Source organism: Streptomyces sp. NPDC024017 (genome assembly GCF_040638895.1).
Lineage (GTDB): Bacteria > Actinomycetota > Actinomycetes > Streptomycetales > Streptomycetaceae > Streptomyces.
Window position 1 is genome coordinate 171,062 of the sequence record NZ_JBEZYZ010000007.1, and the last position, 55,103, is coordinate 226,164.

Consider the following 55,103-nt stretch of genomic DNA (forward strand, 5'->3'; position numbering starts at 1 on the left):
CTGCTCGGCGGCCCCACCCGCTCCTGGCCCCAGGACCCGCCCCTGGGCGGACGGGGCGACTTGGTGAGCGTGCACCACCTGGGCACGCAGAGCCCGTGGCCGGGCATCACCCACGCCCTCGTACGACCCGACGGTTACGTGGGCTACCTGGCGCGCGGCACCGACCTCACGGGTCTGCGCGCCTATCTCGACCGCTGGCTGCCGGCGCGTTAGACCGGGAGGCCGGCGAGCCACTCGATCAGGAGCCGGTTGGTTTCGGACGGACGCTCCTGCTGGACGAAGTGACCGCAGCCGTCCAGGAGGTGCGAGGCCCTCAGGCCGGGCAGCGTCGTCGGGTACGCCTCGATCGCGTCGGCCAGCCAGGTCGTGGACGCGTCCAGGCTGCCGCCGATGAACAGCGAGGGCTGGGTGACAGGGGCACCGGAGAAGCCCACCAGGTCCTGCCAGTCGCGGTCCATGTTCCGGTAGCGGTTCAGGGCTCCGGTCATCCCGGTGCGCTCGAACTCCCCGGCGTAGACGTCGAGGTCGGCCTCGCTCAGCCAGTCCGGCAGCCGGCCGACGGGGAACCGGTCGCGCAACCGGCCGCCGCGGACCAGGAAATGGGGGTCGGTCTCGGGCATCGTGCCCGCGGACAGGGCCGCGTAGAAGCCCGCGAGCCAGCCGCGCACGTCGGGCTCGATCTCCGACTCGGCCCGGCCGGGCTCCTGGAAGTAGGAGACGTAGAACTCCTCGTCGCCGCCCATCCGCGCAAAGACCTCACTCGGCCGCGGCCCGCCGGGCGGGGTGTAGGGCACGCTCAGCAGCCCCACCGCGTGGAAGACGTCCGGCCGCACCAGCGCGGAGGTCGCCGCGATGGTCGCGCCCCAGTCGTGCCCGACCAGCACCGCGGACGGCTCGCCCAGGGCCTCCAGCACGGCGACGTTGTCCTCCACCAGCTCGAGCATCCGGTACGCGTCCGGCTCCGAAGGCCGCGACGAGCGTCCGTAGCCGCGGACGTCGACGGCGACCGCGCGGTAGCCGGCCGCGGCCAGAGCCGGTAGCTGGTGGCGCCAGGAGTACCAGGACTCGGGGAACCCGTGCAGCAGGAGCACGAGCGGTCCGTCACCCTGCTCCACGAGGTGGATGCGGCCGGCTGGTGACGGCACAAGGCGATGCGTGCGGTCGGCGGCGGACGTCTGCGGCATGGATCCTCCCGCGATCCCAAGGGGCGCTCGGTCCACCGATCATCCAGCGCCCGCCGCGCCGCACGCGAAGCCTGTTGCCGTTCCGGCAAAAGGCTCAGCCGTGGAAGGTGATGTACCCGTTGCGGTCCGCGTCGGAGCCGCTCGCGGTGTACGAGTGCACGTCCGCACGACTGCCGGACGGCTTGTACACGTAGATCGTGTCCTTGTCGTTGTTCCACATGAAGTTGCAGTTGTCGCGGTAGACGACGTTGTTCGCGTCGGAGTCGGCCCCGTTGCCGCCGCGCAGCTTCACGTAGTCACCCGGCTGAAGGCTGTGGCTCGCGGTGAAGGTGAACTTGTTCCCCGCGGCGTCCTTCACGACGTACCCCTTGAGGTTCACCGTCGTCGAACGCGAGTAGTTCTTGATGGTCAGGTACTCCTCGGCGGTGTTCCCGCCCGAGCAGCGGTTGGAGTCGCTGCCGGGAGCGTCGTACTGGATGCCCCGGATCTTCAGCGCGGAGTCGTACTCGGCGGCCTGGGCCGGAACCGCCGACAGGGCGGTGAGGGCCCCGGCAGCGACGGCCGTGGTGGCGACAAGGCGTATACGCATGGACGTTCGTCCCCCCTGCATGGCCTTCAGGTGAAGGCGATGTGATGGTTCAGTGAAGCCTCCGGATCGTACACGCTTCAAGTACGCAGAAGGGCGGGTCCGGTGACATTGCCACCGAACCCGCCCCGCGGGATGTAGAACGTCAGGTGTGAGGCGTCAGGCGCCGCTGGCCCGCAGCATGTCCTCGCGCTCGACGATCTTCACGCGCTCACGGCCCTCGGGCTCGCCCAGGGCCTTCTCCGCGGCGTCCAGCTTGTACCAGCCGTCCCAGGTGGTGAAGCGGATGTCGCGCTCGGCGAGGAACGCGTCCACGGCCTCGGGGTCCGGGGTGGCGGGCGTGTGCAGCCTGCCGCCCGCGTAGTCCTCCAGCAGGTTCTTCACCGTCTCGTTGGCGTCGCCCTTGGTGTGCCCGATGAGGCCGATGGGGCCGCGCCGGATCCAGCCGGTGACGTACGTGGACTGCAGGTGCTCGCCCGACTCCTGCACGACCCGGCCGCCCTCGTCCGGAACGGTGCCGGAGTCGATGTCCCAAGGCAGCTTGGGGAGTTTGTCGGACAGGTAGCCCACCGCGCGGTACACCGCGCCGACGTCCCAGGTGTTGAACGTGCCGGTGCCCTTGACGTTGCCGGTGCCGTCGAGTTCCGTGCGCTCGGTGCGCAGACCGACGACCTTGCCGTCCTCGCCGAGGACCTCGACCGGCGACTCGAAGAAGTGCAGGAAGAGCTTGTGGGGCCGGTCGCCGACGTCGCGGATCGCCCAGTTCTCCAGGGTCTTCGCCACCATGTCGGCCTGCTTGTTGCCGCGCCGCGTGGTGATCGAGCCCTCGTCGTAGTCGATGTCCTCGGGGTCGACGATGACCTCGATGTTGGGGGAGTGGTCCAGCTCCCGCAGCTCCATCGGGCTGAACTTCGCCTGCGCCGGGCCGCGGCGGCCGAAGACGTGGATCTCCTTGGCCCGGTTGGCCTTCAGGCCCTCGTAGACGTTGGCCGGGATCTCGGTGGGCAGCAGCTCGTCCGCAGTCTTGGCCAGGACGCGCGCGATGTCGAGCGCCACGTTGCCGACGCCGAGCACGGCCACCTTCTCCGCCTCCAGCGGCCAGGTGCGCGGCACGTCCGGGTGGCCGTCGTACCAGGACACGAAGTCGGCGGCGCCGTACGAGCCGTCGAGGTCGATGCCCGGCAGTGAGAGCGCCCGGTCGGCCGTCGCGCCGGTGGCGAAGATCACGCCGTCGTAGAACGCGCGCAGGTCGTCCAGGCCGATGTCGGTGCCGTAGTCCACGTTGCCGAAGAGCCGGATCTGCGGTTTGTCGAGCACCTGGTGCAGGGCGGTGATGATGCCCTTGATCCGCGGGTGGTCGGGGGCGACGCCGTAACGGATCAGTCCGAACGGCGCCGGCATGCGCTCGAAGATGTCGATGGACACGCCGGGTTCGGCGGCCACCTCGGACTTGAGCAGGGCGTCGGCGGCGTAGATCCCGGCGGGGCCGGATCCGACGATGGCTACCCGCAGGGGGCGGGGCATGGTCAGGTTCCCTTCGAGCGGCGACAAGCGATCTCGACGGGAAGCCTAAACTAAGGCAAGCCTAAGTCGGTACGAGGGTCCGGTCTATGAGCTCATAAGGCTACTTTATGGGGTGTCCCCAGTGGCACTTATGGCAGGGGCTGCTCCGCCCAGATCACCTTCCCCGCGGGCAGATAACGCGTCCCCCAGCGTTCCGCGAGCTGCGCGACGAGGAACAGACCCCGCCCGCCCTCGTCCGTCATGGTCGCGTACCGCAGGTGCGGTGAGGTGCTGCTGCTGTCGAACACCTCGCAGATCAGGTTGCGGTCGCGCAGCATCCTGACGCGTATGGGGCCGCCGCCGTACCGCAGCGCGTTGGTGACCAGCTCGCTCAGGATCAGCTCCGTGCTGAACGTCAGCTCGTCCAGGCCCCACTCGGCCAGCTGTCGGCTGACCGCCGCCCGCACCTCGCCCACGGCCGCCGGATCGGCCGGCACCGGCCACTCGGCGACATGGTCGGCCGCCAGCGCCCGGGTACGCGCGACGATCAGCGCGATGTCGTCGCTGGAGCGGGCCGTGAGCTGGGAGTCGAGCACGACCCGGCAGGTGTCCTCCGGGGACTGCCCGGCCCGGCCCAGCGCCTCGCGCAGCATCTCCAGGCCGACGTCGATGTCCCGCTCCCGGTCCTCGACCAGCCCGTCGGTGTAGAGGACGAGCCGGCTGCCCTCCGCGAGCTCCAGCTCCGCCGTCTCGAACGGCAGACCACCGAGCCCCAGCGGGGGACCGGCGGGCACGTCGGCGAACTCCACCGTGCCGTCCGGGTGGACCAGCGCCGGCGGGGGATGTCCGGCCCGCGCCACGGTGCAGCGCCGGGAGACCGGGTCGTAGACGGCGTACAGACACGTCGCGCCGGTGACCGGGGCGCTGCCCTCGTCCTCCGTCTCGTCCTGGTCGATACGGCCGACCAACTCGTCCAGCAGGGCGATCAGTTCCTCGGGCGGCAGGTCGAGGGCGGAGAAGTTGTGCACGGCGGTGCGCAGCCGCCCCATCGTGGCCGCGGCGTGCAGCCCGTGGCCGACGACGTCACCGACCACGAGCGCGACCCTGGCCCCCGACAGCGGCAGCACGTCGAACCAGTCACCACCGACCCCGGCCTGCGCGGGCAGATAGCGGTAGGCGATCTCCAGGGCGCCCTGCTCGGGCAGGTTGCGGGGGAGCAGGCTGCGCTGGAGCGTCACCGCCATGCTGTGCTCGCGGGTGTAGCGCCGCGCGTTGTCGATGGAGACGGCGGCCCGCGCGACCAGCTCCTCCGCCAAGGCCAGCTCGTCCGCGTCGAAGGGCTCCGGCTTCTCGCAGCGCCAGAAGCTGACCACGCCGAGCACCAGGGTGCCGGCCCGCAGCGGCACGGTGATCAGGGAGTGGATGCCGTACTCGACGATCTGCGCGGAGCGCTCGAGGTCCTGTGCCTGCCAGCCCCGCGCCTCGCTCAGCCGGGGCTCCAGGACGGGGCCGCCCGTGGCGAGGCTGCGGCCCTGCGGTGAGGAGTCGACGAACCTGATCCGCTCGCCGGTGGGGTAGAGCGGCGCGTCCTTGCGGATCCCGTTCACCGCCGTCCGGCTGAGTGCGGCCGCCGCGTTCGGCTGTCCGCCGCCCAGTACCGCGTCGAACAGGTCCACGGTGACGAAGTCGGCGAACCGGGGCACGGCCAGCTCGGTGAGCTCCTCGGCCGTCCGGGTCACGTCCAGGCTGGTCCCGATGCCCACACCGGCGTCGTACAGCATGTTGAGCCGTTCCCGCGCGGTCTCGGCCCGCCCGGACAGGGCCCGCAGCTCAGTGGAGTCGCGCAGGGTGGCGACGCTGCCCGGCGGGACACCCGCACGGTCCGTGGTCCGCTGGTTGACGGCGAGGAGCCGGTCCCCCACGAGGTGCACCTCGTCCGTGGCGACGCGTCCGGAGGCCAGCAGGTCGGCGGTGCCCGGGTCGAGACCCAGACTGAGGACGTGCCGGCCCTCGGCGTCGGCGGGCAGCCCGAGCAGACGGTGCGCCTCGTCGTTGGCGAGCAGCAGGGTGCCGCCGTCGTCGACGATGAGCACGCCCTCCCGGACGGCGTGCAGCACGGCGTCGTGATGTTCGTACATCCGGGTCATCTCGTGTGGCCCGAGCCCGTGGGTCTGGCGCAGCAGCCGCCGGCTCACCAGCGCGGCACCCGCCGTCGCCAGGGCGAGTGCCGCCGCGGCGGCCGCGAGGACGAGGGGCAGCTGACGGTCGGCCGTCCCGCCGACGTTCTTGGTCGTGATCCCCGCCGAGACCAGGCCCACGACCCGGCCGTCCGAGTCCTTCACCGGCACTACGGCCTGGACGAGCGGGCCGATGGTGCCGTCGATCTTCTCGGTGAACGACTCTCCGGCCAGCGCCGGCGCGATCGTCCCGACGAACTGCTTCCCGATGCGGTCCGGCTTGGGGTGGGTGTAGCGGATCCCGTCGGTGTTCATGACGACGATGAAGTCGACCTTGGACCGCTCACGCGCGGCCTCGGCCCGCGGCTGGAGCACGGCGGTGGGATCAGGCCCCTGCAGCGCCTCGGCGGTGCCCGGGGCGTTGGCGAAGGTCTCCGCGACGGCGAGCGAACGGTTGCGGGCTTCCTGCGTCGTGTCGTGCCGCACCTGCAGCACCAGCGCCACCACGGCCGCCACGACCAGCAGCAGCACGATCACCACGACCAGCAGGAACACCTGGCCGGCGACGCTGCGTCCGCCCAGCACCGACCGCAGCCCCGCCCCCGGTTGCCATCGCGACGGGCCCGCCTCCCGCTGCTGCCGTGCCGACGGCGCGGCGCCGGGCGGCAGTGGCGATCGAGTCCCGGATCGACCCAAGAGTCGGACCATGTGCCATGTCTACACTGCCCGGCTCCGGGAGGCGAGGGGCATCACCCATGGTGACAGGGGGTCCTCACCGTTTCGTCACGTCTCCTGGCGTGCGCGGGCTCCCTTGCCGTACGAAAACGTACGACAGTCTCAGGTCCCCAGCGAGCGGGCCAGCTCGGTCGTGGCCCGCGCGATCTCGCCGTCCTCGTCCGCCATCAGCCGGCCGAGGTCGCCGCGCCGGGCCCGCACCGCCTGGCGCGCCGCACGCTCCCACACCACCGGGTTCTCACGGTGGTTCAGCAGTTTCGGATAGACGGCGGCGGTGCTCTCCCACTGCCGGGCGTCGGCGATGTTCTTGAGCAACTGGATGATCTGGGCGCGGCAGGTCACCTGCGGCAGCTTCGCCAGCTCCCACAGGAACGGAACGGTGGCCGCGGTCGCCTGCTCCACGACGAAACCGAACTGGCAGATCCGTTTCCGCAAGTCGTCGAGAGCGGAGCGGGCGGTGTCGGCATCACCCACGGCGATGCCGTTGAGCAGGAGGGGAATGGCCGCCGCCGAGCCGGTGGAGTCCTGGATGTCGCCCCACGGCACGCGGTCCAGTGCCGTGAGCGGCGTGTTCCGGGCCACCCCGGCCGGGGCGTCGGGGCGCTGAGGGCGCTCGCTGCTCGGGGGTTCCGTCGAAGCGCTGCGCATGGCGAGGGGCCTTTCCGCGGCAGTCGTGTCAGAAGGGTGGACAGGGCGTGGCCGACCGGGTCGTCAACCTGGCCCAGACCGTCTTGCCCGCCGGGGGACTGGGGACCCAGCCCCACTCCTCGGACAGGGCGTCGACGATGCACAGGCCCCGGCCGTGCTCCTCCAGGGCCGTGCCGGTCGGCGCGTACACGGGCGGGTGGTCGTCCGTGTCGTAGACGGTGACCAGCAGGTGGCTGGGGTCCAGGAGGAATCCGAGTCGGATCTCCGGCACACCCGGCACGTCCGAGGTGCTCGGCGCCGCATGTGTCGCGGCGTTCGCGGCGAGCTCGGTGATGACGAGGGTCGCGTCGTCGCAGCGGTGGTCGAGGGACCAGCCGTGCAGGGTGTCGCGGGTGAAGGACCGGGCTCGCGCGAGCCCCTCCCGGCTGCACTCGACACGCAGAGCGGCCGAGGCGGAGAGCTCACCCGAGAACTGCGGCAGTGTCTTCGGCACCGAGGGTGGGGCCCCGTAGGCGGTGACCGTGTGCGGGCCGGCCGGGAAGGCGTGGCTCGCCCCGGATGTGCCTGCGTGTGCCGCAGCCCCACTCGGCGGCCGGAGCACGTGCTGCGCAGGTGATGACACGGCATCTCCCCGATGCGACGTCAGGACACGGCGTCCGCCCGGGGGTTGACGCCGCAGCTATTATCCACGCTGAAGGCGCCCGCGTGCAATTGCACGAGAAATTGCGTGAAAATCAAGCCGTTGTGGGTACGCAAGCCGGGACGAGTGCGGTCGAAGGGATGCGGCTGCTCTCGGCCGGACGGCCGGGCACACCGTGCGCGGCGGGGAACGAGAACAGCTAGGAGACTGCGGTGCCACCAGTGCAGAACGGAGTGCAGGCAAGCTCGTTGGGCGCCTGCTGGATCAAGAGCCGGCACAGCAACGCCGAGGGCAACTGCGTCGAAGTCGCCCCCCTCGTCGACGGCGGGATCGCGATGCGCAACTCCCGCGACCCCGACGGCCCCGCCCTCGTCTACACGTCGGCGGAAGTGGCGGCCTTCCTGGCCGGGGCGAAGGACGGCGAGTTCGACCACCTGCTGTGAGCAAGTGGTGCCGTCCCGCGTGCGAAGCGATGCCCGCGGCGTGAAGCGGAGTCCAACTCCCTACTTCTGCGGGGGTGCTGCGGGCGGATGCGTGGAGACCCGGTGAAGTGCGATAGTGTAAGTCGCCCTTGTGCCGGTCTGCTGGGAGTCAGGATGTCCGCCGCGTCGCATCGCATCTCCCGTCTGGAACCCTACCTGGACAGGCCCGAGCCGGCGCCGACTCTGCTGAAGATGCTGGTCGGTGTACAGCTCGCCGGCTTCCGCGAGGACGCCGGACTCGCCCAGGACCAGGCGGCGCGCGCTGTCGGGTTCAGTGCCGCGAAGTTGTCCCGCATCGAGTCGGGCAAGGGCCGCCGCCCGCCGACGGAGAACGACGTCCGTGCGCTGCTGGAGCTGTACGGCACCGACGCGTACGAGGCCTCGGTACTGCTCAAGCTGCTGCAGCGCGCCGGTGAGCCCGGTTGGTGGCAGCGCTACGACAAGCGGCTGATGCCCGAGTGGTTCGACCGGCTGGTCGGACTGCAGGAGGCCGCCGCCACCATTCGCACCTTCGAGATCCAGTACGTGCCCGGCCTGTTGCAGACACCCGCCTACACCAAGGCGGTGGTGGAGCGTGGCCTGCCGAACGCGCCGGCCGGTGAGGTGGAGCGGCGCGTCGAACTGCGCAGGCGCCGGGCCCGGTTGCTGTCGCGGACCGACGCGCCGCAGCTGTGGGCGATCATCGACGAGTCCGTGCTGCTGCGCGTCCTGGGCAGCACCGATGTGATGCGGGAACAGCTCGCGCACCTCGTCGAGATGGCCGAACGCTCCAATGTGACGCTGCAGATCGTCCCGCTGAGCGTCACCAACGCCTCGGCACCGGCGATCCCGATCACGTATCTGCGCTTCGGCGGCCTCGATCTGCCCGACGTGGTCTACCTGGAGCACATCAAGAGCGCGAACTTCCTCGAGGACCGCGACGAGACCGAGGAGTACCGGATCGCGCTGGACCGGCTCGCGGACGAGGCGCTCAAGCCCCGTGACTCGCTGGAGCTGCTCCGGCAGACGATGGAGCAGCGCTACCCGTGACGCGCGGGTGCCTCGCGCGGGGACGATGACCGTCCCGCGCGAGGCACCTCGGTCACTTCTCCAGCGGGATCCGCCCGACTCCGCCGAACTCGATCCACTCGTGGGTGAGCTGACGGGGCGCCACCTCGGTGTCCGGACGCCAGGTGGAGACCTCCACGAGCCCGGGCTCAAGGATCTCCAGGCCCTCGAAGTACGTCTCCACGTCCTTCGGTTCACGCACGCGGCCCCAGTTGCCCTGGGTCGCCTGGTCCATGAAGTCCGTGACGAACGCGCGGACCTCGGGGTCCTCGCTGACCAGCTGGCACATCACCATGAAGCTGCCGGGCGCGAGCCGTTCCCGGACGCGGCGGGCGACCGCGAGCGGCCCGTCGGTGTCGCTGTCCGGGATGCAGTGGAAGACCGAGTTGAACAGCACGCACACCGGCTCGTCGAAATCGATCAGCCGCTTGGTGTCGGCGTGGCCGAAGATCAGGTCGGTCTCGCGCATGTCCGCGTGGATGACCGTCGTGCGCTCGTCCTGCTCCAGCAGCGCACGTCCGTGGACCAGCACCATCGGGTCGTTGTCGACGTAGACCACGTGGGTCGTGGGGTCGATGCGCTGGGCGACCTGGTGCACATTCTCCTGCGTCGGCAGGCCGGATCCGTGGTCCAGGTACTGCCGGATGCCGTGCTCCTCGGAGAGGGTCTTCACGACCCGCTGGAGGAAGCGCCGGTTGTTCAGGGCCAGACGGCGCGTGCTGGGCACGACCTTGTCGAGCTCCTCGCACGCGGCGCGGTCGGCCGCGTAGTTGTCCTTGCCGCCCAGGTAGTGGTCGTACATGCGCGCTGCCGTCGGCACGGTCGCGTCGATCTCGGTGGACAACTGCTTCTCGGAGTGCATCGTTCCCCCTGCAAGGTGCCGCGCCAACGGACTGGCTGGACAGGAAGTACATCCTAGGGAGCGGGAGTTGGGCGGTGCCAGCCCACCGGCGAAGGTGCCCACGATCGAACGACGAGATGACCGCCGCCCGGGTCGCCCCATGCGCCTTATGTAACCATTCGCGTGCTTTGTGTCACCGGCGTCCGGGCGGGTACCCGGCGACGGCAGTGTCGTCCTCTGCGGGAGGTGGGACCGTGGACACCTCGGCTGACCGGATCGCGGACGTCTGGGGCTCGCGCACGCCGTACGAGCCCGGCACGTCCTGGCCGTCCCGGACCGACGCGCAGCTTGTGGAGGGGCTCGGCGAGCAGGACGTGGAGCGGTGGGTGCAGGCCGCCTCGCTGCTGCACTCCAACGGCGACGCGATGGACATCGCGGTGCGCGAGGGCCGCATCGTGGGCGTGCGGGGCCGGGCCTCGGACCGGGTCAACCGCGGGCGCCTGGGCCCCAAGGACCTCTACGGCTGGCAGGCGAACGCCTCGCCGGACCGGCTCACCGGGCCGCTGATCCGCGAGGACGGCCGGCTGGTGGAGTGCGACTGGGGCACGGCCATGGACCGGATCACCTCCAGGGCCCGGCAGCTGCTGGACGACAAGGGCCCCGGCTCGATCGGCTTCCACACCACCGGCCAGTTGTTCCTGGAGGAGTACTACACCCTGGCCGTCCTCGCCCGCGCCGGCATCGGCACCAACCACCTGGACGGCAACACCCGGCTGTGCACGGCGACGGCCGCCGAGGCGCTGAAGTTGACGTTCGGCTGCGACGGGCAGCCCGGCTCCTACGAGGACATCGACCACGCCGACACCGTCGCCCTGTTCGGGCACAACATGGCGGAGACGCAGACGGTGCTGTGGATGCGCCTGCTGGACCGCCTGGAGGGCGGCGACCCGCCCCGCCTGGTGTGCGTGGACCCGCGCTGCACCCAGGTCGCCCGGCGGGCCGCTGTCCACCTCGCGCCGCGCGCGGGGACCAACGTCGCGCTGCTCAACGCCCTGCTGCACGAGATCATCCGCACCGGCCGCATCGACCGGTCCTACGTGGACGCGCACACCGTCGGCTTCGACGAACTCGCGGCCGTGGTCGAGGAGTGCACGCCCAGGTGGGCGGCCGGAATCTGCGACGTGCCGGCCGCGCAGATCGAACGGGCGGCGGAGATCCTGGGCAGCGCCGAGCGGCTGCTGTCCACGGTCCTCCAGGGTGTCTACCAGTCCCACCAGGCCACCGCGGCCGCCGTCCAGGTCAACAACCTGCACCTGATCCGCGGCATGCTGGGCAGGCCCGGCTGCGGACTGCTCCAGATGAACGGCCAGCCCAGTGCCGAGAACACCCGCGAGTGCGGCGCCGACGGCGACCTGCCGGGCTTCCGCAACTGGCAGAACGACCAGCACGTGGCCGACCTGGCCGCCGTGTGGAACGTGACGCCGGAGACCATCCCGCACTACGCCCCGCCCACCCACGCGATGCAGATCTTCCGGTACGCCGAGCAGGGCTCGATCCGGCTGCTGTGGATCACCGGCACCAACCCGGCCGTGTCCCTGCCCGAGCTGTCCCGCATCCGGTCGATCCTTGCCCAGGAACGCCTGTTCGTGATCGTCCAGGACCTGTTCCTCACCGAAACCGCGCAGCTCGCCGACGTGGTGCTGCCCGCCGCGACCTGGGGGGAGAAGACGGGCACGCTCACCAACGCCGACCGCACCGTGCACCTGTCGGAGAAGGCCGTCGAACCGCCCGGCGAGGCCCGCCCCGACCTGGACATCTTCCTCGACTTCGCCGCCCGTATGGACTTCCGCGACAAGGACGACGGCCCGCTGATCACCTGGCACGACCCCGAGTCGGCGTTCGCGGCCTGGCAGCGGTGCAGCGCCGGACGCCCCTGTGACTACACGGGCCTGAGCTACGACCGGTTGCGCGGCGGCAGCGGCATCCAGTGGCCCTGCACCGACGAGAACCCCGGCGGCACCGCGCGCCTCTACACCGACGGCGTCGGCTTCGCCCACCCCGACACCTGCGAGAGCTACGGCAAGGACATGGTCACCGGGGCGAGTGTGGAACCCGTCGAGTACCGGGCCCTCAATCCGGACGGCAAGGCGGTCGTCAAGGCCGCGGAGTACCTGCCGCCCCACGAGGACACCTCCGTCGACTATCCCCTCCAGCTGATCACCGGACGCACGGTGTACCACTTCCACACCCGTACGAAGACGGCCCGCGCACCCGAGCTGAACGCCGCCGCGCCGGACGTCTGGGCGGAGATCTCGCCCGCCGAGGCCTCGGCCCAGGGACTCGCCGACGGAGACCTGGTGCAGGTCACGACCGCGCGCGGGGCGGTCCGGGCCCGGCTGCGCACCACCGCGATCCGTGACGGCATGGTGTTCCTGCCCTTCCACTACGGCTACTGGGACACCCCTGCGGGCCACCGCCCGCCCGACGAAGGCCCGGGCCGCGCCGCCAACGAGACCACCGTCACCGACTGGGACCCGGTCTCCAAACAGCCCTTGTTCAAGACCGGCGCGGCCCGCGTCACCCTCGTCGCCCGCCGCGCGGAGGACACCGGAGCACGGACCGAGACGGCAGGGAGCAGCTCATGACCGGCATCGGCATCATCCTGCGACTCCTCCACGACGGCGAACGCGACCTGGAGCAGGACCTGCTGACCGCCGCGGCCCGGCATCGCACCGACCACGAGTTCCACCATGTCGCCCTGGACGTCGCCCGCTGGTCCCGCGAACACGCCGCCCGTCTCGCCGACGCGGGGCGCGACCACGGCCTCGACCTGTCCGGCCCGCGCGGCAACCCGTCGCCCGGGGCGCTCGCCGCGCTCCGGGAGAAGGCCGCGGAGGCCCTCGGCCGGCGTCCCGAGACCGGACTGCTCCTGCTGAACGATCTGCGGGAGCTGCACCTGGCGGCGGCACGGAACTCACTCCACTGGGAGATGCTCGCCCAGGTGGCACAGGCCACTCGGGACGAGCGGCTCCTGGCCCTGGTCACCGCCTGCCACCCGCAGACGCTCCGGCAGCTCCGCTGGACCGACACCATGATCAAGATCCTGGCGCCACAGCTTCTGACCAGCGTCTGAACCGGTGCCAGTGGGCCCTACCGTTAATCTGGAAATACCAGAATTGATCGGAAGTGGAGGGCGCGTCCGCAACCGCTATTCTCACGGCCCCGGCCGCTTTCCCAGGAGAAACTCATGGGCGACTATTACGATCTCGGCACGCACAGCCGTGCCGTCACCACGTCCTCCGCCGATGCTCAACTCTGGTTCGACCGCGGCCTGGTGTGGACGTACGCCTTCCATCACGAGGAGGCCGTCGCCTGCTTCGAAAAGGCGGTCGAGGCCGATCCGGAGTGCGCGATGGCGTACTGGGGAATCGCCTACGCGCTCGGCCCGAACTACAACAAGCCCTGGGAATTCTTCGACGGCGAGGAACTGGTGCGAACCGTCGAGCGCACGCACGCCGCCGTGGAACGAGCCCATGAGAAGGCCACCCGCGCCACCCCGGTCGAGCGGGCCCTCATCGGCGCACTGCGGGCCCGCTACCCCCAGTCGGAGGCCGTCGAGGACTGCTCGGTGTGGAACGAGCCCTACGCGGACGCGATGCGCGTCGTGTACGAACTGGCGCCCGGCGACCCGGACATCGCCACCCTCCACGCCGACGCCCAGATGAACCTCACCCCGTGGCAGCTGTGGGATCTCAAGACGGGGCAGCCCGCCGAGGGCGCCCGGACCACCGAGGCCAGAGACGTGCTGGAAGGCGCCCTCGCCACCGATGCCGGCGTGCGGCACCCCGGCGTCCTGCACCTGTACATCCACCTCATGGAGATGTCCCCGACACCGGAGCAGGCCCTCACCGTCGCCGACCGCCTGCGCGGCCTCGTGCCCGACGCCGGGCACCTGCTCCACATGCCCTCACACCTGGACGTCCTGTGCGGCGACTACCGCCAGGTCGTCGCGGCCAACAGCGCCGCGATCGCCGCCGACGAGAAGTACCACCGGCGGACCGGGGCCATGAACTTCTACACCCTCTACCGGGCGCACAACCATCACTTCAAGATCTACGGCGCCATGTTCCTCGGCCAGGCGCAGGTCGCCCTCGACACCGCCGCCCAACTGGAAGCCGCCATCCCCGAAGACCTGCTCCGCGTCCAGAGCCCCCCGATGGCCGACTGGCTCGAGGCCTTCCTGGCCATGCGCGTCCACGTCCTGATCCGCTTCGGCCGCTGGACCGAGATCCTCGAACTGCCCGCCCCCACCGACCCTGAGCTCTACGCGGTGACCGTCGCCATGCGGCACTACGCCCGGGGCGTCGCGCTCTCCGCCACCGGCGAGGTCGACCGGGCGGAGGCCGAACGCGAGCTCTTCCGGGCGGCGGTGAGCCGGGTGCCGGAGACGCGGATGCTGTTCAACAACACCTGCCACGACATCCTCGCGATCGCCGCAGCCATGCTGGACGGCGAACTCGAATACCGCAGGGGCAACCACGACCTCGCCTTCGCCGCCCTGGAGCGCTCCATCGAGCTGGACGACAACCTCCCCTACGACGAGCCCTGGGGCTGGATGCAGCCCACCCGCCACGCCTACGGCGCACTGCTGCTGGAGCAGGGCCGCGTAGCGGAGGCCGAGGCCGTCTACCGCGCCGACCTCGGCCTCGACGACACCCTGCCCCGGCCCCTCCAGCACCCGGGCAACGTCTGGGCGCTGCACGGCTTCCACGAGTGCCTGCTCCGCACCGGCAAAACCGGCGAGGCGGCCCTGGTGGCCCACCAGCTCAAGATGGCGAGCGCACTGGCCGACGTACCGGTGCAGTCGTCCTGCTTCTGCCGTCTGGATGTCGCGGAGCCCGCCGGCGGGTGCTGCCACTGACCCCCGCGGTCAGAGCCGGTTCAGGCGCGCGAGCTCCAGCGCCCGGGTCATGGCAGGCCGGTCCCGCTGCCGCCAGTCCGGGTCGCCGGTGAGGGACATCAGGAGTTCCGGGGTCAGCCGGTAGCCCTCGGCGTGCGCCAGCAGGGCCTCCGCGTCGCGGGCCGACGTGGCGCCGTGGTCCTCGTCGGCGATCGTGCGCAGCACATCGTCGCGATCGGTGAAGCGGCTCATACCGCAGTCGAGGCCGTCGTCGTTCAGGGTGCCGGGGTACGGGGCGCGGGCCCCGGCCCCGTTCTCGTACCAGTAGACACAGCCCAGTTCATTGCCGCTCAGGTAGTCCCCCAGCTCATCGTGGGGGAGCCAGGGGGGAGCGCCGGCGAGCATGTCGACCGGCGGCTCGTGCCATTTGACGTCGCTCGACTCGTCCTCGCCGAAGAGCACGTACAGCCCCTCGCCCCGCGGTGCGAGGCCCCACCACGTGCAGCCGGAGTCGTCCAGATGGAGCCCCTCGCCGTCCACCCAGGTCCCCGTGCGATGGCGACCTTCCCGCTCGCCCTTGGTGGTGGCCTCCAGTACGGCGATGAGCGCCCAGCGCGCCCACAGCGCCTCGGCCGACGGCAGGTCCCCGGGCAGCCCCGGCCGGTTGATGGTCATGCCCCGTCCTCCGCGCCCGTCACGCCGATCATGGTCGGAGCCAGGCTCTCACGGCCCGGCCGGGCGCCGTGACAGTCTCCCCACACAGCACGTTTGAACTGCCGCTTTACGGTCACTCGTGCCGTGACACCGTAGTCGGACACGACTTGGAGTGAGCGAACCGTGGCTGGAGATCAGAAGGGCAAGGCCAAGGCCGAGCAGGCCAAGGGCAAGGCCAAGGAGACGATCGGCCGTGCGGTGGGCAACGAGCGCCTGACGGCCGAGGGCAAGGCGCAGCAGTCGAAGGGCGACGCCCGGCAGGCCAAGGAGAAGACCAAGGACGTCTTCAAGCACTGAGGTGACGTGGCGGTGCCGCGTACCCATGGCGACGCGGCACCGCCACCTCGGCAGTGAGCCGGTCGAAGCCGGTCTCACGGTGATCGCCCATAACGAAGACATGCCGGACGGCGGAGCGGGCACCACGCCCGCTCCGCCGTCCGGCATGTGTACCGCCCCGCAGGGCGGCGCCCCGTTTGACCATGCACGTGGGCACGGCGGAACCGCCGGCTCAGCAGGGTCGCGCTCCCGCCCGGCAACCGGTCGATGTCCTCGTGCGTCCCGGCGAGCCGTGCCGCCTCCTCGCAGAGCCCCGGGCGAGTAGAGGGACGACAGCGCGCCGATGCCGATGCCGGGCGGGAGCGGCGTCCGGGACGCGGCCACGCGCGCCGCCGGCGCGACACCCCACCGCGCCTCCTCGCCCCCGACCCCACCACCGACGTCGACGGCCCGGCACCCGGACCGCCCCGCATCCGGCCGGCCCTCGCGCCCGAGCTGCGCGTCACCTCGGGCCACGACCGCATGGGCCGCTCCCGGAGCCGGTTCGCCGTCCAGCGGCCCGTCGCTCGCGTGTGCGGCAGAGAACGGCTCCCAACTCGCCCCGCCTCTTGACGTGTTGATTGCCGTCCTAAAACATTCGGGAAGCTCGATTGGTTCTGCGCGGTTCTGTTCGCTCCCGAAGGGAATTCATGTCCAGCAGACATCGCCTCACCCGGGCGGCACTGGCGATCACCGTCCCCCTGGCGCTCGGCGTGGGCCTCGTGACCCTGCCTCCCGCCGCCGCTGCCGCCGACCCGCCCGCGAGTGCGGTCACGGTACGGATCGATCCGTCCTACCGGCAGCAGGAGTTCGAAGGGTGGGGGACGAGCCTCGTCTGGTTCGCCAACATCACCGGCCGCTACCCCGAACCCATCCGGCAGAAGCTCGCCGACATGCTGTTCGGCGAGGACGGGCTCCGCCTCAACATCACGCGCTACAACATCGGCGGCGGCAACGCCCCGGACGTCCGCAAGGACTACATGAAGACCGGCGCGACGATGGACGGCTTCTGGAAGGCCCCCGAGGGCACCACCAGGGAGGACACCGACTGGTGGAACCCGGACGACGCCGGGCACTGGGACTGGTCCGCCGACGCGGGCCAGCGCTGGTGGGTGGACCGCGTCAAGAGCAAGGTGACCCGCTGGGAGGCGTTCAGCAACTCGCCGCCCTGGTTCCAGACCGTCAGCGGCTACGTCTCCGGCGGCTTCGACGCCAACACCGACCAGATACGGGCGGACCGCGTCGACGACTTCGCCACCTACCTGGTCAAGGTCACCGACCAGTTGGAGAAGAAGCACCGCATCGAGTTCGACACCATCGCCCCGCTCAACGAGCCCAACACCAACTACTGGGGCACCCAGATCGGCCCCGACGGACAGCCCACCGGCGGCCGCCAGGAGGGCGCGCACGCCGGCCCGGAACTCCAGCAGAAGGTCGTCCTGGCCCTGCACCGCGCACTGCAGAAGGCACGAACCCGCGCGACGATCTCCGCGATGGACGAGACCAACCCCAGCACCTTCGTCCGCAACTGGAACGCCTACGACAGCTCCGCCCGGGCCGCCGTCGACCAGCTCAACGTGCACACCTACGGCACCGGCATGCGCACCAGCGCCCGCGACAGCGCCAAGGCCGCCGACCGGCCGTTCTGGATGAGCGAGGTCGAGGGCACCTGGGGGACCGGCACCGACTTCACCGGCATGGAACCGGGACTCGGCATCGCCACCCGGGTCGTCGAGGACATCCGCGAACTGGAGCCGTCCGCCTGGGTGTTGTGGCAGCCGGTCGAGGACTCCATCCCCCAGGCGCAGGCCGGCAAGAACTGGGGCAGCATCCACATCCCGTTCAACTGCACGGCACAGGACACTCTGCAGACCTGCCCGATCAAGGCCAACACCAAGTTCCACACCCTGCGCAACTTCACCCACCACATCCGCCCCGGCGACCACTTCGTCAAGGCTGACGACCCCTCCAGCGTCGCCGCCGTACGCAAGTCCGGCCGCGGAGCGACGGTGGTGCACGTCAACAACGGCACGACCCCGCGCGCGGTGACCCTGGACCTCTCGAAGTTCCGGCGGGTCGCCCCCGGCGCCACCGTGACCCCCGTGGTGACCAGCGCCGACGGCGCGCTCGTCCGCGGCACACCCGTCAAGGTGAAGAACGACTCGGCCACCGTGACCGTCCCGCCGAAGTCGGTCACCACCCTCCGCGTCGACGGCGTGTCCGGCATCGCCGAGGACGCCGCGCTCGTCCAGCCCGGCCACGTCTACCGCCTCCAGGGCGCCCAGAGCGGCAAGTCCCTGGCACCGTCCGCCGACGGCAACGGCGTCGTCGTCCGTACGGCCGACCCGGCCGCCGAGTCCCAGCTGTGGAGGGTGAAGCAGCTGACCCGCGGCAAGGGCAACCGTGACCGCTACGCCCTCGTCAACGCCGCGAACGGCAGGCGCCTCGCCGTACGCGACGACGAGGCCGTACTCGAAGAGGGCGACGCACCGGCCGCGCAGTGGATCATGTCCACCACCGGAGACCGCACCTGGACCTTCGTCAACGCCGCAACGGGCCGCCTCCTGGACGTCGTCGGCCAGTCGACCGCCGACGGCGCCCGTGTCTCGGCCCACCTCCCGACCTCCGCCGCGAACCAGCGCTGGGACGTGACCGACGAGACGGTGCTCAGTACGCAGCCGGCCAAGGCGTTCACCGTGCCCGGGCACGCCCCCGAACTGCCGGGGACGGTGACGCCCGTGTTCTGCGACGGCGCCCGGGGCGCGCTTCCGGTCGAGTGGACGCTGCCCTCCGACTCCCGCTGGCGTACACCTGGAACGGTACGCGTGAAGGGCCGGGCCACCGACGCGCTCGGCCGGAGGGTCCCGGCCGAGGCGGTCGTCACCGTGGACACCATCGCCACGACCCTCCCGGCCCGCGCCAAGACCTACACCGGTGGACGGCCCGACCTGCCCGCCACGGTCACCGGCCGAGGACGGCACGGCGGAACCGCCGACCTCCCGGTCACCTGGGACCCCGCACCCGACGGCGCGTTCGACGACACCGGCGTGGTGACGGTGCGCGGCACCGCGCGAGTCCCCGGCGGAGACTCCGTCGCGGCGACCGTACGCGTCCAGGTCACCGCACCGCGGGAGACGAACTCCGCGCGCGACGAGGGCGTGACGGTCGGCGCGACCTTCACCGAGAGCGGCTACTCCGCCGAGGGCCTGCGCAACGGCACCACGTCCGAGAAGGCCTGGTCGAACTGGAAGTCCGGCACGAAGAACCCGTCCGACACCATCACGCTCACCCTGCCGGAAGCGCGCGATCTGACCCGGGTCGTCACCCACTTCCACCGCGACGGCGGCAACGTCAGCTTCGCGGAATCCCTGAAGGTGCAGGTGCGAGGTTCCGACGGCACCTGGTCCGACGCGAGCGACCAGGTCGCCGTCGGCACCGAGGGGACGCCCGTGGCCGACGTTCTGGTGCGGGCGACCGGACCGGCGACGGGCGTGCGCGTGGTGATGACGGCCCGCCCGGGCGGCTACATCACCCTCGGGGAGATCGAGGTCTACGCGAAGGCGCCGGGCGCTTCCGCGGACGCGGCCGCCGCGTCGATCGAGCTGGACGGTGAGCCCCTGGCCGGCTTCGACCCGGACCGGACGAGCTACCGGGTGGCGGCCGACCGTCCGGACCGGGCCCGGATCACCGCCACACCGCGTGACCCCTACGCGAAGGTGACGGTCCGGGAGGACGCGGCCGGGGGCAAGAGGGCCCGCATCGTCTCCGTGAGCAGCGAGGACGGCTCACAGGAACGGGAGTACAGGATCGAGCTGACCCGCCGCTGAAACGCGGAAGCGCGGGGCCCGCACGCCCCGCGCTTCCGTCTTTCCGGGATCAGACCGCAGGAGCCGGGTACGTCGGGTACTCCACGCCGGAGACGTGCTGCACGACGCGGATGACCTGGCACGAGTAGCCGAACTCGTTGTCGTACCACAGGTAGAGGATCGCGTTGTCGCCGTCGACCTTGGTGGCACCGGCGTCGACGATCGAAGCGTGGCGCGAGCCGATGAAGTCGCTGGAGACCGCGTCGGGAGCCGTGGTGAAGTCGATCTGGCGCTTGAGCGGCGAGGTGAGGGAGACGTCGCGGAGGTGGTCGAGGACCTCCTCGCGGGTGGTCTCGCGGCCGAGCCGCAGGCTGAGGATCGCGATCGAGACGTCCGGGACGGGGACGCGGATCGAGCTGCCGGTGATCGGCGCCTTGAGGTCGGGCAGCGCCTTGGCGACGGCGGAGGCGGCACCGGTCTCGGTGATGACCATGTTGAGCGGCGCGGACCGGCCGCGGCGGTCGGCCTTGTGGTAGTTGTCCAGCAGGTTCTGGTCGTTGGTGAACGAGTGAACCGTCTCCACGTGGCCCCGCAGGACCCCGAACTCGTCGTCCATCGCCTTCAACGGCGGCACGATCGCGTTCGTGGTGCAGGACGCGCAGGACAGGATCTGCTCGTCCGGCTTGATGGTGTCGTGGTTGACGCCGTGGACGATGTTGGGGACGTCGCCCTTGCCGGGCGCGGTCAGCACGACCTTGTCGACACCGGGGCGCAGGTGCTCGGACAGGCCCGCGCGGTCGCGCCACTTGCCGGTGTTGTCGATGAGGATGGCGTCCTTGATGCCGTACGCCGTGTAGTCGATCTCGGACGGGTCGTTCGCGTAGATCACCTTGATCGCGTTGCCGTTGGCGACGATCGTGCTGTTCGCCTCGTCGACGGTGATCGTGCCCTGGAACTGGCCGTGGATCGAGTCGCGGCGCAGCAGCGAGGCCCGCTTTACGATGTCCTGCTCACCCCCGCCGCGCACGACGATGGCCCGCAGCCGCAGACCGTTGCCGGAGCCGGACTTCTCGATGAGCAGCCGGGCGACGAGCCGGCCGATGCGGCCGAAGCCGTAGAGGACGACGTCCCGGCCCTCACGGCGCTCGATCTTGTTGGTGCCCGTGGCACCGGCGACGGCCTCGGCGGTGAACTCCGCGACCGACAGACCGCGGTCGTCCTCGCGGTACGTCGCGGCGAGCATGCCGATGTCGATCTGGGACGGGCCGAGGTCGAGCTCGGCGAGGGTCTGCAGGAACGGCAGCGTCTCGGTGACCGAGAGCTCCGCACCGGCGATCTGCCGGGCGAACCGGTGGGTCTTCAGGATGCTGACCACCGACTTGTTCACCAGGGAGCGGCTGTGCAGCAGGACCGTCACGTCCCGCTCCCGGTGCAGCTTCCCGATGATCGGGATCATCGACTCCGCGATCTCCTCGCGGTTCTTCCAGTTGGTGAACGAGTCGTCGTTGACAGTCACGAATCCATCTTTCGAGCTAGGCGGCGCTCATATGTTAAACCGTCGATTTCCCGATCATGAAGGGGGTGCCTCCGATGCGTTCAGCGGCCTCTCCGCGCGCCACCGAGGGCGGGCCCTGAGACGATCGAAAGCGGATCTTCCGTGCGAAAGGGGTGCTCATGGACTACGACTCCGTGGCCGACGAGCTGTACGCCCTGCGCCCGGAGGAGTTCACCGCCGCCCGCGCCTCCGCCGTGGCCTCCGCCCGCACCGCCGGTGACCGGGAACTCGCCGAGCGGATCCGTACGTTGCGCAAGCCCAGCCTCGCCGCGTGGGTCAGCAACCTGCTGGTCCGCAGCAGTCCCGGGGAGGTCGAGCCCCTGCTGCGCCTGGGGGAGGGGCTGCGGCAGGCTCACCAGGACCTGGACGGCACACAGCTGCGCGAACTGAGCCGTCGGCAGCACGCGCTCATCCGTGCCCTGTCCCTGCAGGCCCGGCAGCTCGCCAGGGAGGCCGGGCATCCGATCGGCGAGAGCGTGCAGCGCGAGGTCGAGAACACCCTGCACGCCGTCCTGGCCGACCCCGAGGCCGCCCGGGCCTGGGCGGGCGGCCGCCTGGCCAAGCCGCTGAGCGCGGCCGTCGGCTTCCCCGCCGCCGCCGAGGGCGCCCGGGCACAGCGCCCCGCCCCGGCCCCCGCCCCGTCCCGTCCGGGCAAGAAGCCGAGTGAGCAGCAGAAACGCCGGCTGGCCCAGGCCCGAAAGGATGCCGAAGCCGCCGAGCGCGAGCTGCGGAAGCTGCAGGACGAGGCGGCGGCCGCGGGCCAGGAGGCAGCCGAGGCGAAACAGCAGGTGGAGGGGCTACAGCGGCGCGTGGAGGAGCTCACCGGGGAACTGGAGCGCGCCAGGAACGAACACCAGCAGGCCCGCTTCGCCGATCGGACGGCCCGGGAGCGGGCGCGCACGGCCGACCGCCGGGTCCGCGAGGCCGGCCGCAAGGCCGCGACGGCCGCCGCCCAGCTCGAACGCCTGACCTCGCCGGACGTGTGATCGGCGGACCGGCCCGGCGCTGCGCGGCGCCCGGTGCCCGTCGAGAGGCGATCATGGCGACTGTGATCGAGCTCACATCGCCCAAGTGCGCCGCCCCACAAGGCCTCACCGGTACGACACCAAAATTGAACTGTTCGTTTTCTTGAACCGTTCGTGTTTGTGTGGCTAGGTTGGCCGCATGACCGCATCCGGGAACCCGACCACCGCCGAGGAGCTGCGCGGTGCCGGCCTGAGGGTGACGGCCGCCCGCGTCGCGCTGCTCGAGGCCGTACGGGACGGTGACCACCTCGGTGCCGAGGCGATCGCCTCCGAGGTGCGCGGCCGCGTGGGCCACATCTCCGTCCAAGCCGTCTACGAGGGGCTGCACGCACTCACCGCGGCGGGACTCATACGTCGCCTCGACCCACCCGGCAGCCCGGCCCTCTACGAGGGACGGGTCGGCGACAACCACCACCACCTCGTGTGCCGGTCGTGCGGAGCCGTCGCCGACGTCGACTGCGCGGTCGGCCACGCCCCCTGCCTGACCGCGTCCGACGACCGCGGCTTCGCCGTCGACGAGGCCGAGGTCATCTACTGGGGCCTGTGCCCCGCCTGCTCCACCGCCCGCAGTTCCTGAGCACCTGATCCACCCGAGCGTTCCCGAGCACGTGATCCACCCGAGCACCGTGATCCACCCCGTCCGGAAGGATTTCCATGACTGAGAACCACGACGCGATCGTCACCGACCCGAAGGCGGAGGAGGCGGGAGGCGGCTGCCCCGTGGCGCACGGCCGCGCCCTGCACCCGACCCAGGGCGGCGGCAACCGCCAGTGGTGGCCCGAGCGGCTCAACCTGAAGATCCTCGCCAAGAACCCCGAGGTGGCCAACCCCCTCGGTGAGGACTTCGACTACGCCGAGGCCTTCCAGGCCCTCGACCTCGCCGCCGTGAAACGCGACGTCGCCGAGGTCCTCACCACCTCGCAGGACTGGTGGCCGGCCGACTTCGGCAACTACGGCCCGCTGATGATCCGTATGGCCTGGCACAGCGCGGGCACCTACCGCATCAGCGACGGCCGCGGCGGCGCCGGCGCCGGCCAGCAGCGCTTCGCCCCCCTCAACAGCTGGCCGGACAACGGCAACCTCGACAAGGCCCGCCGCCTGCTGTGGCCCGTGAAGAAGAAGTACGGCCAGTCCATCTCCTGGGCCGACCTCATGATCCTCACCGGCAACGTCGCGCTGGAGCAGATGGGCTTCGAGACCTTCGGCTTCGCCGGCGGCCGCGAGGACGTCTGGGAGCCCGAGGAGGACGTGTACTGGGGCCCCGAGACCACCTGGCTCGACGACAAGCGCTACACGGGCGACCGTGAGCTGGAGAACCCGCTCGGCGCCGTCCAGATGGGCCTCATCTACGTCAACCCCGAGGGCCCGAACGGCAACCCGGACCCGCTCGCCGCGGCCCGCGACATCCGTGAGACGTTCCGCCGCATGGCGATGAACGACGAGGAGACCGTCGCCCTGATCGCCGGCGGCCACACCTTCGGCAAGACCCATGGCGCGGGCCCGGCCGACAACGTCGGCGCCGACCCCGAGGCCGCCTCCATGGAGGAGCAGGGCCTGGGCTGGCGCAGCACCTACGGCACGGGCAAGGGCGGCGACGCCATCACCTCCGGCCTGGAGGTCACCTGGACCAGCACGCCGACCCAGTGGAGCAACGGGTTCTTCAAGAACCTCTTCGAGTTCGAGTACGAGCTCGAGCAGAGCCCGGCCGGCGCCAACCAGTGGGTCGCGAAGGGCGCCCCGGAGATCGTCCCGGACGCGCACGACTCCTCGAAGAAGCACCGCCCGAAGATGCTCACCACCGACCTGGCGCTGCGCTTCGACCCGATCTACGAGCCCATCTCCCGCCGGTTCTACGAGAACCCGCAGGAGTTCGCGGACGCCTTCGCCCGCGCCTGGTTCAAGCTGACCCACCGTGACATGGGCCCGAAGTCGCTGTACCTCGGCCCCGAGGTCCCGGCGGAGACCCTGGTGTGGCAGGACCCGCTGCCGGAGGCCGAGGGCGAGGCCATCGACGCCGGCGACATCGAGACCCTCAAGACCAAGCTCCTGGAGTCGGGTCTGTCCGTCTCGCAGCTGGTGTCCACCGCATGGGCCTCGGCGTCCACCTTCCGCGGCAGTGACAAGCGCGGCGGCGCCAACGGCGCCCGTATCCGCCTCGAGCCGCAGCGCGGCTGGGAGGTCAACGAGCCCGACGAGCTGGCGCAGGTCCTGCGGGTCCTGGAAGGCATCCAGCAGGAGTTCAACTCCGGCGCCAAGAAGGTCTCCCTGGCCGACCTGATCGTCCTCGGCGGCACCGCCGCCGTCGAGAAGGCCGCGAAGGAAGCCGGCTTCCAGGTGCAGGTTCCCTTCGCCGCGGGCCGCGTGGACGCGACGCAGGAGCACACCGACGCCGAGTCGTTCGAGGCGCTCGAGCCGACCGCCGACGGGTTCCGGAACTACCACGGCAAGGGCAACCGCCTGCCGGCCGAGTTCCTGCTCCTGGACCGCGCGAACCTGCTCACCCTGAGCGCCCCCGAGATGACCGTCCTGGTCGGCGGCCTGCGGGTGCTGGGCGCCAACTACCAGCAGTCCCAGCTCGGCGCCCTCACCAAGACGCCCGGCTCGCTGACCAACGACTTCTTCGTCAACCTGCTCGACCTGGGCATCGAGTGGAAGTCGACGTCCGAGGACCAGACCACGTTCGAGGGCCGCGACGCCGCCACGGGCGAGGTCAAGTGGGCCGGCTCCCGTGCCGACCTGGTGTTCGGCTCGAACTCCGAGCTGCGCGCTCTCGCCGAGGTCTACGCGAGCGACGACGCGAAGGAGAAGTTCGTGAACGACTTCGTCGCGGCGTGGGTCAAGGTCATGAACCTGGACCGGTTCGACCTGGTCTGATCACCCCCGCATGACAGGACGCCCGGGCCGACAAGGCCCGGGCGTCCTGCTGGTTGCCTGAGGGATCGTCAAGGAGCGTTCAAGGTAAGAACATCACTTACCCAACTCTCACCATGAAACGGCAAGGAACGCGGCTGGGCGCACATTCGGGCATACGTTCTGGCCGTGAACTCACATGCCACCGCCCACAGAGGCACCGGCCCTGAACCGCACCCCTTCGCCGGTCCACGGCCGACCACCGGCGGCACCGTCCGCCGCACCCTTCTGCGCACCGCGCTGACCGGGGCAGCAGCCCTGGGCGCGGGCCTCGGCGCCACGCGCCCGGCCACCGCCGCCCCCACCGCCCCCAGCCCCGCAGCGCCGCGACCCGGCACGCCGGACGAGGCCCTGAGGGAGCTGGCAGCGGGCAACCGCCGCTGGCGCACCTTCCGGGAGCGTCACCCGCACGAAAACCCCGCGACACGGCGGGAGTTGGCCACGAGTCAGCATCCCTTCGCGGTCGTGCTCGGCTGCATCGACTCGCGCGTTCCGCCGGAACTGGTCTTCGACCAGGGCCTGGGGGACCTGATGACCGTGCGCACCGCCGGCGAGGTCCTGGACGAGGCCGTGCTCGGCAGCGTCGCATACGGCGTCCTGGAACTCGGCATACCGCTGGTCGTCGTCCTCGGCCACCAGTCGTGCGGCGCGGTGCGTGCCGCCGTGGCGGCGGAGCAGTCCGGGGAGCGCCTGCCCGCCCACATGCAGTACCTCGTCGACCAGATAGGCCCGGCCATAGACCACGGCCAGGAAGGGGACGCCCGGATCGACGCGACCGTGAGCGCCAACGTCCGGCTCGTACGCTCCCGGCTGGCCGCGGAACCCGATCTCGCCGCCAGGATCGGCACCGGCAAGCTGGCGATCGTCGGCGCCCGCTACGAGCTGACGACCCAGGCCGTCCACCGCCTCGCCTGAGAGCTGCCCCGGTCCGCTGCACGCGGCAGCGGACCGGGCCGCTCCGTCAGACCCGCAGCGGGTTGTACCGCGCCGCCGCCATCAGGTACCAGGCGGTCGCCCCCGTGTGCCGGTACGGGTAGTAGCCGAAGCCGAACCCCGTATCCAGCGGACTGCTCGCGGACACCACCCCGCAGCGCTCGGGCAGCGCCTTCCCGCCGACGGTCTGACCGTCGCCCAGCAGGTCCTGTGCCTTCTCGGTGGACGCGATCAGACGCCGGGCGCGCGCCTCGTCGCCTCGCGCCCCCCGGTCGCGCAGGGCGAGCGCGAGGTGAGCCGTCCCCTCGAACCACACGCCGTTGCGGTCGGGCTTGGGCTGGCCGACCGCGATCGGGGCGTCCTCGTTCGCGAGGAGGCTCGCCGAACTGAAGGTGACACCCTCGTACGACTGTCCTTCGGGCACGGTGCTGTTGACGCGGCCGGAGTGGTCCAGGACGCCCAGCTCGGCCGCGGCCCAGTCCAGTGAACGGGAGTAGCGGCGGGAGCCGAGTGCGAGGTGCGTCCAGGTCTGGGTGTCCTCCGGTACGGGGGACTTGTTGACCGTCACACCGTCGTTCGTGCCGGTGTAGAAGAAGCCCCCGGACGGCTCCCACATCCGCTTCACGAACGCCTCGGCCCGGGCCTGCCGTTCCCACCACACCCGGTCGCCGGTGAGCAGGGCGAGCCGGCCGAAGAGGCAGACCAGATCGGTGTTGTGCTCGGTCGAGGTGAACGGCAGCTTCTGATTCGCCCCGTCGACCCCGAACTTGTAGCCGCCGAGGGGCTCGTCGGTCCGGCCGGTCCGCTCGATCCACTCGCCGATCCGCACGGCACCCTCGAGGAAGCGGCGCGCCCGGGTGCGGCGGGCCAGGGCGCTCAGCGCGATACCCGCCCAGGCCATGTCTCCCACGGCCGTGCCGGTGAAGCCGAACTGCGTCCCGACGTTGGCGGTGCCGTCCGCCCGTACGAAGCCGTCGGGCTGGAGCGGGCCGTCGTAGAAGGTGTACGGCCCGACGTTGTAGGCCTGCCGGAGCCTGCCGTCGTCGTACACCGGGTCGTGGCCCTGAGCGTGGAGCAGCGCGTCGCCCAGCGCCTTGGCCCTGGTCAGCCCGGCCGGGGTGCGGGCCGCGAGATGGGCCAGGATCGCGAGGGCGTTGTCGTAGGTGAACGCGGTGCTGAACAGGCCGGCCTGGTCGGTGTAGCTCTGCGCCAGACGGATGCCGCCGTGGTCCGGATAGGCGTCCATGGCGGCGGCGAGAAAGGCGAGTCCCCGGGCCGGGGCCGATGCGGGGCGCGCACCGGCGGAACCGGCCGCGAAGGCCTGCCCGGACCCGGCGGCGGTGAGACCCGCGGCACTGATGCCGAGTCCGGCACCGATGAGCGAACGCCGGCTGAGCGCCGGGCCTTGTCTGCCAGTCATGGATCTCCCTTGAGAGCGCTCTCACTCAGTGCGCGCTCATTGTGCTGGCGCTCCGGGGCCGGGTCAACGCTCTGTTCGGAAGGGAGAGTTGTGCACGAAGGCGGACGGGGAGTGGATCACTCGCAGACGATCTCGTCCCGCGGCGTGTAGTGCGTGCGGTACGGCTCCCGCTTCACTTCCCGGCCGTCGTTGTAGAAGACCCGCTCCACGGTGACGTCGAACCCTTCGAGCGGTGTCTGCGGCACGCACTCCTTGTCGTCGCTCACCTTCTTCTCCGGCTTCTTCACCTCGGTACGCGGGCCCGTGACCGACTTGATCTCGTCGTACTTGCGGGTGCCGAGGAAGGAGACGGTGACGGAGGTGTCCGTGGACTCGGCCTGGATGTAGACGGCCTTGCCGGAGTCGTTGGTGAACCGCAGGTCCAGGCTGCCCCAGGCGACCGTCGCCTCGCGGCCCTCCGGGTAGCGCTCGATGTAGAACGAGTGCGCTCCGTGCTCCACGGGCTTGACCCCGGCGAAGAACAGCGCGTTGTACACGGTCGTCGCCACGGACGAGACGCCACCGCCGGCGGCCTTCGTGAACTTGTCGTCGAGGATGATGATGCCGTCCATGAAGCCGTTGGCCTCGGTGCGCTCACCGACGGTCCGGTTGAAGCTCCAGGTCTCGTCCGGCATGACGACGGAGCCGTTGATGAGTTCCACCGCCCGGCCGATGTTCTTCGTGCGGTACTCGGCCGGTTCGAAGTTGACGGTGAAGGAGGACATCTTCTCCGTCAGCCCCAGCTCCGCGGCGTTCTCGCGGGTCACCTCCGGCCGGGTCTCCCGGACCTCCACCTCGCCGCTGCGGGCGGCGCCCGACTCGGTGAGCAGTGGCAGCACGGCCTTGCCCAGCGCCTTGTCGGTGACCGACCGGCCGATCGTGGCGTCCTCGGCCACCACGGCCTTCTCGCCCTCCGGCCGCAGCTTCGCGTTCTCGGCGGTCGTGGTGATGTCGTCCAGCGGCCCGGCCACGGCGGGCTCGGTGCGCAGGCCCTTCGCGTCGAGCTCCGGTCTCAGTGCGCCGCTGCCGTCCGGCCGCATGGTCAGATGCTCGCCCAGCGCGTCCTGGCCGACCGTGAACCGCTTGCCGGCCACGGTGAGCGTGACGGGGCCCGACATGGCCGGCTCCGCGAAGGTGCGCACCGCCCGCTGCACCTCGTCGGCCGTGACCTTCGGTCGCGTGTCGCGGGTGGGCAGGGGAGTGGCCGTGCCGGTGTCACCCCGCAGGAAGGAGTCGCGCAGGGGCCGGACCGCGGCGTTCACGTCCAGTGCGTGTCCCGTCCGCGGTACGACGGCCTTCACTCGCCCGTCGTCGAAGGCGACACCGCCGTCCCTGACCTTCTGGTCGAGCCCCTTCGCCAGTTGCCCGAGGGCCGCCCGGGCCTTGCCCTCGTCGAGGTCGACGACGGGTTCGATGTCGCCGCCCGAGCGGAAGAGCCCGCCGAACACGCTGAGCGGATCGGCGCCGGTGCGCGCCGCCCGGTCGACGGTCTCCTGGACGTCGTAGGAGAGACCCGCGCGTTCCGGATCGACCCTGCCCGTGCGGTCACCGACCTTCACGGGAAGCTCCCGGGCGCCTGCCGCGCCGAGCTCCCGTTCCAGCTTCCGCACCGCCTCCGTGCGGCTCAGCCCTCCGATCTCCACCCCGCGCACGGTCGTGCCGGAGTCGATCTGGCCGCCCGTGAGGAGCAGCCCGGCGAGATACAGGCCGCCGACCCCCACGGCCAGCGCGCCGCCGGCCAGGACGACGGGCGGGAGGGAGGTGACGCGTGGGACGGAGGCTATACGGGGGCGCATGGGTCTCCTGAAGATCGACTACGAGGGTGCACCCGATGACGCGACGATGCGCGGGCAAACGCATCAAGCTATCCATACATCGGGGGCGAAACGGTATGGCCCAGACCACTTATGTCAGAGATCATTCCGGAATCGGCCTGACCGGCCCGGCCGCCGGACAGGGCCACAGAGTGGTAACGACGAACAACGAACGGGCGGTTGACACGGTCTAGGCCACCATGAAGATCTCTTTCCTGATTCACAACGCCTACGGAATCGGAGGCACGATCACCACCACGTACAACCTGGCCGGTGCCCTGGCCGAGCGGCACGAGGTGGAGATCGTCTCCGCTTTACGCCACCGGGAGCACCCCAATCTCGTCCTGGATCCACGCGTGCGGCTGCGGGCGCTGGTGGACCTGCGCAAGGAGGCGGACCATCCGCTGCACCAGAGACCGGCGAGGGTGTTCCCGCCCGCCGAGTACCGCCACCACCAGTACAGCGAGCTGACCGACCAGCGCATCGGCGAGTGCCTCGCAGCGCTCGACGCCGACGTCGTCATCGGCACCCGCCCGGGCCTCAACGTGCACATCGCCCGCCAGGCCCCGCAGCGCGTCCTGCGCCTCGGCCAGGAGCACCTCACGCTCGACAACCACTCGCCGCGGCTGCGCACCGCCCTGCGCCGCGCCTATCGCCACCTCGACGTGATCACCACCGTCACGGAAGCGGACGCCGCCGCCTACCGGCGCAAGATGTGGCTGCCCGGCGTCCATGTGGAGGCCCTCCCGAACAGCGTCCCCGACCCTGCCCTGCCTCCCGCCGACAGCACCGCCAAGGTGGTGATCGCCGCGGGCCGCCTGGTTCCGGTCAAGCGCTACGACCTCCTCATCGAGGCGTTCGCGCAGGTCGCCGCCGCGCACCCGGACTGGCAGCTGCGCATCTACGGCAAGGGTGAGGAGCAGCCCAGGCTGCGGGAGCTCATCGAGCGGCTCGGGCTGTGGAACAACGTGTTCCTGATGGGGGCCGCCACCCCCATGGAGGCCGAATGGGCCAAGGGGTCGATCGGAGCTGCCGCGTCCAACTTCGAGCCGTTCGGCATGACCATCGTCGAGGCGATGCGCTGCGGGCTGCCCGTCGTCAGCACCGACTGCCCCTACGGCCCCGGCGAGATCATCCAGGACGGAACCGACGGCCGGCTCGTGCCGGTCGGGGACCGCGACGCGCTCGCCGCGGCCCTGCTGGAACTCGTCGGCGACGACGAGCGCCGCCGCCGCATGAGCCGGGCCGCCCTGGACAACGCGCGCCGCTTCGCCCCGGGCCCCGTCGTCGCCCAGGCCGAACGCCTCCTGGAGACCGCGGCCGCTGCCAGAACCGCCGGCCGGAAGGCCACCGCACAGGACCACCGCACCCGAAGCGCCCTGGCCGGCCGGGGCCACGCCGCCCGCGACGCCGCCCACGCGGCTGCTTCCGGCGTGCTGCGCTCGATACGGAAGGGACGCCGATGAGCACACCGGAAGGCAAGAAGACGAGCATGCATGAGGGCACGATGCGGGGCACGCCGGGCCCGGGCACGATGCCGGGCACGCCGAGCCAGGGCGCCACGACGAGCACGCCGGAGGGTGCGGCCATGAGCCCGCAGCGCGACACCCGCCTGCGCGCCGCCTGCGCGATCGACACGGACGGCCGGATCACCTTCCGCCTGCCGGCGCCCCCCGGCGCCCACCCCCAGCTGCTCTTGCGGCTGCGGCCCAAGAAGGGCCGGCCCGAGACGACCCGCCACGTCCTCGACCTGGAGCCCGAGCGGGCCGACGGCCACCGGCACGCGGTGCTGGAACCGCACCCGGTCCTCGACGAGGGTCGCTGGGACGTGTACCTGCTGCCGGAACCCGGAGCCGAACGCCGGCGGCTGCGACCCGGCCCGAGGGACCTGCGCACCCTCGTCGACGGCCACCTGCGCGACCGTCCCTCGCCGGTCACGGTCCGCATCCCCTACGCCACCAAGGACGGCTTCCTCGCCCTCAGGGCATGGCGGCGCACCGCCCACGCGGAGGCCCGCACCATCGACGTCACGGACCGGGCCGTGACGGTCACGGCCCGCCTGCACGGTGCCGAGCTCCACGAGGACACCACCGTGCGTCTGCGCCTGCGGGGCACCGACACCGTACGGAGCCTCCGCCCCCGGATCGACGACGACGGCAGGGGCTTCTCCTTCACCGCCGGCCCCGGGGAACTGACGGACGGCGGTGGGGGAGCGGCACGGATCTGGGACGTCTTCGTCCGGCCCACCGCCGAGGCGCCGCCGATCAGGGTCGGCCGGCTGCTCGACGACGTGGCGGACCGCAAGCACGTGTACGTGTACCCGGCGATCGAGGCGGACGGAACGACTCTCCGCCCTTACTACACCGTCGACAACGACCTCGCGATCGAGGTGACGTAAGACCCATTCGCCGAAATGCCCGAAATGAAAATCCCTGGAGTTTCGGATGCCGTTTCGGTGATGCGCCGCGGCAGCCATGTGTGGATTCTGTGCAAAGCGGCGGCAAATGCGGTCCGGGGCTCGTTCTCAACAGCCGCAAATCGGGAGGGGACTTGCGGCTATAACCAAACTCAAGTACCTAGATGAACCATGAACCTGTTCAACCGTGTTGTGCCGTCCCGCCGGCAGGCACCGCTCCCCCCACAGCGCCCCGCCGGCGCACCGGCATCCTCCACTGCCGTGCTGTCGGCTCCCAACTTGGCGAATCTCTCCGGTGAATGGGTCGTCGACCCCGCGCACAGCAGGATCGGCTTCTCCGTCCGGCATGCCATGGTGACCACCGTGCGCGGTTGTTTCCTCGAGTACGAAAGTCGGCTCTACTTCGACGCGCACGACCCCGCACGGTCACGGGCCGACATCACCCTGTTCACCGCCAGCGTCGACACCGGAGTGGAACAACGCGACGCGCACCTGGTCGGCCGTGACTTCCTCGACGCCGCGACCTATCCGCGTATGCGCTTCACCAGCACGGCGGTGGAGCAGACGGGCGCCGACCTGTTCCGCATGTCGGGCGAACTGACCATCAAAGGCGTCTCCCGCCCCGTGGTACTCGACATGACCTACATCGGAAATGTCACCGACCCCTTCGGTTATGACCGGGTCGGCTTCGACGGCACCACCACCATCAATCGCTCGGACTGGGGCCTGACGTACAACAGCAGGCTGGCCGAGGGCGGCGCGATGGTGAGCGAGAAGGTGCGTCTCCAGCTGGACATCGCCGCCATCCGCACGCCACCGTCGGGCGGCTGACCGCCCCGGGGCGCTTCACGACACGGCGTCGTCCCCGGCCACGACCCGGAACGTGGCCGGGCCGAGCGTGAGCACCCCGTCGCTCAGCGGCGTGCACCGCACGCCGCCCCGGCCGCGCAGCGCGCGCTGTGCGCCGGGGCCGATGGTCACGTCCATCCAGGCGCAGGGCCGGGCGGGACGCTTCACGGCGAACACCACCGGCCCGGTGCCGCAGTCCAGCGAGATCGTCGCACCGACGCAGGAGTCGATGTCGACGCCCCTGAGCAGGATGTTCCGCCGGGTGTGCCGCAGGTCGGCGCCCGCCGGGAGGCTCTCCGAGGCCATGATGGTCACCGCCGCGTTCCGGTGGGCGGGCCGGGCGTAGTAGCGGTCCCCGACCAGCCCCAGCTCGCGGCGTACCTCTACGCGGGTGACACGCTCGTCGGACGGACCGGCGGACGGTCCGTCGGACGGCCGTCCGGCCAGCCGGTGCGCGGGCGACACCAGCAGCTGCAGCACCTCCACCTCGGGCATGAGGCCCACCCTACGTCCGGGTGACCGGCGTCGACCGGCCCGGAGCCCCAGCCCGTCACTCCTCCTGCCGCCGCCCGAGCCCGCCGTCCTCCACCCGCGCCCGGCCGTCCGCCGCCTCGCCCGCGGTGAGATGCTCCAGGACCTCGACCAGTTCCTGGCAGGCGCGCTCCACGGAACGCCGTGTGTAGATCTGCTCGGTGATCACCGCGGACAGGATCAGGGCGGTGAGCGCCATCGCCCCGTTGAAGGCCTGCAGCTTCATCATCACCTCGACCCGGCTGAGCCGTTCGAACGGCCCGACCCGGTCGGTCGCCGCCACCGTGGTCATGACCGAGGCGAACAGCGCGCACAACAGGCTGCCGGCCAGCTGGAACCGCAGAGCCGCCCAGATCAGCAGGGGGTAGACGAGGAACAGCAGACTGACCGAGCTCTGCGCGGCCAGCGGCACGAGACAGCAGGCGATGACCGCCAGCCCCATGGCCTCCTTCCAGCGCGACAGAGGCAGCGGCAGGCGCAGGCGGGACAGCAGGAGCAGCACCGGGGTGACGATCAGCACGCCCATCGCGTCACCCACCCACCAGGCCAGCCACACCGCCCAGAAGCCCGGCCATTCGAGCCTGCCCGTGGCGATGAGGATGCCGGCCCCGATGGTCGAGCTGATCAGCATGGCCGTGAACGCGCCCAGGAACACCAGGGCGAGACCGTCCCGCAGCCGCGCGAGATCGGTGCGGAAGCCGACCCGCCGCAGCAGCAGGTACCCGGCGACGGGGGCGGCCGTGTTGCCCGCCAGGACGCAGAGCGCCGAGGGCGTCAGGGAGGTGAGGGACAGGATGACGAAGAGGGCGCCCAGGACGATCCCGGGCCAGCAGCGCAGTCCGAGGAGCAGCAGGCAGGTGACCGAGACGCCGGTGGGAGGCCAGATGGGGGTGACGACCGCGCCCTCGACGACCAGTTCCCGCAACAGCCCCAGCTGCGCCGACGCGTAGTAGCAGGCGGCGACGGCCAGCGTCTGCAGAGCGACGACGGCCGGCGTACGCAGATCCTGGCTACCCACCACAGCAGCCATGAGACACCGATGCCGCCGCCTCGGCGAGACGAAAGCGGGCGTCGTGCGGCCCTATGGCTGAGCGTCCGGCCCGTCGAGGCCGACCACCAGGACGGCGGCGTCGTCGTCGTGCCCCACGCGCTCGGCACCCTTGATCACTGCTGCCGCGAGCGCGTCCACGTCCATGCCCGCCACCGCCGCGATGCCCGCGAGCCGCGTCACCTGGTCGAGGCCTTCCTCCAGCCGCATCGACGGCCCCTCCACGACACCGTCCGTGAGCAGCACGAACACGCCGCCCGTCGTCAGCTCGTACCGGGTCACCGGATACGGCGTCCCCGACTGCACTCCGAGGGGCGGCCCGCCCTCGTCCTCGGTGACACCGGACTTCCCGTCGGCGGTGGCCCAGACGCAGGGCAGATGCCCGGCCCGCGCGCTCTCCAGCACGCCGGCGCACGGGTCGAGCCGCATGAACGTGCAGGTGGCGAACAGGTCGGAGCCCAGGGACAGCAGCAGATCGTTGGTCCGGGCCAGCACCTCGCCCGGCTCGCTGGTGACCGAGGCCAGCGCCCGCAGCCCGGCCCGCACCTGCCCCATGAAGGCCGCGGCCTCGATGTTGTGGCCCTGTACGTCACCGATGGACAGACCGATCCGGCCGTCGCCCAGCGTGAAGGCGTCGTACCAGTCGCCGCCCACGTTGAGGCCCTGGCAGGCGGGCGTGTACCGCACCGCCAGGTGCAGCCGACGCGCCAGGGGCAGGTCCCGCGGCAGCATGCCGCGCTGCAGCGCAATCGCCAGCTCGACCCGGGACCGCTGCATCTCGGCCTGCGCACGCGCCTGAGCCGTCAGGGCCCCGAGCCTGGTCAGCAGCTCGTCGCCGTCGTCCGTCGTGCCGGTGCGGGACATCTATCACTCCGGCGAGGGTGGCCACGGTAGGTGACGATCCTCGAAGGCAAATCACCCAATTTATGTCCATAGGATGATACTCAGGCGAACGCCTCCGCGACGACTTCACGCTCCCCGGCAGCCCCTCACCGCCCTCCCCGCGCCTCCTCGGACGCGGTACGCCGCCCCACCGCCGCGAGCACGAACGTCACGCTGATGAGCAACGCCCAGGCCCCGAACTTCTCGACACCCACCGGCTCCCAACCGTGCTCCTGATACGGGTAGCGCCACGCGCCGACCAAGGTCGCCAGGTTCTCCGCCACCCACAGGAAGAACCCGATCAGCACGAACGACAGCGCCAGCGGCATCCGCCTGCGCGCCCCCCGCACCGTGAACCGCACCGACGTCCCCAGCGTGACGGCGACGAGCAGCCCGGCCAGCACCCACCGCGCGTCGGGCAGCCAGTGGTGGCTGAAGAAGTTGACGTATATGGCGGCGGCGACCAAGGCCGTCGCGCGCGGCCGATAGCGCACCAGCCCCAGATCGAACAGGTGCCAGGCCCGGCAGACGTAGCTGCCCACGGCCGCGTACAGGAACCCGCCGTACAACGGGACACCCGCGAACTTCAGTACGGCCGGCTCCGGGTAGCTCCAGGAGCCGAGGGCCACCTTCACCAGCTCGAAGGCCAGGCCGATGACATGGCAGACCGCAATGACGGCGACGTCCCGCCCGTTCTCCCAGCCGCGCGCCCAGAACACCAGCGTGAGCAGCACACCGTAGACGACCAGCAAGTCGTACCGCGCCACGGGTAGTTCGGGCAGCAGCGCGGACACGGCCACGCCGGACAGCAGGGCGATGGCGAACGCGCAGGCCCGCGTCTGTGTCCAGGCGAACGCGAGCAGCTGGCGAACCGGTGTGGCCAGGGGGCCGGTGATGCTGGCAGGGATCATGATGCCCTGTAGGACGACCCCGTCCGCTCAACGGTTGCAGCGAAACTCCCTGCTCGGAGCCCCGCCGCCCGTGCCGCCCCGCGCCTGGGCCACGGCCTCCCGCAACAAACCCGACAGCCGCTGATCGGCGTCCGGGGCGCCGCACAGCACGCCGAGCGCCTGCTCGAGGTGCCGGCGCCCCGGCCCGCGCCACCACAGCAGATCGGCGATCAGGCTCGCCGGACCACCCGCGGGCGCGTGGGCGAGATTCTCCGCCTTGCGCCGGCACGCACGGCCGTGCCGCGCCAGACGCCGTGACGCGGGACGCACCCGGCGCGCCGCGTCCACGACCGTGCCGACGAGCAGCGGTGCGTAGCCACGGCCCGCGGGGCGGGCGTCGGCGAGATCGGCGGCCAGCGGCCACAAGGCGTGCCGGGTGTCGTCACCGACACTGTCGTTGACCACCCGGGCCAGGGCCGCGAGTGCCGGATGTGTCCCGGCCGGGCTGTCGGTCAAACGGCCGGAGGCCAGCAGGGCGGCGGCCTCCATCAGGCAGGCACCGTCCTCCGGGTGCAGGTGGGCGAAACGCCCGGGCACCGGAAGGCTGTCCGGGACCCCGGCAGGGGACTCCACGGACGCCCGACGGGCAGGAAGAGCGGTCATGGACGGCCTCCGGCTGTGATCACAGACCGGTGACGGCGTGCAGGAGGAGATAGAGCGCCGCGGCCGGAATCCCCGCGCCGGGAAACGTGAGGACCCAGGCGGTTCCGATCGAACGAGCCACCTGCCAGCGTACGTCGGAGAAGCGCCGGGTGGCACCGGCACCCAGAATGGCCGCCGTGATCGTCTGCGTGGTGGAGATCGGCGCCTTCACCAGGAACGCGGTCGTGTAGAGGACGGCCGCGGCAGCGGTCTCGGCGGCGAACCCGCGCGGCGGATCGAGGTGCACGATGCGCCGCCCCAAGGTGGTGATGATGCGCCGCCCGCCGCTGTACGTGCCGGCGGCCATGGCGGCCGCCACGGCCGCGATCACCCACACCGGCACGGAGAAGTCGTCCTGCCAGCCGGCCGTGACCAGCGCCAGCACGATGACCCCCATGGTCTTCTGCGCGTCCTGCAACCCGTGCCCCAGTCCCATGGCGGCGGCGGAGAAGGTCTGCGCCAAACGGAACCGCCGCATGACGCGCCGGGGCGTCGAACGCCGGAACACCCACAGGATGCTCGTGTGCAACAGGTACCCGAGGGCCACGCCGACCAGCGGGGACAGCAGCATCGGCAGGACGACCTTGTCCAGGATGCCCGACCAGTGCACCGTGGCGGACGCGGCGAGTGCGGCCCCGACCAGCCCGCCGATCAGGGCGTGCGAGGACGAGGTGGGCAGCCCCCGCCACCAGGTGAAGACGTTCCACCCGATGGCGCCGAGGAGCGCGCACAGGACGAGCAACAGCCCTGAGGTCGCCTCGGGCGCCCCGATGATGCCGCTGCCGACGGTCTGCGCGACCTCGGTTCCCAGGAAAGCGCCGAAGAAGTTCATCACCGCGGCCATGGCCAGTGCTACGCGCGGCGTCAGGGCCCGGGTCGAGATGGAGGTGGCGATCGCGTTCGCGGCGTCGTGGAAGCCGTTGGTGAAGTCGAACGTCAGACCCACGATGATGATCAGCACCACGAGAGTGAGCTCCATGCCCGATCACCTTTCGACGCCCAGCCACACGGTTCCATCGTGCGCTCCCCAGGCGGAGCGGGCTCTGCGACTACGCCACGTGGCGCGGGCCGCTCGAAGGAACTCTGCGACGCGTATCGGCCGTTTTACGGTGTCCTGATGCGATCTGTTCCTACATGGGCGTTGGTGTCATCGGGGTGCGCGCCGGTCTTCCTGATCATGGGCTGGCTGGTGGCGGCGTCGCTCCAGGGAGCCTCCTACGACCCCGCCGCCCAGACCATCAGCGTCCTGGCGGCTCCCGGAAACTCGGGGGCCTGGGTGATGACAGCGGCGTTCATCGCGCTGGGGTTCTGTCATCTGCTGACGGCCTGGGGCCTGCGCCCGGCCGCGACCGCAGGACGGATGGCGCTGGCGGCCGGAGGTGTATCGGCGCTGGCGGTGGCCGTGGTCCCGACGCCGAGCAGCGGCGGCTCGTTGAGCCACGGTTCGGTGACCGCCGTGGCCTTCGCCGTCCTGGCGGCGTGGCCCGTCCTGGCCGCCCGGGCCGGTGCCGCCGTGCCGTGGGCCCTGCGCCCCTTCCCCTCCTTGGGGGCGACGGCGGTCATGGCGGTCGGTGCGGCCTGGTTCCTGATCGAGCTGCATCTCCACAGCGTGGCCGGCGTGGCCGAACGCGCCGTGACGACCCTTCAGTCGGTCTGGCCCTTCGTGGTCGTCCTCTCCTGCCTGCGCGCATCCCTGCGCGACGGGTGCGGAAGCTGACCGAGCGGCCCCAAGCATTGACAGGTACGGACCAAAGGTGAACTCTGAGAGCGCTCTCAGAATGTCGTATCGGCCAACTGTCGAACGGAGGCAGAGCGTGTTGCGAACTCTCAGGCGCCGGGCCACGGCCGCGGCGCTGTCCCTCGCCACGGTCCTCGCCGGCTCACTGCTGGCGACCGGAACGGGTGCGCCGGCCCATGCCGCCGTCCCGGCGACCATCCCTCTGAAGATCACCAACAACTCGGCCCGCGGTGAGCAGCTGTACATCTACAACCTCGGCACGGAACTCTCGACCGGACGGCAGGGCTGGGCCGACGCGGGCGGCACGTTCCACCCCTGGCCGGCGGGCGGCAACCCGCCGACGCCCGCACCCGACGCCTCGATCCCGGGTCCGGCGGCAGGGCAGTCGACCACGATCCGCATGCCGAAGTTCTCCGGCCGCGTGTACTTCTCCTACGGCCAGAAACTGGTCTTCAAGCTGACCACCGGAGGCCTGGTCCAGCCCGCCGTGCAGAACCCGACCGACCCCAACCGGAACATCCTGTTCAACTGGTCGGAGTACACACTCAACGACTCTGGCCTGTGGATCAACAGCACACAGGTCGACATGTTCTCCGCTCCCTACGCGGTGGGAGTGCAGCGGGCCGACGGCAGTACCGCGAGCACCGGCCGGCTCAAGCCCGGCGGATACAACGGCTTCTTCAGCGCCCTCAGGGGGCAGCCCGGAGGCTGGGCCAACCTGATCCAGACCCGCCCCGACGGCACCGTACTGCGCGCCCTGTCGCCGCTGTACGGCCTGGAGACCGGCGCTCTGCCGGCCACCGTCATGGACGACTACATCAACCGCGTCTGGCAGAAGTACTCCACCTCGACCCTGACGGTCACCCCCTTCGCCGACCAGCCCGGCACCAAGTACTTCGGCCGGGTCTCCGGTGGCGTCATGAACTTCACCAACAGCGCCGGAGCCGTCGTCACCAGCTTCCAGAAGCCGGACGCCTCCTCCGTCTTCGGCTGCCACAGGAGGCTCGACGCCCCCAACGACCAGGTGCGCGGCCCGATCTCGCGCACCCTGTGCGCCGGCTTCAACCGCTCCACCCTGCTGGTCAATCCCAACCAGCCCGACGCCGGCGCAGCCGACTTCTACAAGGACAACGTCACCAATCACTACGCGCGCAAGATCCATGCCCAGATGGCGGACGGAAAGGCGTACGCCTTCGCCTTCGACGACGTGGGCCACCACGAATCACTCGTACACGACGGCAACCCGCGTCAGGCCTACCTCACGCTCGAACCCCTCAACTGACACGTCTCCCCGCGCCGCCGGCTCCGCGAACTGATCGTGGTGCCGGCGGCTTTTCCGTATTCACCTGCCGGACCGCGCCCACAACGAGCTGCGGACCGCAAAGTTGGCTTTTCATCAGTTTTGAAATCAATTACAACTTTGCCATCTCTTGGTGTAGCTCGGCTGTCGATTACGTGAGCCTCATTGGCACCACGCGATGACCGCAAGTCCTCCCGGAACAGGGGCACTTGTGGTCACTTCCCCCCCACGCAATGGTGAGAGGCACCAACGATGACGACGAACCACACCCTGCGGTACGGCAGCCGCGCGCTCGCGTTGACGGCGACCGCACTCGGGGTGATCGCGACGGCTGTGCCGGCCGCGGCCGAGGAACAGCCCACCGCGGAGCAGATCATGGCCGACTGCGCTTCCGGAGAAGGCAAGTGCAGCTTCAATTCCCCGCAGCTCGGCGAGGCTTACCTCGGTGAGCCCCGCCAGGTCTCCGAGCTTCTGTTCAACTGCACCGACTCGCCCGCCTCCCAGTCGATGTCATGGGCCGACACCGTCGGCTCCTCCCATTCGGTGGGAGGCTCGGTCACCGTGGGCGGCGGTATCGAGGGCATCATCACGGCCAGCGTGACCGCGACCTACAACTACACCTGGCAGAGCTCGCACACGGAGACGAGTTCCTTCACCGTGACCGTGAAGCCGGGAGAAGTGGGATGGATCTCCCGCGCCCAGGTGATGCGGCAGATATCCGGCACGTGGCAGACCCACTACGACGACCCCAAGTGGGGCCACTACTACTGGTTCGTGCCCGACACGGTCACCGGACCGGCGCCGAACGGCACGGACGGCAAGCACAGCGCGGTCGTGGTCAAGTCCCGCAAGATGACGGCCGACGAGAAGAAGCTCTGCGACGGCGGCTCCACCCGGAACAAGGTCTTCACCCGCGGCGGCTGATCCGGTCCGCCTTCGCAGCAGACGGCCCTCACGAGCGCCCTACTCACGCACGGCAGCACACTGCCGACGACCTGCCGATGTCGATCGGCCCCGGCCGGCGCTTCTTGCCCGGCGGGGCCGATCACCGGAACCGGACGATGCGCGAAAGCCGCCCGCGGCGTCGTCAACTGTGCGCCGCGGCGGTCACCGTGGCGGGATCCACCCCGGTCAGTTCGACGATGCGGTGCGGCGCAACGCCGGCGGCCAGTGCGCGTCCGATCAGGCCGTCCCGCCCGTCCGTGCTGTCACGGTAGGCGAGCAGTTCCTCCTCGACCTGGGCCAGCGGCTCCGGTGTCATCTGGTGGCGGAGGCGGCTCAGCTCCTCCTCGCTCAGCGGGACCGGCAGTCGTTCCGCTCCCTCGGGCACGGCTGCCCTCTCCTCCGGCGGCAGCAGGCGCAGGTGCGGTGAGGTCGGCGTGCTTCCCTGAGCATCGAGCCAGGCGCGCACCGCGGGAGTCTCCATGCACGCGAGTTCACCTACGGCAGCCGGCGTCACACCGAGCTGCGCGGACGTGTCGTCAAGCAGGAACAAGTAGGCGTCGTCGGTCATCCTCGGCTCCTTCTCACCAGGGTGCTGATCGACATCCCATTACCCCGCCGCGCCCGGATTACCGCCGGATCACCACGGACGGGGAAGGCCACCCCGACGAGCGCGCTCAATCGGGGGCGACGGCTCGGCGCCGGGTTACCTGCGCCGCCGACGCCGCGTCGAAGGGGTGGCGGGCGGGATCCACCTCGTCCCAGCTCAGGAATCCGGGGGCAGCGCAGATATCACTGCTGTCACTGCGCAAACCTGCCACGTCCGCCCGGTGCCTGATCAAGCGAATTGCCATCCAGGGCGACTTCCCAGGGCCGGGGACCCGTGCCGTCCGTCCACGCCTCCAGGGTCTCCCGGGCCAGGCACACGATCCCGCACTGCTCGGCGTACTCCACCGCCGGCGCTGTGAAGTCACTCGTGCTGACCAGCACGGCGATGTCGGCCTCGTGCACTGTGAAGCACGTGCCGCCGAAGCGCTGCAGATCCTGGGAGCCGACGCGATGGGACTCGCTGTAGTGCTTGCACTGGATGACGATCCGCCGCCCGTCGGGTGTCACGGCCACGACATCGGCGCCCAGGTCCCCGGCACCGCCCACGACTTCGACGTCCGAGCAGCCGTCGCGTTCGCAGAGTGCGGCGATCGCCTCCTCGAACTCCTCAGGCGTCAGGGCGTCGTAGTCGACGAACCCCTCCGACGTCAGGGTGTCGTACGGGACGAACTCCTCCCGAGTCGGGGCCTCGTAGTCGACGGTGACATCGACGGCCGCCCGCTGAGGGGGAACCGTTGGAGCCTCCAGTTCCTCGGCCGCTTCCCTGGCCGCCTCGTCGAGGGCTGCCGCGGCTCGACGGGCCACTCCCGCCACGCGCCACCTGCGCCGCAGGCCCAGACATCCCGCGACACCTATCACGACCAGTACGAACACCCAGGCAGGACGCCGCTCGACAGCACCGGCCGCCACGCGAACGGCGAGGCCCAGGAGACTCAGGACCACCGCGAGAAACACGAAGAACAGGGCCGTCGACCGAAGATCGAACCCGTACCGGCGGCGCTTCACCAACGGCGTACGACGCACAGGCACTGCCACGACATCCCCCCTCCTGGGACCAACAGCAAGATCACCCCCACCGTCTGCCCAAGATCACCACCTTCACTGCTCAACCGCCGTGTGTGACACCCCACCTGACGCCCTGTCGAGGCCCGGCCCCCGGTCGGCCCGCCTCAAAAGCCTTGATCACCGTTCTCGAATGCGCCACCACCACCACTGCCCCGCGGTCCACTCGCTCGCCCACCCCGGATCCGGAAGAGTGCGGCGCTCGAACTCCACGTCGATTCGCTCCACCAGGCGGCCCAGATCCGCCCGGGCCCCTCCGGGCAGATGGCGCAGGGCCACTTCCAAATCGTCCCGGGCGTCTTCGATCTCGATGCCGGGACTCTCGTAAGGGCCGCTCAGATAGCGCCCCGGCTGTCTGAAAGCGCACGCGAAGCGGCTCAGAGCATCAGCAACGGCATCGGGCCACAGATGATCGGCCTCAACGCGCCGTACCGCGGCCCGAGTTCGAGCTGACACGGACGGAATCCGACGGACCGGCATGTGCTTGGACGGCCGCCACCGCTCGGCGCGGACGGCCTTCGGACGCCTACGCGGCATCGCCCTTTCGGATCAGAATCATGCCGGCATTCTGCCACGGCCGCTGCATGCGGCTTCCTGGGCAGCCATGACCTCATCGCCATGTTCGAAGGCCCATGCTCCGACGGCGTCGATGGGTGCCAACAGAGTCCGCCCCAGAGCGGTGAGCTGGTAATCGACCCGTGGCGGCGCTCCGGGATGGGCGTGCCGTGCCACCAGTCCGTTGAACTGCAGGCGCCGCAGTGTCTCGGTGAGGACCTTGGAGCTGATTCCGCCGATGCGCTCGCGCAGTTCGACCGGGCGCCTGGGACCGTCACGCAGCGCCCAAAGCACCACGGCGTTCCAGGTGTTGGAGAGCAGGTCGAAGGCGAGGCGGGCGCGGCAGTCGGCGAGAAAGGCGTCGGTGGTCACGCACCACATGGTGCCCGACGGGCCACCTAACCTCATCGCGAACGGTCGAAGCAGGCATGGAGGGAGAACGCACGGTGAGAATCGGCGTACTGGGAACGGGCAACATGGCGGACGCCCTCGCCACCCACTGGGCGCGAGCCGGGCACGAGGTGGCCATCGGCGGACGCGACACGCACAAGGCGGAGCGGCTCGCGACGCGCATCGGCAGCGGCGCGATGCCCGCCAGTCTGTCCGCGGCGGCCGAATTCGGGCGAGTGGTACTGGCCGCGCTGCCCTTTGACGCAGGGGCGGGCGTGATACGAGAGCTGCGAGCGGCCATGGAAGGCAAGGTGCTGCTCGACTGCTCCAATCCGGTCGGGCCTGGCTTTCGGCTTCTGACGGACGGAGGCCCCTCGGCCGCGCAGCGGCTGGCCGCGGCGGCACCCGGAGCCCACGTGGTCAAGGCGTTCAATCTGTGCCACGAGGACGTGTGGCGCATGCGGCCACCGGTCTTCGACGGGCGGGCACTGGCCGTTCCGGTCTGCGGGGACGACCAGGCGGCCCTGGCGTGCGTACACGAGTTGGTGCGGGACGTGGGCTGTGAGCCCGTGTCCGGCGGCGGTCTCGCACGGGCAGGACTCCTGGAGGCGACCGCCGCACTGTTCATCGCCCTGTGGGTGGGCGAGGGAGCGGATGCCCAGGCCATTGCACCTCCGCTGGCGTATGCGGTCGGCGCATGAAATACGTCCTGTTCGACGTCGACGGCACGTTGATCGACGCCGTGAGCAACCAGCGCCGGGTCTGGGGAAGCTGGGCGGAGCGCTACGGGCTGGATGCGGACGAGGTCTACCGGGTGGCGCTGCGGACGCGGCCGATGGAGTCGTTCGCTCAGGTCGCTGCGGACCGTGATCCGCGCGAGTGCCTGGCCGTGCTGCACGAGCTGGAGGACGAGGACGTGCAGTCCGGCGTCTATGCGGCTTTCGACGGCGCCTCGGAACTGCTGCACAGCCTGCCGCCGGGGGCCTGGGCGTTGGTGACGTCGAACTACGAGCACCGGGTGCGCGGCCGTTTCCTGCGGACGGACCTGCCCGTGCCGGACGTGATCGTGGACGCGGCCGCAGTGGAAGAGGGCAAACCCTCTCCCGTGCCCTATCTGCAGGCCGCCGCACGGCTGGGCGCCGAGCCGGGGGACTGCCTCGTCATCGAGGACGCACCCTCCGGAGTACGGTCCGGGCTGCGCGCCGGGATGACGGTGTGGGGCGTGAACTCCGCAGCAGCGGTGGAGGGCGTGCATCGCCACTTCGTCAGTTTGCGGGAGGCAGTCCCCCACATCCTGGCCTGTGTTTCCAGCCCGGCATGATGCGGCTGCGACAACGCCGAGTCGGGTCATCCGCCACTCGTCCTGTCAGTCGATCAGGACGCCCGGGTTGAGGATGCGATGGGGGTCCAGGGCGTCCTTGGCGGCGCGCAGCGCCAGCGCGAAGGGCTCCGGGCGCTGGAGGTCGTAACCGGGGCGGTGGTCCCGGCCGACGGCGTGGTGGTGGGTGATGGTGGCGCGGTAGCGGTGCAGGACGTCGCTCGCGGCCGCCTTGATGTCGTCCCAGATGGCGACTTCGTCGCCGGGGCGGCCGGCGACGGCCACGGTGAAGTAGGGGGCGGCGCCGTCGGGGTAGACGTGCGTCAGGCGGCAGTTGACGGTGGCCGGGTGTCCGGTGGCCTTCGAGGCGGCAGCGCCGACCTCGGTGCGGACGGCGTCGATCAGGGCGGGAATCCTGTCCCAGGTCGCGGCGGTCTCGAAGGTCTCGACGACGGCACCCATGCGGGCCAGACCGTCGCGCAGATAGGGCATGCGCAGGAACGCCGAGCGCCAGGCGCTCACCGCCGCGTCGGCCGGGGCGGCGCGGTCCGCCGAGGTGCCGCCGTCCGCCTTCGGCGCCTCGCCCCGGCCGCCATGAGCCCGCGCCACCTCCAGGGCACTCGCGAGGCGGTCGTCGACACGACGGGTGGCGGACTCGAAGCCCAGCACCAGGACGGAGGAGCCGTCGCGCGAGGCACCGGACAGCAGTGCCTCGCCGGGGTCGAGCAGACGGCAGTTGGCGGGGGAGAGGTCGGACTGGGCGAGGGCGCGCACCGCCTCCAGCGCCTGCCCGAAGTCGGCGAAGGCCACCGACGCCGAGGCCTTGTGGCGGGGGCGCTCCTGCAAGCGCATCCACGCCTCGGTGATGACGCCGAGCGCGCCCTCGGAGCCGAGGAAGAGACGGTCGGGTGACGGCCCGGCACCGGAGGCGGGCAGCCGCCAGGACGTGCCCGAACCGGCGGGCGTGACCACGCGCAGGGACTGCACGAAGTCGTCGATGTGGGTGTGGCCGGTGGCGTAGTGGCCTCCGGCCCGGGTGGCCAGCCAGCCGCCGAGGGTGGAGAACTCGAAGCTCTGCGGGAAGTGGCGCAGGGTGAGGCCGTCGGGCCGCAACTGCTCTTCCAGCACGGGGCCGAGAGCCCCGGCCTGGATACGGGCCGAGCGACCGACGGTGTCGACCTCCAGGACCCGGTCCATCGACGTCAAGTCGAGCGACAGGACGGCACGGTGGGTATCCCCGCTGTACTCCACGCCGCCGACCACCGAGGTGCCGCCGCCGAAGGGGATGACGGCCACGCCCTGCTCGCCGGCCCAGTCCAACAGGTCGGCCACCTCCCGGTCGTCGGCCGGACGGGCGACCAGGTCGGGGATCCGGCCCGGCCGGCCGCGCAGCGCCCGGACGATGTCGCGGTGGCCTTGCCCGAGGCGTGGGCGGCGCGCACGTCGGGGTCGCCGGTGACGAGGTGCGCCAGCGCGGGCGGAGGTGTCACGCCGGGCCGGGCGATCGCCAGGTCGGCGACCCGGGGTGTCGGCAACGGCCGGGCCAAAGTGCCCGGCAACAGCGCACCCATCGCGACGCATTCGGCATCGTCGGGGTGGGCGTCGGCGTAGCCCCAGCCCCACCAGGAGCGGGTGCGGGAGGTGCCGTGACCGGAGGGTGAGGCGGGCATGCGTGTACTCCCAGCGAGGCCGGTGAATTTACCCTATGGAAAATTACCGTAAGGTAATATCGATTCCATGACAACGCCCCCCTCGAAGGCCGGCACCAAGGGTGTCCCCAGGGCCGCCCGCGAACGACAGGTCCTGGCCGAGGCCACCGAGGAGTTCGGCCGCCACGGCTACGAAGCCACCACCATGGCCGCCATCGCGGCCCGAGTCGGCGTCACCAAGCCCCTGCTGCACCACTACTTCGGCAGCAAGCAGGACCTCTACCTCGCGTGTCTGAACCCCGTGGGCGACCGGCTCCTGCACGCCGTCCGCACCGCCATGACCGAAGCCGTCCCCCCGGCGCAACCCACCGCACTGCGCGTGCTGCACGCCCTGTTCACCGCTCTGGACGGGCGGCGCGAGGCGTGGTTCGTCCTCTACGACGCCACGCTGCCGCCCGACAGCGAAGCCGCCCGCCGCGCGGCGTACTACCGCCGCGCCATCGACGACCTCGCCGCGACCGGCACCGCCGACCTCCTGCGGACGGCCGGATCCGGCGACCCGCTGGACGCCGACGCCCTCACCTACGCCTGGCGCGGCCTGTGCACCGCACTGGTCCGCTGGTGGGTCAACCACCCCGAGCAGTCACCCGAAGCCATGACCCGACGCTGCGCCCGACTCTTCGCGGCCGGCCGCACCCTCCTCGCCGTGGGCGACGATGCCATGTGAGCACCGGCCCGTCGTACGACCCGTGGGTATCCGCGCGTGATCGTCTGCTGGACGCGGAGGCTGGCGGCGGGGCTGAAGGAGAAGTTCTGTGCGGTGTCCTCGGTGGGGATACGCTGTGCGTCGCGCGCGCAGTCGGCCGATGCCGTGTCGCTGCCGAGGTCCGCGGCGGTGAAGGCGTTGACGCCTTCCGCCTGTCCGATCAACCCGGTGTCAGGGGTGGGCGCAGACCAGGTCGAACACGCCGGGCGGGAAAGACGCCTGCAAGTCGTGGCGCGCCGCGGTGACGCGCTCGCCGAGGCTGTGTGAGCGCGCGAGGGCGGTGAGCCGCTCGACCGCCACGGCCGAGATGTCGACCGCGGTGACATGCCACCCCTGGCCGGCGAGCCACAACGCGTCGCCGCCCCCGCCGCATCCGAGGTCCAGCGCGTCACCGGGCGGCAGGGCGAGGTCCGCCACCGTCTCTGTGAGACGAGCGTGGGGTCGTGGGCCGTCCACTGCCGGGCGGGCCGCGTACACGCCGTCCCAGAACGCGACCGCATCGGTGGTGCTCATCCGGCCTCCTCGTGTCGGAATGCGCTCAGTCTCGCCAGGCCCCCGCGGCTCGCCACGGAATCTTGCGGTTACGGCAAACGGCCTCCCGGTCGAAGACCGGCTGCGCCCCCGGCCGAGGGGATGTCCCTCGGCCGGGGGCGGCTGGTACGGGCTCGTCACCGGGACGGGAGGCATGGTGCCGCCCCGCCGACGGGTGACGCCGCCGTCATCGGGCGCGGTACGAACGCCCGGCGCGGGGTGTCAGCTCGAGAAGGGGACTGCGTCGGCGGGGTCGGCGTGCCAGTTGGTGGCGACGGGCCGGTCGACCGTCGTGGCCTCGGGCAGGGCGAGGGTGACGGCGTTGGATTCGTCGCCCGCGACGGCGAGGTGGAGGAAGTCGAACTGCCTGCCGTGGTCGTCGTTCGTGGTCTTGGGGTTGATGCCGGCGTAGGCAGCGGTGGAGCCGGACAGCGTGACCCTGTCGCTGACGGCATGCTCGGCCGGTGCCACCTCGGTGTCGGCGGAGGAGCCGAAGGAGGCGGAGGGGAAGACGCCCTCCAGGTAACAGGTGACGCCGGACTTGGCCTTGGCCGTGACGAGGAAGTAGCCGCCCGCCTGTGTCTTCAAGCTGACCTTGAAGCTCAGGTCCTTGGTGGCGCAGGCCCGCACGGTGGTGCTCCGGCTGTCGGCCGTGGCCGTCGCCGTGGCAGTCGCGGTGGCAGTGAGGCCCACCGCCGCGACTGCGGCCAGGGCGAGGCGGGCGGAGGGGGCGGCAAGGCGCGAACGCATCGAGATCTCCATGGTGCGAAGTGGGTTGTCCAGCGGACTGCTTGGACGACCTCAGCCTGTTCCGCGATGCGTCCCACCCGCCACAACGGGCGGTCATTCCGGGACGCCGGAACGCCGGAACGCGCTCTGACCAGCGCAGATGCTGACAGCCTGGAACGGCCTGCCGGGATGCGGAGGCTGTGCTGGATCAGCCACCGGACGCACACCGCTCAACGCAGGCCCGTCAGGGAACCCCTCGGGGCCCGCTCGTCAGCTCAGGGCGCGATGCCCACGGAGGGCAGTCGGCTCCACTTCTTCTCCTGGCGAGCGGAGAGAGCCGGCCAGTGCAGGCAGTCGGGGCGTGGGTTGACGCGTGCGGCGAACGGAGCGGGTGTGAAGGTCGGCTTGTAGAAGCAGCCCGTGCCGTACGAGGCGTCGCGAGACGGAGTTGGCGTACTCGGAGGTACTCAGCCCACGTAGCGGGCGGCAAGCGCGGTGGCGCGGTTGTGCAGGGACATGCGCAGCGACCTCGGGGCCAGGGCTTCCGCGTCCGTACCGAGCTGCCACAGCGCCCACTCGGCGTGTCGTAGATCCTGGAAGGTCACCTCCAGCCGCAGCCAGCCGTCAGCGTCGGGTTCTGCGGCGCGGACGGCCACCGCGGTGCTCAGCAGGTCCTCCCGCCGCTTCGGGTTCACCCGTACCGGCACGGCGATGTGGTCGCCGGACAGAAACCGCGCGCAGCGCTCCCGCCAGACCCGGTCCAGATCAACCCGGTCCGGTCGCTGTGCCGGTGCGGGGAGTTCCTCGGCGGCCCGCACCCGCGACAGCCGGTAGGTGCGGTCCGCGCCGGATCTCGTGGCCAGCAAGTAGCTCCGGTCGCGTACGGTGACCAGGCCGATCGGGTCCACCGTGCGCCACTGTGGTGCCTGGTCCGTGGCCGCGTAGTGGATGCGCAGTTTGTGTCCGGCGAGCACCGCGCGCCGGATCTCGACCATCGTCGTGCCGGGCACCTCCTCCGCGGCCGGACGGCGTGAGAGCAGGTCGGTCTCGGGCTCGACGAGGAACCGCCGGGCCGCGTCGCTCGCGGTGGCCTGATGGCTTTCGGGCAACGCGTCGACCACCTTGCGCATGGCCGAAGCGAGCGCCGAGCCGAGGCCGAACACCTGCTCGCCGCGCCCCGATCCGGCGGCCAGCAAGGCAAGAGCCTCGTCGTGGTTCAGCCCGGTGAGCTCGGTCCGGAAACCGGGCAGCAGCGAGAACCCGCCGTGCCGGCCGCGTTCGGCGTAGACCGGGACTCCGGCCGCGGACAGCGCCTCGATGTCGCGCAGCACCGTACGGGTGGATACGTCCAGCTCGCGGGCGAGCGTGTCCGCAGTCAGCCGACCGCGCTGACGGAGCAACAGCACCAGCGAGACCAGCCGATCAGCGCGCATCCGAAAACCCTATCGAATACATGACCAAGGGTGTCGTGATTGTGCGGAAGGCTCGTGAGCACCGACGTAGACGATGGCGGCTACCGCGCCGACGGACGTACGCGTACTCCCATGACTGAATGGAGCTGATGTGCCAGTGGAACGAACGCCGGTCAACCCGGTGACGTGGTCGGTGGAGATGGGGTTCAACCAGGGTGAGATCGTCTCCGGGCACACCCGGACCCTCTACTGCTCCGGACAGACCGCGATGAGCCCCGACGGCAAGCCCCGGCATGACGGCGACATGGCCGCACAGGTGGCGCTGAGCCTCGACAACCTGGAGGCCGTGCTCGGCGAGGCCGGCATGTCCCTCGCGAATCTCGTCCGGCTCAACGTCTACACCACCGACGTCGATCAGCTGTTCCCGCACTACGGCGTCCTGGCGTCGCGGTTGGGCGCGGCCGGGGTGGCACCGACGACCACGATGCTCGGGGTGACACGGTTGGCCCTTCCCGGCCAGATGGTCGAACTCGAGGGGACCGCCGTCGCGTGATGCGACCTCGCCGCCTGTGCTGCCCGTGCCGGATCGACCGGCACGGGCAGCCGGCAGATGGGTGATTGCCGATGCTCGGAATGGTGACCATCGGTGTCTACGGCTTCGACGGCGACTCGTTCCTGCGACGCCTGCGGCACGCGGACGTCCGCGTCCTGCTCGACGTACGTCAGCGCCGCGGCGTCCGCGGCCCCGAGTACGCCTGGGCGAACTCACTCCGGCTGCAGGCGGCCCTTGCCCACGCCGGAATCGCCTACGAGCACCACCCCGAGCTCGCCCCCACCACCGAACTACGCCGGCTCCAGTACGCCGAGGACGACCGCCGAGGGGTCGGCAAGCGCTCGCGCCGCGAGCTCGCTGCCGAGTACACCCGCCGCTACACCACGGAGATCCTCGACCGCGCCGACCTCACACCGATCGTGTCGGCGCTGCCGAGCAGCGGAACCGCAGCGCTGTTCTGTGTCGAGCGCGACCCGGAGGCATGCCACCGCTCGCTGATCGCCCGGCGATTGGCCGAGCAGCACCACGTCACGATCGAGCACCTGCGCCCGTAGTCCCTGAGCCGACCGCGCCTGCGCGCGGCCGCGCGCAGGACCATCCCCTCAGCACGCGCCTTGCATCGCCTGCCCGGACTCAACGCATCCCGGGCAGGCTGCGCAGCTCGTCGACCTTCAGCAACCGAGCGAGAAGGAGGTACATCACGGCTGTCGCGAGCGCTCCGGCAGCCAATGCGACGGCAGCAGGCCACGTTCCCTCTCCCCGACCGGCGCACGCGCGCGCCACGACCCAGCCGAGCCCTGCGGCCGGGCCGGCGGCGCAGAACAGTTTCACGTAGGTGCGCCGCAGGCCGCCGTCGTCGATACGAACCCCGAGCCGCCTGCGCAGCAGGATCGCGGTGAGCGCGAGGCCGGCCACATAGGAGAGGGTGTAGGCCCCGGCCATGCCCACCACCGCCCAACGGGCGGGCAGCAGCAGATGACAGGCCGTGGCCAGGGCGATGTTCACGCCGGCGATCCAGGCCGCCATGAAGAACGGCGTGCGCGTGTCCTCGAAGGCGTAGAAGCCGCGCAGCGGCCTGACCTCCGAACGGGTGGCCCACCTGTCCGGTGTCAGCAAGACGACGCTGTACAAGTGGTGGCCCCCCAAGGGCGCCCTCGCCCTGGACGGCTACTTCCACGCCGTCGAGGAGACCCTCGCGTTCGAGGACACCGGTGACCTCCGCGCCGACCTCACCCGGCAACTGTGTGCGTTCCGCACATCATGACCGGGACACCGGCAGGGCGGGTGGTGACCGAGCTGATCGGGCAGTCCCAGACCGACGAGGACCTGGCCGCCGCGTTCCGCTCCCTGTACTCCTCCGAACGCCGGCGACTGGCCGGGGAACGGTTGCTACGCGCCAAGGAGCAGGGACAGATCCGCGACGACGTCGACGTCCAGATCCTCGTCGACCAGCTCTGGGGCGCCGTCTACCACCGGATGCTGATCCCGGACGAGCCCGTGACCGACGGCCTCGTCGTCGCCCTGGTCTCCAACCTGATCGACGGCATCACCCCACCGACCGGCCACCGCCCCGCCACGTAGCCGGCGCGTTCACAGGCCCAGCTGCACGAGTCCGGCTGGAACACCTGAAGTGATCAAGGCGGTCAAGGGAGTTGCGAGATCGCGCGGGGAGAACAGGTCGGGGCCGGCATAGGCAGCGATGTCGCGGGGGCGCCACCACTTCAGACCGCTGATGTTCTCCGTCGCGGCAAGCTGATCGTCGGACAGAGTCCCGCGGGGACTGAAATGGGCGGTGCGCACGAGGAAGTAGTCGTTGACGACGCCGTCGTAGCCGACGGCGTGATCAGGGGCCACGACCTCCTGGTGCCAGACGTGCGGAGGATCGGTCCCGACGGCAAGGCCAACCTCTTCCCGGAGTTCGCGGCGCAGCGCGGCAAGCGGCGTCTCACCCGGCTCGATCCCTCCGCCGGGAGCCGCCCACACCACCGTTCCCGCCGGCTTCGGAAGGGCGAACCGGCAGAGAAGAATACGGTCGTCCTCGTCGAGGATGATCGCGCGGACTGCGTGACGCAGGTTCAGAGACGGCATCCGGTCACGCTAGCGGTCTTCCGAGATGGTCAGCCGTCGTTGGCCAGGGCGCGTCCGAGGAGGGGGAGCAGGCGGTCCCAGTGGTGCCGCAGTGCGGAGGGGTTGAAGGCGTCGGTGTCGGACATGGTGAAGCCGTGCACGGTGCCGGGGTAGATCTCGGAGGTGTGGTCGACACCTGCGGCATCCAGGGCTTGGTTGAGCTGACCGAGGTCCTCGGGCGTCAGGTCGGTCTCGGCGTGGCCGAGGTGGACCTCGGCGGTGAGCTTGGACAGGAGGCGGTGCAGACTCTCGGGACTGTCGGCCCCGACCGGGCCGTGGAATGAGGCGACGGCGGCCACCCGGCCGGGGTGGGCCGCGGCGGTGCGCATCGCCAGGAGGCCGCCGATGCAGTAGCCGGTCACCCCGACCGGCCCTGTGTCGACCTCGGGCCGGCTGGTGAGGAACCTCAGGTAGGCGTCGGCGTCACTCAGGATGCGTTCGTCGGTGTGCGCCTGGATCATGGGCATCAGCCGGGCGAAGATCGCCGTCCGGGCCTCCTCTCCTATGTGCTCGGGAAGTTCGATCACCGGTGCCGGGCCGTGCCGGTGGAAGACATTGGGGACGAGCACGTAGTACCCGTGCCCGGCGAGTTCGCGGGCCATCTCCCGCACCACGGGCCTGATGCCGAAGCCGTCCGCGTACATCAGCACGCCGGGGTGCCGCTCGCCCTGGTCGGGGAACGCGGCGAAGGCGTCGGCCCGGCCGTCCGCGGTGGGGATCTCCAGTGTCGTGATGGGCAAGATCTGCCTTCCTTGACGTTCACTCAACTAGTGTTAGTCGCACTAACGGTTTAGGGTCCGGGTGAACCTACATCGTTAGTCGCACTAACACAACGAGCAGGGCCGGTGCCATGATCAGAGCCGAAGCAGCGGACATGTCCGACGACGGCGTACGCAAGACGCCCGACAGGCTGCGTCGGCGGGCGAGCCGACTGCTGTCGCAACTGACCATGCGCTCGGACAGGCTGATCACCGAGGGGCTGGCCCAGGCCGACGCCCGGAAGTGGCACTATGCGGTGCTCGCTTCACTGCAGGAGTTCGGTCCGGCCAGCCAGGCGGAGCTGAGCACCCGCTCCGGCATCTACCGCAGCGACATGGTCGGCGTCCTCAACGAACTGGCCGAGCGCGACCTCGTCGACCGGACGCCGGATCCCGACGACCGGCGCCGCAACGTCATCACGATCTCCTCCCGGGGCCGCCGCCACCTACGCCGCCTGGACAAGGTCCTGGACGACCTCCACGACAACCTCCTCGCACCACTGAGTCCGGCTGAACGCGACCAGTTCGTCCAGTTGCTCACTCGCTTGCTGGACCACCACACCCGGGGCTCCTGAGCCGCGTTCAACTCCTTGCCCGCGGTGGCCACCGACAGCGCAGCTTGTGCCACGATGCTCCGCATGTCTGGTCGCGCGCTGAGCTTCGGAGCGGTAGCGGAAGCTTACGAACGGTTCCGGCCCGGGTATCCCGTGGAACTGTTCGACTCGGTGATGGCATACGCGGGTCATCCGGTCCGAACTGCCCTGGAGATCGGCGCCGGGACGGGTAAGGCAACCCGGCTGTTCGCTCAACAGGGGATCATGGTCACCGCGACCGAGCCTGACGGGTCCATGCTCGCCGAGTTGCGCAAGCACGTTCCGGCGAATGTCAGGCCGGTGCAAGCCCCGTTCGAGGACTTGCGGCCGGGGGAGCGGTACGGGCTGGTCTACGCGGCCGCAGCGCTGCACTGGACGAACCCGGAGGGTCGGTGGCCACGCATCGCCGCGCTTCTGGAACCGGGTGGCGTGTTCGCCTCGTGCGGGGGGCCGCTCCGACTGGCCGACCCGGCCGTGGCGGAAGCTGTTCGCGCGGCGAGAGCGCCGTTCTTGGAGAGCGACGAGATTCCGTCTCCTGACGGGACGCCTCCGGATCGTGAGATGCAGTGGCCGGGGAGCGAGCTGCAACGGTCCGAGTGGTTCACCGAGGTGCAACAGTCCGTGATCGAACGGCCCGTGACGATGAGCGCCCGTGACTACGTCGGGCATCTGTCAACCATTTCGGCCTATCTCGTCCTGCCGGCTTCGGAGCGAGAGCAGGTGTTCGGCCAGATCATGAAGGTTCTCCCGGACACGGTCGAGATGGCCGCCGACATCACCGTCCATCTCGCGCGTCGGTGCCACGAGGATTGATCACGACCTCGACATCCCCGAGCCGCCGGCGCCGCAGCTGATAGCCTGCGATCTTCGCCGGTCACCCGGACGGAGTCCCCCCGGCAGGTCGCCATGTCTCGCCACCAACAGCGGCTCATGACAGCACTTGACGCCCTGGATCGCGCCTTCGCCTCGGAGGAGCCCTTCCCCGTCTCCGGCTGCACGTACTGCTACGGCGCTCAGGACCTGGTCGAACTCTCCGGACCGCTCGACCTGATAGCCGACGACCTGGTGTCCGCCGTCGCCGCAGAAGTCCCCAACCACTGGGACGACTTCCCGCGTCTCTACCGCCGTCTCACTCCACGCATCATCCGTCCCGCCGTCACCGGCCGGCTCCACATCGACGAGAACCTCATCGCCTCACGTCTGGTCGCAGCGGGCTGGACCACCTGGGACGCGCCCCTGACCACGGCACTTCACGAGGTCTGGTCTGCTTGGTGGCAAGCCACCTTGCACACCCACCCCAGCCCGGTCCCCATCAGGAAGACCCTCAGCCTCATCACCGTCGCCACCGGCACCCTGCGCCCCTGGCTGGACATATGGACCACCACCCGCGTCCCGGCCGCCGACACACACCTGGCCGACCTCATCGACGACGTGCTGCTCGAGTACGAGATCACCGACCTGCACATGGGCTTCTACGAG

The 55,103-nt window shown here is 70.7% G+C and carries 53 protein-coding genes and 3 pseudogenes (2 of these 56 running past the window's edge); 28 read left to right on the forward strand and 28 right to left on the reverse strand.

Features of this window, described 5'->3' with window-relative positions; genetic code table 11:
- Positions 1 to 213, forward strand: partial view of an FAD-dependent monooxygenase gene (locus AB0G20_RS20355; protein ID WP_361304270.1) — the 3' portion only. Its footprint begins 1,302 nt before the window's first position; only the last 213 of its 1,515 coding nucleotides appear in the window; its start codon lies beyond the left edge, outside the window; it ends in the stop codon at positions 211 to 213.
- On the opposite strand, the gene AB0G20_RS20360 is transcribed toward AB0G20_RS20355, so the two are convergent.
- The 6 genes from AB0G20_RS20360 to AB0G20_RS20385 all read right to left on the reverse strand — a co-directional run bounded on the left by AB0G20_RS20360 (position 210) and on the right by AB0G20_RS20385 (position 7,326).
- The gene (locus AB0G20_RS20360; protein ID WP_361304273.1) at positions 210 to 1,184 is read right to left on the reverse strand and encodes an alpha/beta hydrolase; all 975 of its coding nucleotides are present in this window, start codon (positions 1,182 to 1,184) and stop codon (positions 210 to 212) included. The genes AB0G20_RS20355 and AB0G20_RS20360 overlap by 4 nt on opposite strands.
- Before the next feature lie 94 nt (positions 1,185 to 1,278).
- Positions 1,279 to 1,773, reverse strand: coding sequence for a lamin tail domain-containing protein (locus AB0G20_RS20365; RefSeq protein WP_361304276.1), 495 nt, complete (start codon positions 1,771 to 1,773; stop codon positions 1,279 to 1,281).
- A 156-nt stretch (positions 1,774 to 1,929) separates the two neighbouring features.
- The gene (locus AB0G20_RS20370; protein ID WP_361304279.1) at positions 1,930 to 3,294 is read right to left on the reverse strand and encodes an FAD-dependent oxidoreductase; all 1,365 of its coding nucleotides are present in this window, start codon (positions 3,292 to 3,294) and stop codon (positions 1,930 to 1,932) included.
- 128 nt (positions 3,295 to 3,422) lie between these two features.
- Positions 3,423 to 6,158, reverse strand: coding sequence for a SpoIIE family protein phosphatase (locus AB0G20_RS20375; protein WP_361304282.1), 2,736 nt, complete (start codon positions 6,156 to 6,158; stop codon positions 3,423 to 3,425).
- A 129-nt stretch (positions 6,159 to 6,287) separates the two neighbouring features.
- The gene (locus AB0G20_RS20380; RefSeq protein ID WP_361304285.1) at positions 6,288 to 6,833 is read right to left on the reverse strand and encodes a hypothetical protein; all 546 of its coding nucleotides are present in this window, start codon (positions 6,831 to 6,833) and stop codon (positions 6,288 to 6,290) included.
- 28 nt (positions 6,834 to 6,861) lie between these two features.
- Positions 6,862 to 7,326, reverse strand: coding sequence for an ATP-binding protein (locus tag AB0G20_RS20385; RefSeq protein ID WP_361304288.1), 465 nt, complete (start codon positions 7,324 to 7,326; stop codon positions 6,862 to 6,864).
- Positions 7,327 to 7,685: 359 nt separating this feature from the next.
- Between AB0G20_RS20385 and AB0G20_RS20390 the strand changes: the two genes are divergently transcribed.
- Both AB0G20_RS20390 and AB0G20_RS20395 read left to right on the forward strand, forming a co-directional pair.
- Positions 7,686 to 7,916 (forward strand): DUF397 domain-containing protein, encoded by a 231-nt coding sequence (locus tag AB0G20_RS20390; RefSeq protein WP_361304291.1) that lies wholly within the window; start codon positions 7,686 to 7,688, stop codon positions 7,914 to 7,916.
- Between the two features lie 153 nt (positions 7,917 to 8,069).
- Positions 8,070 to 8,984, forward strand: coding sequence for a helix-turn-helix transcriptional regulator (locus AB0G20_RS20395; RefSeq protein ID WP_361304294.1), 915 nt, complete (start codon positions 8,070 to 8,072; stop codon positions 8,982 to 8,984).
- Between the two features lie 52 nt (positions 8,985 to 9,036).
- Here the strand turns inward: AB0G20_RS20395 and AB0G20_RS20400 are convergent, their stop codons facing one another.
- The gene (locus tag AB0G20_RS20400) at positions 9,037 to 9,864 is read right to left on the reverse strand and encodes an SAM-dependent methyltransferase (protein ID WP_361304297.1); all 828 of its coding nucleotides are present in this window, start codon (positions 9,862 to 9,864) and stop codon (positions 9,037 to 9,039) included.
- Between the two features lie 233 nt (positions 9,865 to 10,097).
- On the opposite strand from AB0G20_RS20400, the gene AB0G20_RS20405 reads away from it, so the two are divergent.
- The 3 genes from AB0G20_RS20405 to AB0G20_RS20415 all read left to right on the forward strand — a co-directional run bounded on the left by AB0G20_RS20405 (position 10,098) and on the right by AB0G20_RS20415 (position 14,764).
- Positions 10,098 to 12,488, forward strand: a complete 2,391-nt coding sequence (locus AB0G20_RS20405) for a nitrate reductase (protein WP_361304300.1) — start codon at positions 10,098 to 10,100, stop codon at positions 12,486 to 12,488.
- Entirely contained in the window at positions 12,485 to 12,976 is a 492-nt protein-coding gene (locus AB0G20_RS20410) for a hypothetical protein (protein ID WP_361304303.1), read from the forward strand. The genes AB0G20_RS20405 and AB0G20_RS20410 overlap by 4 nt, the downstream gene beginning before the upstream one ends.
- Positions 12,977 to 13,090: 114 nt before the next feature.
- The gene (locus tag AB0G20_RS20415; protein ID WP_361304306.1) at positions 13,091 to 14,764 is read left to right on the forward strand and encodes a hypothetical protein; all 1,674 of its coding nucleotides are present in this window, start codon (positions 13,091 to 13,093) and stop codon (positions 14,762 to 14,764) included.
- Between the two features lie 9 nt (positions 14,765 to 14,773).
- On the opposite strand, the gene AB0G20_RS20420 is transcribed toward AB0G20_RS20415, so the two are convergent.
- Positions 14,774 to 15,418: a hypothetical protein gene (locus AB0G20_RS20420; protein ID WP_361304309.1), complete on the reverse strand. Its 645-nt coding sequence runs from the start codon at positions 15,416 to 15,418 to the stop codon at positions 14,774 to 14,776.
- Positions 15,419 to 15,580: 162 nt separating this feature from the next.
- Here AB0G20_RS20420 and AB0G20_RS20425 point away from each other — a divergent pair, with 162 nt between their 5' ends.
- Together AB0G20_RS20425 and AB0G20_RS20430 are read left to right on the forward strand one after the other, a co-directional pair.
- Positions 15,581 to 15,754: a CsbD family protein gene (locus AB0G20_RS20425; protein WP_361304312.1), complete on the forward strand. Its 174-nt coding sequence runs from the start codon at positions 15,581 to 15,583 to the stop codon at positions 15,752 to 15,754.
- Between the two features lie 668 nt (positions 15,755 to 16,422).
- Positions 16,423 to 19,599 (forward strand): glycoside hydrolase, encoded by a 3,177-nt coding sequence (locus AB0G20_RS20430; RefSeq protein ID WP_361304315.1) that lies wholly within the window; start codon positions 16,423 to 16,425, stop codon positions 19,597 to 19,599.
- Between the two features lie 49 nt (positions 19,600 to 19,648).
- Here AB0G20_RS20430 and AB0G20_RS20435 read toward each other — a convergent pair whose 3' ends face one another.
- Positions 19,649 to 21,094: a glyceraldehyde-3-phosphate dehydrogenase gene (locus AB0G20_RS20435; protein WP_361304318.1), complete on the reverse strand. Its 1,446-nt coding sequence runs from the start codon at positions 21,092 to 21,094 to the stop codon at positions 19,649 to 19,651.
- A 158-nt stretch (positions 21,095 to 21,252) separates the two neighbouring features.
- Between AB0G20_RS20435 and AB0G20_RS20440 the strand changes: the two genes are divergently transcribed.
- From AB0G20_RS20440 to AB0G20_RS20455, 4 genes are all read left to right on the forward strand, one after another.
- Positions 21,253 to 22,119 carry a hypothetical protein gene (locus AB0G20_RS20440; RefSeq protein WP_361304321.1) on the forward strand — a complete coding sequence of 289 codons (867 nt, stop codon included), beginning with the start codon at positions 21,253 to 21,255 and terminating at the stop codon, positions 22,117 to 22,119.
- A gap of 178 nt (positions 22,120 to 22,297) precedes the next feature.
- Positions 22,298 to 22,735, forward strand: a complete 438-nt coding sequence (locus AB0G20_RS20445; protein ID WP_033308886.1) for a Fur family transcriptional regulator — start codon at positions 22,298 to 22,300, stop codon at positions 22,733 to 22,735.
- Between the two features lie 77 nt (positions 22,736 to 22,812).
- Positions 22,813 to 25,032 (forward strand): catalase/peroxidase HPI, encoded by a 2,220-nt coding sequence (gene katG / locus AB0G20_RS20450; protein ID WP_361304325.1) that lies wholly within the window; start codon positions 22,813 to 22,815, stop codon positions 25,030 to 25,032.
- A gap of 165 nt (positions 25,033 to 25,197) precedes the next feature.
- Positions 25,198 to 25,983, forward strand: coding sequence for a carbonic anhydrase (locus AB0G20_RS20455; protein WP_361304328.1), 786 nt, complete (start codon positions 25,198 to 25,200; stop codon positions 25,981 to 25,983).
- A 46-nt stretch (positions 25,984 to 26,029) separates the two neighbouring features.
- Here the strand turns inward: AB0G20_RS20455 and AB0G20_RS20460 are convergent, their stop codons facing one another.
- Positions 26,030 to 27,421, reverse strand: coding sequence for a Tat pathway signal sequence domain protein (locus tag AB0G20_RS20460; RefSeq protein WP_361304331.1), 1,392 nt, complete (start codon positions 27,419 to 27,421; stop codon positions 26,030 to 26,032).
- Between the two features lie 116 nt (positions 27,422 to 27,537).
- Positions 27,538 to 29,256, reverse strand: a complete 1,719-nt coding sequence (locus AB0G20_RS20465) for a VanW family protein (protein ID WP_361304334.1) — start codon at positions 29,254 to 29,256, stop codon at positions 27,538 to 27,540.
- A gap of 218 nt (positions 29,257 to 29,474) precedes the next feature.
- On the opposite strand from AB0G20_RS20465, the gene AB0G20_RS20470 reads away from it, so the two are divergent.
- The 3 genes from AB0G20_RS20470 (at position 29,475) to AB0G20_RS20480 (ending at position 32,521) form a co-directional block, all read left to right on the forward strand.
- Complete coding sequence (locus AB0G20_RS20470; protein WP_361304337.1) at positions 29,475 to 30,740, forward strand: glycosyltransferase family 4 protein; 1,266 nt, start codon at positions 29,475 to 29,477, stop codon at positions 30,738 to 30,740.
- A 122-nt stretch (positions 30,741 to 30,862) separates the two neighbouring features.
- The gene (locus AB0G20_RS20475; RefSeq protein WP_361305036.1) at positions 30,863 to 31,672 is read left to right on the forward strand and encodes a transferase; all 810 of its coding nucleotides are present in this window, start codon (positions 30,863 to 30,865) and stop codon (positions 31,670 to 31,672) included.
- Positions 31,673 to 31,861: 189 nt separating this feature from the next.
- Positions 31,862 to 32,521 (forward strand): YceI family protein, encoded by a 660-nt coding sequence (locus AB0G20_RS20480; protein ID WP_361304340.1) that lies wholly within the window; start codon positions 31,862 to 31,864, stop codon positions 32,519 to 32,521.
- Positions 32,522 to 32,536: 15 nt separating this feature from the next.
- On the opposite strand, the gene AB0G20_RS20485 is transcribed toward AB0G20_RS20480, so the two are convergent.
- The 6 genes from AB0G20_RS20485 to AB0G20_RS20510 all read right to left on the reverse strand — a co-directional run bounded on the left by AB0G20_RS20485 (position 32,537) and on the right by AB0G20_RS20510 (position 37,571).
- On the reverse strand, positions 32,537 to 33,034 hold the full coding sequence (locus tag AB0G20_RS20485) for a molybdenum cofactor biosysynthesis protein (protein WP_361304343.1): 498 nt from the start codon (positions 33,032 to 33,034) through the stop codon (positions 32,537 to 32,539).
- Between the two features lie 55 nt (positions 33,035 to 33,089).
- Positions 33,090 to 34,100, reverse strand: a complete 1,011-nt coding sequence (locus tag AB0G20_RS20490) for an MASE1 domain-containing protein (RefSeq protein WP_361304346.1) — start codon at positions 34,098 to 34,100, stop codon at positions 33,090 to 33,092.
- Between the two features lie 51 nt (positions 34,101 to 34,151).
- Positions 34,152 to 34,982 carry a PP2C family protein-serine/threonine phosphatase gene (locus tag AB0G20_RS20495; protein WP_361304349.1) on the reverse strand — a complete coding sequence of 277 codons (831 nt, stop codon included), beginning with the start codon at positions 34,980 to 34,982 and terminating at the stop codon, positions 34,152 to 34,154.
- A 125-nt stretch (positions 34,983 to 35,107) separates the two neighbouring features.
- Complete coding sequence (locus AB0G20_RS20500) at positions 35,108 to 35,911, reverse strand: DUF817 domain-containing protein (protein WP_361304352.1); 804 nt, start codon at positions 35,909 to 35,911, stop codon at positions 35,108 to 35,110.
- A gap of 27 nt (positions 35,912 to 35,938) precedes the next feature.
- On the reverse strand, positions 35,939 to 36,553 hold the full coding sequence (locus AB0G20_RS20505; RefSeq protein WP_361304355.1) for a hypothetical protein: 615 nt from the start codon (positions 36,551 to 36,553) through the stop codon (positions 35,939 to 35,941).
- Between the two features lie 19 nt (positions 36,554 to 36,572).
- A complete protein-coding gene (locus AB0G20_RS20510; protein WP_361304358.1) occupies positions 36,573 to 37,571 on the reverse strand; it encodes an inorganic phosphate transporter in 999 nt (332 codons plus the stop codon).
- Positions 37,572 to 37,709: 138 nt separating this feature from the next.
- Here AB0G20_RS20510 and AB0G20_RS20515 point away from each other — a divergent pair, with 138 nt between their 5' ends.
- The 3 genes from AB0G20_RS20515 (at position 37,710) to AB0G20_RS20525 (ending at position 40,554) form a co-directional block, all read left to right on the forward strand.
- Positions 37,710 to 38,309 carry a DUF998 domain-containing protein gene (locus AB0G20_RS20515; RefSeq protein WP_361304361.1) on the forward strand — a complete coding sequence of 200 codons (600 nt, stop codon included), beginning with the start codon at positions 37,710 to 37,712 and terminating at the stop codon, positions 38,307 to 38,309.
- 97 nt (positions 38,310 to 38,406) lie between these two features.
- The gene (locus AB0G20_RS20520; protein WP_361304364.1) at positions 38,407 to 39,612 is read left to right on the forward strand and encodes a glycoside hydrolase family 64 protein; all 1,206 of its coding nucleotides are present in this window, start codon (positions 38,407 to 38,409) and stop codon (positions 39,610 to 39,612) included.
- 270 nt (positions 39,613 to 39,882) lie between these two features.
- Positions 39,883 to 40,554 carry a hypothetical protein gene (locus AB0G20_RS20525; RefSeq protein ID WP_361304367.1) on the forward strand — a complete coding sequence of 224 codons (672 nt, stop codon included), beginning with the start codon at positions 39,883 to 39,885 and terminating at the stop codon, positions 40,552 to 40,554.
- A gap of 163 nt (positions 40,555 to 40,717) precedes the next feature.
- Here AB0G20_RS20525 and AB0G20_RS20530 read toward each other — a convergent pair whose 3' ends face one another.
- From AB0G20_RS20530 to AB0G20_RS20545, 4 genes are all read right to left on the reverse strand, one after another.
- The gene (locus AB0G20_RS20530; RefSeq protein WP_361304370.1) at positions 40,718 to 41,143 is read right to left on the reverse strand and encodes a DUF6003 family protein; all 426 of its coding nucleotides are present in this window, start codon (positions 41,141 to 41,143) and stop codon (positions 40,718 to 40,720) included.
- A 230-nt stretch (positions 41,144 to 41,373) separates the two neighbouring features.
- Positions 41,374 to 42,216 carry a restriction endonuclease gene (locus AB0G20_RS20535; RefSeq protein ID WP_361304373.1) on the reverse strand — a complete coding sequence of 281 codons (843 nt, stop codon included), beginning with the start codon at positions 42,214 to 42,216 and terminating at the stop codon, positions 41,374 to 41,376.
- Between the two features lie 147 nt (positions 42,217 to 42,363).
- Complete coding sequence (locus AB0G20_RS20540) at positions 42,364 to 42,699, reverse strand: hypothetical protein (RefSeq protein ID WP_361304376.1); 336 nt, start codon at positions 42,697 to 42,699, stop codon at positions 42,364 to 42,366.
- A gap of 99 nt (positions 42,700 to 42,798) precedes the next feature.
- The gene (locus tag AB0G20_RS20545) at positions 42,799 to 43,170 is read right to left on the reverse strand and encodes a helix-turn-helix domain-containing protein (protein ID WP_361304379.1); all 372 of its coding nucleotides are present in this window, start codon (positions 43,168 to 43,170) and stop codon (positions 42,799 to 42,801) included.
- 74 nt (positions 43,171 to 43,244) lie between these two features.
- On the opposite strand from AB0G20_RS20545, the gene AB0G20_RS20550 reads away from it, so the two are divergent.
- Together AB0G20_RS20550 and AB0G20_RS20555 are read left to right on the forward strand one after the other, a co-directional pair.
- Positions 43,245 to 43,889, forward strand: coding sequence for an NAD(P)-binding domain-containing protein (locus tag AB0G20_RS20550; RefSeq protein WP_361304382.1), 645 nt, complete (start codon positions 43,245 to 43,247; stop codon positions 43,887 to 43,889).
- Positions 43,886 to 44,509: an HAD-IA family hydrolase gene (locus AB0G20_RS20555; RefSeq protein ID WP_361304385.1), complete on the forward strand. Its 624-nt coding sequence runs from the start codon at positions 43,886 to 43,888 to the stop codon at positions 44,507 to 44,509. The genes AB0G20_RS20550 and AB0G20_RS20555 overlap by 4 nt, the downstream gene beginning before the upstream one ends.
- Before the next feature lie 45 nt (positions 44,510 to 44,554).
- On the opposite strand, the pseudogene AB0G20_RS20560 reads toward AB0G20_RS20555, so the two are convergent.
- Positions 44,555 to 46,176: pseudogene (locus AB0G20_RS20560) on the reverse strand (FAD-binding oxidoreductase).
- A gap of 67 nt (positions 46,177 to 46,243) precedes the next feature.
- Between AB0G20_RS20560 and AB0G20_RS20565 the strand changes: the two are divergent.
- Positions 46,244 to 46,882 carry a helix-turn-helix domain-containing protein gene (locus tag AB0G20_RS20565; RefSeq protein ID WP_361304388.1) on the forward strand — a complete coding sequence of 213 codons (639 nt, stop codon included), beginning with the start codon at positions 46,244 to 46,246 and terminating at the stop codon, positions 46,880 to 46,882.
- A 216-nt stretch (positions 46,883 to 47,098) separates the two neighbouring features.
- Here AB0G20_RS20565 and AB0G20_RS20570 read toward each other — a convergent pair.
- From AB0G20_RS20570 to AB0G20_RS20580, 3 genes and pseudogenes are all read right to left on the reverse strand, one after another.
- Positions 47,099 to 47,434: pseudogene (locus tag AB0G20_RS20570) on the reverse strand (class I SAM-dependent methyltransferase); the annotation flags it as partial.
- 240 nt (positions 47,435 to 47,674) lie between these two features.
- Positions 47,675 to 48,202, reverse strand: a complete 528-nt coding sequence (locus tag AB0G20_RS20575; protein ID WP_361304391.1) for a DUF4232 domain-containing protein — start codon at positions 48,200 to 48,202, stop codon at positions 47,675 to 47,677.
- 446 nt (positions 48,203 to 48,648) lie between these two features.
- Positions 48,649 to 49,614 (reverse strand): WYL domain-containing protein, encoded by a 966-nt coding sequence (locus AB0G20_RS20580; protein ID WP_361304394.1) that lies wholly within the window; start codon positions 49,612 to 49,614, stop codon positions 48,649 to 48,651.
- Positions 49,615 to 49,750: 136 nt separating this feature from the next.
- Between AB0G20_RS20580 and AB0G20_RS20585 the strand changes: the two genes are divergently transcribed.
- Together AB0G20_RS20585 and AB0G20_RS20590 are read left to right on the forward strand one after the other, a co-directional pair.
- A complete protein-coding gene (locus AB0G20_RS20585; protein WP_361304397.1) occupies positions 49,751 to 50,146 on the forward strand; it encodes a RidA family protein in 396 nt (131 codons plus the stop codon).
- Positions 50,147 to 50,217: 71 nt separating this feature from the next.
- Positions 50,218 to 50,700: a DUF488 domain-containing protein gene (locus AB0G20_RS20590; RefSeq protein WP_361304400.1), complete on the forward strand. Its 483-nt coding sequence runs from the start codon at positions 50,218 to 50,220 to the stop codon at positions 50,698 to 50,700.
- A 79-nt stretch (positions 50,701 to 50,779) separates the two neighbouring features.
- Here the strand turns inward: AB0G20_RS20590 and AB0G20_RS20595 are convergent.
- Positions 50,780 to 51,217, reverse strand: a pseudogene (locus AB0G20_RS20595) (lipid II flippase MurJ); the annotation flags it as partial.
- 19 nt (positions 51,218 to 51,236) lie between these two features.
- Between AB0G20_RS20595 and AB0G20_RS20600 the strand changes: the two are divergent.
- Positions 51,237 to 51,410 (forward strand): hypothetical protein, encoded by a 174-nt coding sequence (locus tag AB0G20_RS20600; protein WP_361304403.1) that lies wholly within the window; start codon positions 51,237 to 51,239, stop codon positions 51,408 to 51,410.
- Complete coding sequence (locus AB0G20_RS20605; RefSeq protein ID WP_361304406.1) at positions 51,407 to 51,727, forward strand: TetR-like C-terminal domain-containing protein; 321 nt, start codon at positions 51,407 to 51,409, stop codon at positions 51,725 to 51,727. Before AB0G20_RS20600 ends, AB0G20_RS20605 begins: the two co-directional genes overlap by 4 nt.
- A 9-nt stretch (positions 51,728 to 51,736) precedes the next feature.
- Here AB0G20_RS20605 and AB0G20_RS20610 read toward each other — a convergent pair whose 3' ends face one another.
- Both AB0G20_RS20610 and AB0G20_RS20615 read right to left on the reverse strand, forming a co-directional pair.
- Positions 51,737 to 52,234: an NUDIX domain-containing protein gene (locus AB0G20_RS20610; RefSeq protein WP_361304409.1), complete on the reverse strand. Its 498-nt coding sequence runs from the start codon at positions 52,232 to 52,234 to the stop codon at positions 51,737 to 51,739.
- Positions 52,235 to 52,263: 29 nt separating this feature from the next.
- Complete coding sequence (locus AB0G20_RS20615; RefSeq protein WP_361304412.1) at positions 52,264 to 53,013, reverse strand: dienelactone hydrolase family protein; 750 nt, start codon at positions 53,011 to 53,013, stop codon at positions 52,264 to 52,266.
- Between the two features lie 110 nt (positions 53,014 to 53,123).
- Here AB0G20_RS20615 and AB0G20_RS20620 point away from each other — a divergent pair, with 110 nt between their 5' ends.
- The 3 genes from AB0G20_RS20620 to AB0G20_RS20630 all read left to right on the forward strand — a co-directional run.
- Positions 53,124 to 53,606: a MarR family transcriptional regulator gene (locus tag AB0G20_RS20620; RefSeq protein WP_361304415.1), complete on the forward strand. Its 483-nt coding sequence runs from the start codon at positions 53,124 to 53,126 to the stop codon at positions 53,604 to 53,606.
- Positions 53,607 to 53,669: 63 nt separating this feature from the next.
- On the forward strand, positions 53,670 to 54,437 hold the full coding sequence (locus tag AB0G20_RS20625; RefSeq protein WP_361304418.1) for a class I SAM-dependent methyltransferase: 768 nt from the start codon (positions 53,670 to 53,672) through the stop codon (positions 54,435 to 54,437).
- Between the two features lie 93 nt (positions 54,438 to 54,530).
- Positions 54,531 to 55,103, forward strand: the 5' portion of a protein-coding gene (locus tag AB0G20_RS20630; RefSeq protein WP_361304421.1) for a hypothetical protein. Its footprint extends 99 nt past the window's final position; 573 of the gene's 672 nt are visible here — the first part of the coding sequence; the start codon lies at positions 54,531 to 54,533; the stop codon falls past the right edge of the window.

Coding starts and splice junctions, on each gene's coding strand:
- AB0G20_RS20360 (WP_361304273.1), bottom strand. CDS start 1,184: ATGCCGCAGACGTCCGCCGCCGACCGCACGCATCGCCTTGTGCCGTCA.
- AB0G20_RS20365 (WP_361304276.1), bottom strand. CDS start 1,773: ATGCGTATACGCCTTGTCGCCACCACGGCCGTCGCTGCCGGGGCCCTC.
- AB0G20_RS20370 (WP_361304279.1), bottom strand. CDS start 3,294: ATGCCCCGCCCCCTGCGGGTAGCCATCGTCGGATCCGGCCCCGCCGGG.
- AB0G20_RS20375 (WP_361304282.1), bottom strand. CDS start 6,158: ATGGTCCGACTCTTGGGTCGATCCGGGACTCGATCGCCACTGCCGCCC.
- AB0G20_RS20380 (WP_361304285.1), bottom strand. CDS start 6,833: ATGCGCAGCGCTTCGACGGAACCCCCGAGCAGCGAGCGCCCTCAGCGC.
- AB0G20_RS20395 (WP_361304294.1), top strand. CDS start 8,070: ATGTCCGCCGCGTCGCATCGCATCTCCCGTCTGGAACCCTACCTGGAC.
- AB0G20_RS20400 (WP_361304297.1), bottom strand. CDS start 9,864: ATGCACTCCGAGAAGCAGTTGTCCACCGAGATCGACGCGACCGTGCCG.
- AB0G20_RS20410 (WP_361304303.1), top strand. CDS start 12,485: ATGACCGGCATCGGCATCATCCTGCGACTCCTCCACGACGGCGAACGC.
- AB0G20_RS20415 (WP_361304306.1), top strand. CDS start 13,091: ATGGGCGACTATTACGATCTCGGCACGCACAGCCGTGCCGTCACCACG.
- AB0G20_RS20420 (WP_361304309.1), bottom strand. CDS start 15,418: ATGACCATCAACCGGCCGGGGCTGCCCGGGGACCTGCCGTCGGCCGAG.
- AB0G20_RS20430 (WP_361304315.1), top strand. CDS start 16,423: ATGTCCAGCAGACATCGCCTCACCCGGGCGGCACTGGCGATCACCGTC.
- AB0G20_RS20440 (WP_361304321.1), top strand. CDS start 21,253: ATGGACTACGACTCCGTGGCCGACGAGCTGTACGCCCTGCGCCCGGAG.
- AB0G20_RS20445 (WP_033308886.1), top strand. CDS start 22,298: ATGACCGCATCCGGGAACCCGACCACCGCCGAGGAGCTGCGCGGTGCC.
- katG (WP_361304325.1), top strand. CDS start 22,813: ATGACTGAGAACCACGACGCGATCGTCACCGACCCGAAGGCGGAGGAG.
- AB0G20_RS20460 (WP_361304331.1), bottom strand. CDS start 27,421: ATGACTGGCAGACAAGGCCCGGCGCTCAGCCGGCGTTCGCTCATCGGT.
- AB0G20_RS20465 (WP_361304334.1), bottom strand. CDS start 29,256: ATGCGCCCCCGTATAGCCTCCGTCCCACGCGTCACCTCCCTCCCGCCC.
- AB0G20_RS20470 (WP_361304337.1), top strand. CDS start 29,475: ATGAAGATCTCTTTCCTGATTCACAACGCCTACGGAATCGGAGGCACG.
- AB0G20_RS20475 (WP_361305036.1), top strand. CDS start 30,863: ATGAGCCCGCAGCGCGACACCCGCCTGCGCGCCGCCTGCGCGATCGAC.
- AB0G20_RS20480 (WP_361304340.1), top strand. CDS start 31,862: ATGAACCTGTTCAACCGTGTTGTGCCGTCCCGCCGGCAGGCACCGCTC.
- AB0G20_RS20485 (WP_361304343.1), bottom strand. CDS start 33,034: ATGCCCGAGGTGGAGGTGCTGCAGCTGCTGGTGTCGCCCGCGCACCGG.
- AB0G20_RS20490 (WP_361304346.1), bottom strand. CDS start 34,100: ATGGCTGCTGTGGTGGGTAGCCAGGATCTGCGTACGCCGGCCGTCGTC.
- AB0G20_RS20495 (WP_361304349.1), bottom strand. CDS start 34,982: ATGTCCCGCACCGGCACGACGGACGACGGCGACGAGCTGCTGACCAGG.
- AB0G20_RS20500 (WP_361304352.1), bottom strand. CDS start 35,911: ATGATCCCTGCCAGCATCACCGGCCCCCTGGCCACACCGGTTCGCCAG.
- AB0G20_RS20505 (WP_361304355.1), bottom strand. CDS start 36,553: ATGACCGCTCTTCCTGCCCGTCGGGCGTCCGTGGAGTCCCCTGCCGGG.
- AB0G20_RS20510 (WP_361304358.1), bottom strand. CDS start 37,571: ATGGAGCTCACTCTCGTGGTGCTGATCATCATCGTGGGTCTGACGTTC.
- AB0G20_RS20515 (WP_361304361.1), top strand. CDS start 37,710: ATGCGATCTGTTCCTACATGGGCGTTGGTGTCATCGGGGTGCGCGCCG.
- AB0G20_RS20525 (WP_361304367.1), top strand. CDS start 39,883: ATGACGACGAACCACACCCTGCGGTACGGCAGCCGCGCGCTCGCGTTG.
- AB0G20_RS20530 (WP_361304370.1), bottom strand. CDS start 41,143: ATGACCGACGACGCCTACTTGTTCCTGCTTGACGACACGTCCGCGCAG.
- AB0G20_RS20555 (WP_361304385.1), top strand. CDS start 43,886: ATGAAATACGTCCTGTTCGACGTCGACGGCACGTTGATCGACGCCGTG.
- AB0G20_RS20565 (WP_361304388.1), top strand. CDS start 46,244: ATGACAACGCCCCCCTCGAAGGCCGGCACCAAGGGTGTCCCCAGGGCC.
- AB0G20_RS20575 (WP_361304391.1), bottom strand. CDS start 48,202: ATGCGTTCGCGCCTTGCCGCCCCCTCCGCCCGCCTCGCCCTGGCCGCA.
- AB0G20_RS20580 (WP_361304394.1), bottom strand. CDS start 49,614: ATGCGCGCTGATCGGCTGGTCTCGCTGGTGCTGTTGCTCCGTCAGCGC.
- AB0G20_RS20590 (WP_361304400.1), top strand. CDS start 50,218: ATGCTCGGAATGGTGACCATCGGTGTCTACGGCTTCGACGGCGACTCG.
- AB0G20_RS20605 (WP_361304406.1), top strand. CDS start 51,407: ATGACCGGGACACCGGCAGGGCGGGTGGTGACCGAGCTGATCGGGCAG.
- AB0G20_RS20610 (WP_361304409.1), bottom strand. CDS start 52,234: ATGCCGTCTCTGAACCTGCGTCACGCAGTCCGCGCGATCATCCTCGAC.
- AB0G20_RS20620 (WP_361304415.1), top strand. CDS start 53,124: ATGATCAGAGCCGAAGCAGCGGACATGTCCGACGACGGCGTACGCAAG.
- AB0G20_RS20625 (WP_361304418.1), top strand. CDS start 53,670: ATGTCTGGTCGCGCGCTGAGCTTCGGAGCGGTAGCGGAAGCTTACGAA.